A 57,402-nucleotide genomic window follows, 5' to 3' on the forward strand; every position below is an offset into this window, starting at 1 on the left:
GATCCATCACACTTTGTGATAGATCTAGTTAACGATTTGATTTCGGATTTAGCGCATCCTTTAAACCTTCACCTATAAAATTAATAGATAAAATGGTCAATGTGATTGCTAAAGCCGGTGGAATCCAAATCCATGTTTTATTTTGTAAAACGTCAGGCTGGTTTGCTACTGATAGCATATTTCCCCAACTTGGAACATCTTGTGGTATTCCGAAACCTAAGAAACTTAGTCCTGTTTCCGCAACAATCATACCTGCAAATAATAACGTTGCTTGAACAATAATCGTTGAAAAAACATTCGGCAATAAATGTTTTACAATAATTTTTGCTGAAGAACAACCAATTGATTGTGCAGCTAAAATATATTCATTCTCTTTTTCTGCAAGAACCTTACTTCTAACAATACGCGCAACTCCGCCCCAACTTAGTAGACTAATTACGCCAATCAGAATCCAAACACCTGAAACTTTCCCAATTAAGATTGTATTAATAACAATAACAAATACCAAGAATGGAAAGTTCAAAACAAAATCTGTAAAACGCATTAACATATTATCGATTTTCCCGCCAAAATAACCTGCCACTGATCCGATAAATGTACCAAATGCTACAATCAAAGCGGTACAGGCAATTCCGACAGTTAAAGAAATTCGACCACCATATAGGAGCCGTGTAAATACATCACGTCCAGCATTATCTGTACCTAGCCAGTGTTCACCTGATGGCGCTAAGTTCATACTTCCAATATCAACCTTCGTTACATCCGCCGTTGTAATGTATGGCGCTAAGAACGAGATGATTGCTACGAAGATTAAAAAGAATAAACTTACCATTGCAAGCTTATTTTTTACAAACTTTTTCCGAGCAATGGCCCATGGAGATAGACTTTTACGAGGCTTTATGTTGGCTTGTAAGCTAGTATTTGTTGCTGTTTCCATAAAACCATTCCTCCTAATCTAAACGAATTCGTGGATCAACGATACCATATAAGATATCAGCAATTAAGTTTCCAATAAGTGTTAAGCTTGATAAAAGCATTGTTAAAGACATTAAAACTGTATAATCGCGTTGACTTACAGAGTTTAAGAATAAACTTCCTATACCAGGATAGGTAAAAATCGTTTCTGTAATAATCGCTCCGCCAATTAACGCTGCTAAATCAAAGCCAAAGAATGTAACAAGTGGAATGATTGAGTTACGTAGAATATGTTTGTTATAAATAGTGGATTCCTTTGTACCTTTTGCACGAGCCGTTCTTACGAAATCTTTTCGGCTGTTCTCAATAACATCATTTCGCAAAAACTGTGTGTAAGATGCTGTACTAAACGCACCAAGGACAAGGGCCGGTAACAGAACATGATGTAAACGACTCATCCAATATTCAAATGTTCCTTCCATCAGTCCTACCTCAGAAGAGCCACCTGATGGAAACCACCCTAATTGGAATGAGAAAAAGTAAATGGCTACAATTGCAGCAACAAATGAAGGAATGGCTAGTGCGAAATAGTTCCCGCCACTAATCAGATTGTCACCTACTGTATATGGTTTTCTTCCGGAATACATTCCCATAATGAAGGCTAAAATATACGTAATGATTAATGCAGACACACCTAAAAGAATGGTATTAGGCAGACGTTCTGCAATTACATCACTAACTGGCATTTTATAGCGTGAGGATGTACCAAAATCTCCTTGAACGAAATCTGATATCCAACGAAAATACTGAATATGAATTGGGTCATTATAGCCTAGCTTCCCCCTCATTTCCTCGATATATTGAGGGTCAGTGTTTGTTGGGTCAATTTCTCCGCTTAGTGAATCCCCCGGCATTAACTTTGCCAAAGCAAACACAACGATGGAGATAAGGAGCAAAACTGGAATCATACCTAGTATTCTTCGAAGAGCAAATTTTAACATGGTCGATTCTCCTTATCTTTAATACTTAAATGAATAGTTATCAGTGGGCATTTCGCCCACTGATAAACCTATCTTTCTTTATTTTGCGTCAGTCACATACCACTTATGGAAATCACTTAATCCTTCTGCAGAAACGTGAACACCTTCAACACGTTTGTTCATGCCCCATAGGTCATAATATTCTACGATTGGAATAATAGGTAATTGCTCATTCCATAATTGTTGCCACTCAACATAAAGCTCTTTACGTTTTTCTTTGTCGTTCCCAACGATAGATACATCAAGTGCATCCTCTAGCAATTGGTCGTTCTTTTCGTTTGTCCAACGCGTGAAGTTCCAAACTGCGTCTCTTGCCCATAATCCAGATGGATCTGGGTCAGTACCAGTTCCCCAAGTACCAAAGTGAACTTCCATATCTTTATCGTCTTTCTCTAACATATCGTAATAAAGAGTTCCGTCGATTAAAGCACCTTTAGCAAATTCTGTTTTAATACCAACATCATTCCAAGCTTGTACAATATACTTTGCACGTGGTTCAAATGTTGGGTTACTTCCTGCATAGTGAGCAAATTGAACAGAGAATTGCTTTCCATTTGGATCTTCTCTGAAGCCGTCGCCATCAACATCCTTGTAGCCTGCTTCATCTAATAATGATTCTGCTTTTTTAGGGTCATACTCATAGTGTGTTAAATCTTCTTTGTCAGCTGCAATCCAGTGTGCACTTGGTACTGGAGTATCAACTACTTCACCTAGACCATTGAAGAATCCTTTAATCCACTCTTCACGGTTAATCGCATGTACTAAGGCTTGACGTAATTTTAGATTTTGGAACTTTTCATTATCCATTACGTTTTCTTCTTTTTCTGCATCCCAGTGACCGAATTTAAATCCGATATAAGAGTAAGAAAGACCTAAAACTTTTTCTAAATTAACATTGTCAAGTGCTGCTACTTGTTCGTAGTTTGATGGGTGAACAGACATTACATCTACTTCACCAGATTGAAGTACACCTGAAGTTAATGCTGCATCAATCACTTTCACAACTACAGTATCTAGATTTGGCTTACCTTGGTAATAATCATCAAAGCGTTCCATTTCTACTGATTCACCTTGAACAATTTTCTTCACTTTGAAAGGTCCAAGTCCTACTGGATTTTGACGAACTTGTGGTGAAGACGCCATATCTTTAACTGCTACACCTTCAAAATGTTTTTTAGGCATTGGATATGTCCAAAGATTTTCTAGGTTATTAACACGCGCTTTGTCAAACGTAATTTCGATTGTATAGTCATCGATTACTTTAAGACCAGAAATGCTGTCTGCTTTTCCATCATGGAATTCAGGAGCACCAACAATGTCCTTTACGTTCACGTAACGTGGGCCAGTATAATCAGGGTGCGCAATAGTTTCTAATGCAAATACCCAGTCATTAACAGTAAGTTCTTCACCGTTATGCCATTTTACACCTTTTTGGAATGTGAATGTGTAATGTTGGTTATCTTCTGTTTCCCAGCTAGCAATTCCTGGGATGTAGTTTAAATTGTCATCAGTTTTAATTAGAGATTCATTAAAGAACTGAATAATTTCAGCATCTGAAGCTTCTTCATAGAATGCCCACTCTAATAAACCTTGGAATTCTCCACCTAATGCATAGGTTACTTTACCACCTTGTTGTGGTTCACTCGTCTTTTCTGCAGATTCTTTTCCTTCTCCGGATTTCGAATCATTTCCTCCACATGCTGCTAAAAACAACGACATTACTAGCAACAGGGAAATCACAGACAATAATGATTTTTTCATTTTGGTTCCCCCCGTTTTATTTTTCATGTAAGTATGAACACAATTCATTAATTTATCACCCAACTAATTGTATAGGTGACATGCTACTCTATGTCCTGGTTTCACCTCCTTTAAAGCTGGTTTTACTGCCCGACATTCATCCGTTGCAAACGCACAACGCGGATGGAATGGACAACCAGTTGGAGGATTTGCTGGACTTGGTACATCACCTTCTAAAATGATGCGCTCTTTCTTTCTTCTTGGATCCGGATGTGGTATCGCTGAAATGAGAGCTTTTGTATATGGGTGCAATGGTTCTGCATATAATCCGTTTTTATCAGAAATCTCTACAATTCCACCCAAGTACATAACTCCAATTCGATCACTCATATGTTTTACTACACTTAAGTCGTGAGCAATAAATAAGAAAGTTAAATCAAATTCATCTTGAAGTTCTTTTAACAAGTTAAGAACTTGTGATTGAACTGAAACATCTAGAGCAGAAACTGGTTCATCTGCAATGATTAATTTTGGTCGTAGCGCAAGGGCACGCGCAATCCCGATACGTTGTCTTTGTCCACCTGAAAATTCATGTGGATATTTATAGTAAGCATCCTCTGGAAGTCCAACCTTTTTTAATAGTTCGATAATTTCTGGTTTTAATTCCTTAGAAGATTTCTTGTAATAGTTTTTAATTGGTTCAGCTACCACATCTCCAACCATTTGTTTAGGATTTAATGAAGCATATGGATCCTGGAACACCATTTGAAAGTCTTGACGAATTTTTCGTAACGTGGTTCCAGATAGAGTCGTAATATCCTTACCGTCAAAAATGATTTTTCCATTAGTTGGTTTGATTAATCGTAAAATGGTCCTGCCTGTAGTTGATTTCCCACAACCTGATTCTCCAACAAGGCCTAATGTTTCACCTTTTAAAATTTCAAATGAAACATCATCAACCGCTTTCACATTCCCTACTGTTCTCTTAAAAAATCCACCTTTGATAGGATAATAAGTTTTAAGATTTTGAACCTCAAGTAAGACATCTTCTTTTCGATCTTTGGTTGCTTGACTCATTTGTTATTTCACCTCTTCCAATGGATAGCTTGTCTTATATAGAAGACAGGATACCTCATGGCCGTTCTCTACTTCTGCCAATTCTGGTGTAATTCGTCTACAATCATCTGTTGCCATTGGGCATCGATCAGCAAATCGACAACCAACCTTTGGCATGTTTTTCAAAGAAGGGACAATCCCATCAATGGAACCTAATGCTTCTTCCTCTACATCTAATTTTGGAATAGAGTCCAACAGCATTTTTGTATATGGATGTTTTGGATTATAAAAAAGTGAATCAACATCCGTGCGCTCCACGATTTTTCCTGCGTACATTACGATTACTTCATCGCACATTTCAGCTACAACACCTAAATCATGCGTAATCAAAATAACTGACATATCATTTTTCTCTTGGATTTCTTTTAATAAGTCTAAAATTTGTGCTTGGACCGTAACATCCAGTGCTGTTGTCGGCTCGTCAGCAATCAGCAATTTTGGTTGACATGCAATCGCCATGGCAATCATAACCCTTTGACGCATTCCACCCGATAATTGGTGAGGATATTCATCCACTATTTTCTCTGGTCTCGAAATCCCAACACTTTTTAATAGAGTGATACATCTTTCACGTGCATCCTGCTTAGAAATATCAAAATGATTAAACAAAACTTCTGATAATTGAAAACCAATTGTAAATACAGGGTTTAACGCTGTCATTGGTTCTTGGAAAATCATCGAAATATCTTTTCCACGTATTTTGTTCATTTGAGCTTCTGATAAATTTTCGATATTACTCCCTTGGAAAACAACTTCTCCGTCGGTAATTTCGCCGATCCCTACTGGTAATAGTTTCATAACAGACATTGACATAACACTTTTTCCACAGCCGGATTCTCCAACAATTCCGACAATTTGGCGTGGATTTACTTTAAAAGAAACACCATCCACTGCATGATAGATTTCTCCATCTATGTTAAATCCCGTTTTTAATCCCTTTACTTCTAGCAAAGGTGCTTCATTATTTGGTTGTTGCATAAAAACACCCCAAATCTTCTAGATTAGTCACAATTATTATGTAAATAGAATTTTATTACTATAATGTTATAATTGCAAGACAATTTTTTAAACTTACTGTATAAACATTCAAAAATCTTTTAAAATAAGGGGTTACAGTAAATTATCAGTTAAGTAAAACTATTTCAATATATTATAAAAGTATACTTTATTTGAATTTTCTAATAACATGTATATACAACTTTTTTTAAGAAACATAGATTGAAAACATAGAAAGTAAGAATTAAAATAAACTCGAATCTTAGAAAAAGGAAGTGTTGCTTTTGATTATTAAAAAACGGACTGATCCTCCTGAATTGCTGCTCTTAAGGTCTATCCGATCACGAATGAATGTTTCCGAAAAAATCGAAAATCAAATCTTTTCGCTAGAAAAAGGTTTATTGGAGAAAAAATGTTTGACCAAAGATTGGAAAAACTCTCCTTAGATTACCTCATCCTCAATGACTTACTTCTTGAAACCTCCAATACCCATTACCAAATTGATTCACTTCTTATTTCTCATTACAAAAACTAAAACAACAAATAACCACAGGGCTTCCTTCATTCCTGTGGTCGAAGATATTTCTTAACAAACTCCATCGAATCCACTCCCAGGATTGATTTCGTTTTTAGTTTGTTAGATTCCAAATATTGCTTTACTAGATAATAACCTGCACAGTAACCTGCCATCTTTGGGACAAACCGATTTCCGTATAATATATCTCTATGTTTTCGTTCATTTCTTTTTAGGTTTTGATTCGGGATGATTAATTGTGTAACTATTTTCTGCAATTGTTCATCAGAATAATAGTTCGTCCAGCCCGCTAAACTCGAACTTCCACAATGTTCTCGAACGGCATTTTCCGCAATCCCTTCTAATATAACCGTATCCAAAAGGGTAAACTCGGATTCATTCTTTTTATATTTTTTCAATCGACAAACATGATTGTATTCATGTGTGAGAACTGCTTTGATTTCCCCTCTTGTGTTATGTCGTGAGAAAAAGAGAAACAATTTGTCACTAAAGGCAAGGCCTGATTTTCCATTAAATTCTCTTTTGATTCTTGAATTTGTTCCATCAGCTGGGAAAATAAAAATAGGAACCTGTGGCCCTCCCCATCGTTTTTGTAGTGCACTATACTCTTCTTCAACTGTTTCCCATACATTAATCGGGAGCATTTCAAGTACGTTTTCTGAAGCCGATTTGTACATTCCATGCATTTTTAAATATTGATATATATCTTGAGCGTCAACTCCCTTTGGAAAAAAGGTTGTTAGTTTTTTACAAAGTCCAACTGGATTTGCATATGAAGCCTTTAGCCATTGGTCCGTACGTTCTACCCCATCTCATCACTTCCTTTCGAAAACAGCCAATATATCTTATTCAAGAATCATGAAAAAAGAGCCAGACCATTTGGCCTGACTCTTATCTTAGTATTATTGATATTTTTTAAATAGAATTGTGGCATTGTGTCCACCAAATCCAAGAGAGTTGCTTAATGCAACATTTACTTCCTGCTCTCTTGCTTTATTAGGGACATAGTCTAAGTCACATTCTGGATCTGGAGTTTCATAGTTAATTGTTGGTGGGATAATTCCTTCTTTAATGGCAAGTACTGAGAAGATTGCTTCCACACCACCAGCAGCCCCAAGTAAGTGACCTGTCATTGATTTTGTTGAACTGATTGCTACTTTATATGCATAGTCACCAAAAACTTCTTTGATTGCTGCCGTTTCAAATTTGTCGTTGTAATCTGTGCTTGTTCCATGTGCATTTATATAATCAACATCACTTGGATTTAAGCCAGCATCTGCAATGGCTTGACGCATTGCGCGTGCTCCCCCTTCACCACCAGGTGCTGGGGCTGTAATATGGTGAGCATCTCCAGTTGATCCGTAGCCAATGATTTCCGCATAAATTTTTGCGCCACGAGCTAGAGCGTGTTCTAGTTCTTCAAGGACAAGAATTCCTGCGCCTTCACCCATTACAAAACCATCACGGTTTTTATCAAATGGACGGCTAGCTGTTTTTGGATCTGGATTTAACGATAATGCTCTTGCTGAAACGAAACCAGCAAATGACATATTCGTTAATGGTGCTTCCGTTCCACCTGTAATCATGACATCTGCGTCTCCACGCTGGATTACCTTAAATGCATCACCGATTGAGTTAGTTCCTGTTGCACATGCTGTTACCGTACAAGTGTTGATGCCTTTTGCTCCAATAGCGATAGATACTTGACCAGCTGCCATATCTGGAATCATCATAGGTACATAAAATGGACTTACACGGCGATAGCCTTTTTCTAAGAAAATTTTATGCTGTTCCTCATGTGTTTCCATTCCACCAATACCAGAGCCAATCCATACTCCAACGCGAGGAGCAATTTCATCCGTGATTGTTAGATTTGCATCTTTAACCGCCATGAAGGAAGCTGCTAATGCATATTGTGTAAAGCGGTCCATACGACGTGCTTCTTTTTTATCCATATAATTTTCCGGATTAAAATCCTTTAATTCTGCTGCTACCTTTGCAGGTAAGCCTTCAATTGAAACTCTAGTTAATGGACCAATCCCAGACTCACCGTTTTTCGCTTTTTCCCATGTTGTTTTCGTATCGTTGCCTAGCGGTGATACCGTGCCTAATCCAGTAACTACTACACGTTTCTTTTCCATAAATCTCTACTCCTTCCAATCTATTTCTATCCTTTGTTGCGATAATTGTTGTTTTTCAGGATGAAAAATAGTCCTTAACGGCCCCATTTTATACAGATGGCCCCCCAAGTTAATCCTCCACCAAATCCTACCATAACTATTACGTCATCATCCTTAATTTTTCCTGCTTCTATATCTTCAACTATTGAGATTGGGATAGAAGCTGCAGATGTATTTCCGTATTTATTGACTGTTTTAGACATTTTTTCGACTGGAAGTTCTAGTCTTTCTCTTGAAGCTTCCATAATGCGAATGTTTGCTTGGTGTGGAATTAAATAGTCTACATCGTCACGATTTAACCCTGCTTTTTCAATCACATTCACACTGGACTCGCCCATCTGTCTTACAGCAAATTTGAAGACTTCACGCCCATTCATAATGATGTGTTCATCTTGATAGAGATGTTTAGCACCAGTACCATCTGCTCCTAATTCAAATGAAAGGATACCCCTTCCTTCTGACACTTCACCAAGTACAGCTGCACCAGCTCCGTCTCCGAACAATACTGCTGTATTTCGATCGCTCCAGTCTACAATTTTCGATAGTTTTTCAACACCTACTACTAATACATGCTTATAGGTACCCGTTTCGATAAATTGTTTCCCTGTAATGATTCCGTACATAAACCCTGCACATGCTGCACCAATATCCATAGCCGCTGCATTTTTTGCTTCCAGTCGTTCTTGAATCATACATGCAACTGACGGAAATGGATGGTCAGGCGTAACAGTAGCAACAATAATCAAGTCGAGTTGCTCAGGCGTGATTCCTGCATCTTGAATTGCTTTACGTGCTGCCTCATACGCCATGTCAGATGTATTTGTATCATCATCTGCAATTCTACGTTCTTCTATTCCTGTTCTTGTTCGAATCCATTCATCTGATGTGTCAAGAATTTTTTCAAGGTCTTGGTTTGTTACAACTTTTTCCGGTGTGAACCGATTGATTCCAATTATACCTACACCCATACAAACATCTCCCTTTTTAATACAATAACCTAATTTTATAGAAAAAGCTTTTAGTACTCTCCGCTTTTCTTATTATCAATTCTTATGACTTGGTACTAATTTTAATTCATTTTTTCATTGTAATCAACTCTTATGATTTATTTTTTGTAAGATTCCACGTTTGCCTAGGGTTATGCATGTTACAGGCCTATCTCTTTTTAAACAGTTCTACATATAAATATAGTAACAATAATTAGTTCAAATCTTATTATGTAAGTTGGTGATAAAAAATGAATAATGAGCATGAGGATTTGGATGTGAAGCATGAGGAATTCGAGGTGAAGCAAGAAAGCGACCGTGAGGCTTCCGAGATAAATCGGTTTGATCGTCTAATGTTTGGTACTCGTGCAAGGAGAGATGAAAATAAACCACCAGTAAAAAACATGATAGAAAACAAAACGGATGAAGTTGATTTTAATCAGCTAATGGGCCAACTAGATGATATCATGACCTCTATCGAAAAAATCAAGCCTGCGATAAAAGAACTTTCCCCAATCTTTAATTTTTTCCGAAAAAAATAAGAAGCTACACATAATGTCTTGGCGTTCAGTTTTGAGGGGTTTTTCTAAAAATAAGTGCTGAAATGACAGTTGTTTTGCCATCATAATTGTCCATTAAATCTGTCTAGAGCTATTGGTGTGTTGTCTTGCAACTAATGAAGAACTGCTGAAAATAAACAAGCGGAGGTTTTTCGTTTAAATTCCGAATGGAGTTCGTTTAAAATCTAAACAAGGGGAGGATTTCCTGTTATCCAGAGCAAAAACCCTTCTTTTGCATGTTTTTAGAATCAATAAGCGGAATCTCTCCGTCTATTTAGGCCATTTTTAATGATTTTACTGAATAAGCGTAATTTTTCTGTCTACTCAACGGCCTGGATGCTTAGACTGTTCCCACAACTGATATGGTAGGTGCTCGAAACGCCATTGTTATTGATGAACTTTTTACTCACTTTTTTCATAATTCAGCCCTTTTTGACTGTCAATCTAATAGTGTCAAAAACAAAGAAACAGTTTAAATAACATTAGCAAATAAAGAAAACGACGTGTGACAATTCACACGTCATTTATTAATAAAGCACCTGTAATCGGAACCCTTTAACATAATGTGATAGCTTCTTCTATTTTGAAGGAAGGTCCCCTGTTTTTTTATATTCCTTAATATAACCTTTTAGTTCCTCTACAAATTTTTTATCTACTTTAGGGCTAAAGGTTCCCATTGAAATGACATCATCTTGGAAGTCAAAATAGAGGTTTCCGGACTCCAGGTTACCTTCAATAAATTGATTGGCTACTAATAAATAGAGTTGATCTACTTGCTGTATTGTACTCGTGTAGACGGTTTCCTTCCCTAAGTCAGATTGATCTGAAACATAGCCAATTGCATATAATCCATCCTCTTTAAGTCTTTCAATTACAGGAACATTATAACCATCCCCAGCTGGGTAGATGATGTCTACTCCCTCAGCTATCATCTTATTTGCAATTTCAATAGCTTTTTCATCGTCATCCCAATTTTGCACATACCCAATATCAACATCAACTTCATCATTTTGAAATAGCACACCTTCGTAAAATCCATTGATTTCCGGCTGCCACTCAAAAGCGGCAATTATGCCAACCTTGTTCGATTCCGTCATTTTTCCAGCAACCATGCCACCAAAGAACCCCATGGCATGACCTTCAAAGTTTAGGCTAGTAACATTTTCTTTTCTGGTATTCCCATTAAAAAAAATGAAATGAACATCGGGATAATCATCAGCTATATCATTAAAAAAGTCTGCATATTCACTTCCATGACCAAATATTAAATTGACACCTTTATCAACAAATTCGTCCACTGCTAATCTAGTTGCAGCTTCTGAAGTGATACCTTCCTTATAATAGGCATCAATCTGCAGTTGGGATTTTATCTGCAATAACCCTTTATAACCCTTTGTTCCCCATACTTGGTCATCAATCGTATCAGGTACTAGTAAGCCAACTTTTATCTCCCGATTCTCATCATCTGATTGTGCACAGGATACAAGAATGGATATTAACAATAAAAATGGTACCCACCTAAACAGTTTATGCATTACTACAACTCCTTCAAAAGCAAAAAACAAAATCGTCCAATTAATGTATATCTTTATTTTATTGTACTTTTACTTAATTGGAAAGCAAAAGAAGTCCTAGGTGGATATGTTTTGAAGGATCCATTCTTTATGATCATTCTTTATTTGGATACCTTCCTCCAATTCTTTATTTGAAAAGTCGATAAAAGTGAACAGAAACTCAACATTCTTCGTTAATACTTTCCGATGTTCAGAGAGACTATTTTCAATATTAATTTTTGCATACCACTTCTCATCCAGTTCATATTCCATTTCGTTTTTTGGATCATTGTTTGTCATATGTACCGAGACAAGAACAAGTTTCGTTTTGGTATCAATGCAATAATCGATAACCGATTGAAGTAGGTTCTCTTTTTCTTCATTTCGATTTAGAAGAGGTGAACTCAACCAAGGATAAATCACAGCATCTGATTGTTTAAGTATATTCGGATTCAATATTCCATTATGAAATTCGATAAAATGAAAGAATGCATTTCTTCCGATTCTAAGTAATTTATCTTCTTCAGTACTATCTTCATTAGGCTGGGGGGCTACTCCAGTTACATGAATTTCTTCGTCTAGCATCCTGCAACAGAGTTCATATCCTACAAACGAGAAAGCATCAAATACTATGACCTTCTTCACTTGTAACATCTCCTATATGTTTTTTGTTACAGTATCGTATGCAAGAAATCAAACAAAAAGTCCCTTTTCTTTTGCAAAAGGGACCTTTTTACAATTCTCTTTCATTTTCTTTAAAAAAGCTTCCTATCGAGCGACTGAATGCGTACGAATTTTCGCTAATATGGTAGCTCAATTTGACCATATCATTACCGACCTGATATTTCTTACTATGAATCTCAGGAGTGTATGTCTTCTCATTTGTACTATGCCAAATTTTGATTGGTATTCCAGAAAAGTCCAGAATGTCCCTTGGTGCTACTTTTTCAATTTGTGTTTCAACTTCTCGTTCATCAAGATGATAAGCATATGCAATTTCTTTTAACAACTTTTTATAAAAAAACTTATGTTTTTTTCATTTTCAATGTGTGCAACTAAATCAATGCAAGGATTTAAGAAAGCCATAGAGCGTATTGCTCCCTCTAACTTTTCATTTAGCTGCATTGCGGTTAATGCTCCCATTCCCTCAGCAAGAACGTGAATGCGTCTGTTAAGGATTTCACGTTTCATAATGATGTGATAGAGCTGTGCTGCTAATTTGACGGAAGCAGGGTTTCCCCAGTTTGCACCATATAAGTTTGAATAAAATACAGTATATCCTTGATCCTTCAGATATTCGAGAATTTGGGATCTTGCGTAGTTTTGGATCCAGTAACTTGTGTCTTTTTCTACAAAATTTGTTTTATCTCCGATAATTAATACAGCAAAGCCATTTGGACGTTTTGGCAAATGAAGAGCAGACCACTCCGTATCGAGCTTAAAAAATATTCTATTTTGTACCATTTTCTCTTCTCCTACTCCTGATTTTCGTCCTTCGTTATTAGTGTATGTTAGATAAATTAGTTTGAAAGGGGGAAACGCCTACAAAAACCGTTTCTTAAAGATAACAATTGTGGTAAACTATTTACAGATTTCATTTAATGAGGTGAAGACATTGCGTTATTTTTGGACACTTTTTTGGACATTTCTTTTAATCCAAATGGCTTCATATGTTATTGGATCAATGCAGGCAGCTACATATTCATTTAAAACAGCTTCAATCGTAGCTGTTATTGTTACAGCCCTAATTATTATTTTGGGTTCTGTTATTCCAAATGAGCCTGTAGAGGAACCTAATCACTAAGATGCAAAAAAAAGACCCGATTGGGTCTTTTTTTGTTGTCACGGTTTTCTTTTATATGACCATTTACGGTTGTGGTTAGAGTTTTCTGGAAATGGGTCGCCCGCGCTTAATTTAACGCTTTTTGGGTTTTTAACCATATCTCCTTGTTCGCCGATTTCTACATAAACCCCATTATTTGGCGCTTTTTGCCCTGCACGAAATTCATGACTTTGCCCCATCATAATCCTCCTTTTGAATAGTATTACAGGTTTACTATTCCCACTCACCCTTAAAATCATGAAAAAAAGCCTCAGCACCTTTGAGGCTGAGACTTCCAAACATTTTCTATTCTAAGATTGCCTTTAAGACAGCTTTTTGAACGTGGAGACGATTTCCCGCTTGTTCAAATACAACTGAATGTGGTCCATCAATGATTTCAGCTGTTACTTCTTCACCACGGTGTGCTGGTAAACAATGCAAGAATGTATAATCTTCATTCGCTACACTCACAAGCTTGGCATTGACCTGATAAGGCATGAATGCTTGCAGCCTTGCTTGTTGTTCCTGTTCTTGCCCCATGCTTGCCCAAACATCTGTGTAAATATAATCTGCTCCTTTTAGGCCATTAACTGGATCATTGGTAACCTCAATCACCGCATTTGTTTCTTTTGCAATTTCTATTGCTTTCTCGACAATAAATGTCTTTGGAGCATATTGAGAAGGACAAACCACCGTACAATCTAATCCAACCTTTGCTGAGGCAATCATTAGTGAATGTGCTACATTATTACCGTCCCCAACATACACAAGTTTGCTTCCTTTAAAAGTTTTCTTTTGTTCATAAATTGTAAGAAGATCAGCTAATGCTTGGCAAGGGTGAAAATCTTCAGTAAGACCATTGATAACCGGTATGCTTGCAAATTTCGCAAGCTCCTCAATTTTTTCATGTTCAAAAGTACGAATCATAATTGCATCAACATACTCCGATAACACCATTGCTGTATCTGCGATTGTTTCCCCCCTACCTAACTGCATCTCATTGCTATTAAGGTAAATTGCATTTCCACCTAACTGAAGCATACCTGCTTCAAATGAGACTCTTGTACGGGTAGAGTTCTTCTCAAAGATCATGGCTAAGGTTTTTCCTTTTAAAAAAGGTGTGTCCTCTCCATTTTTATGTTTTTTCTTTATCTCTATGGCAGAGTCCAATAAATCGATAATTTCTTCGCCTGTTACATCTATTAGAGTTAGTAAATCCTTTCCCTTTAAGGCATTTTGTTTTAAAGCAGTTGTCATCTACTAATCACTTCTTTCTCTTTATTGAATAAACTTCTTCTCTCTTGAATTGACATAACCGAAAAGTGCGAATCACGAAATGCTTTTAAAAACGCGTGTAATGTCTCAAGTTCCGTAAATACGTGGATTCGCTTTTGACTTACTTCGATTTTATTCTTTTTCGAATTTTTATCGTTCGTTAGACTTACAAATGCCAAAGCACCATCACTCTTGCACCACTCTAAAACATCATCGGCTACAAATAGTTTCAGCCCTACTTCCTCTGCCAAATGCTTCACATCTTCTGGAATCATTTCCGTATCGAAAACAATTTCGTCTGCACCTTTTTTCGAAAGAATGTAACTGTGAAAAACTTTGGTTAATGCTTCATCTATGGTTTCGGCAATGCTAATCCCTTCACCAGTGGATTTCATTTCTGGTCCAACAGTAGGATCGCCGAGTAATTTATATGTTGAGAAGACTGGGTATTTCACTGTATAGTACGGTAAGTCAGGTAATAAGCCTTTTTGGGTTGTTACTTCTTGAAGTTTCTTTCCTAAAACAAGTTTCGAAGCTAGTTGCGCCATTGGAATCCCTGTGATTTTACTAATAACAGGTACAGTACGGCTAGCACGTGGGTTCACTTCAAGCACATAAATGTGATTGTCACTAACGACAAATTGAATATTCATGATTCCTTTAAATTGTAGTTCACGGACAATTTTAGCCGCATAGGATGTTACTGTTTGCTTATTTTCCTCAGTTAATGAAACAGCTGGCATAATCGCGTGACTATCACCTGAGTGAACACCTGCTTTTTCAATATGTTCAACAATGGTTGGAATTAAAATCTCTTCCCCATCACAAAGTAAGTCAATTTCAATTTCTAACCCAGGTACATATGCATCAATTAGAAGTGGATACGTATCTTCTGGTATATCTTTTATAAACGATACTAGCTCATCCTCATCATTTATTACAATCATTCCTTTTCCACCTATTACATAGGAAGGACGGATTAACACTGGATAACCAATTTCTTTTGCTTTTTCCACTAATTCTTTCGCTTTATCTGCAATCTCCCCCGGAATATGAGGTATATTCGCCTTTTCTAAAAGCTTATAAAAACGATCACGGTCTTCTAGTTGGTCAATTATATCGTGAGTAATTCCAACAATGGAAACACCAGCGGACTCAAGTCCTTGTGCAAGATTAATTGCGGTTTGACCCCCAAATTGAACGATGACCTGCTCGACTTTTTCAGCTTCAATTACATTTAATACATGTTCAAGTGTTAAAGGTTCAAAAAATAATTTATCAGCCGTTTCATAATCGGTACTTACTGTTTCAGGATTGTTATTCATCAAAATCGTTTCATAACCTTCTTCTTGTAATGCCAAAATTCCATGAACCGAACTATAGTCAAATTCAATTCCTTGACCAATCCGAATCGGTCCAGAACCAAGAATTAATACCTTTTTATTGTCGGAAACATCTAACTCATTTTCTCCAAAATAACTAGAGTAGTAATAAGCGGTTTGTGCAGCAAATTCTCCTGCACAAGTGTCAACACATTTGTAACTAGGGATAATTCCAAGTTCTTTTCGTTTTGCACGGACAGATGCTTCTTCCTCTTGGCAGAGGAATGCAATATACTGATCTGAGTATCCCTTTTCCTTCAATGATTGCATATATTCTTCTGTAAATTCACTTAGAATTTTTTTTCGAATTTCGCCTTCGTTATCAATCAATGTTTTAAAGATTTCTAGGAAAAATAGGTCTATTCTTGATATCGAATGAAGTTCACTAACAGATGTTCCTCTTCTTAATAACTCAAGAACAGCAAAGAACCGATTGTCGCTTCCTTTTTCAACAAAATGAAGAAGTTCTTCACTCGATTTATTCTCAATTGTTGGTAAACGTAGGCTTTTATTTTCTCCTTCTAATGAATGAACAGCCTTTTGAATAGCACTTTCTAGATTACGGTCAATTGCCATAACCTCGCCTGTTGCTTTCATTTGAGTTCCAAGTGTAGTTGGAACATCTGTAAACTTATCAAAAGGAAAACGTGGAAATTTCACAACAACATAATCTAAAGCTGGTTCAAAGCTGGCAAAGGTTTTCCCAGTAACTGGATTTACTAACTCATCTAATGTATATCCTACTGCGAGCTTTGCTGCCATTTTGGCAATTGGATAGCCTGTTGCCTTTGAGGCAAGTGCTGAAGAACGACTAACCCTTGGGTTCACTTCAATTAGATAATACTGCTTACTATAAGGATCTAAGGCAAATTGAATATTACATCCACCGATAATTCCTAATGCAGAAATAATCTTAATTGATGCAGATCGAAGCATTTGATATTCTTCATCAGTTAATGTTTGGGATGGAGCTACAACGATTGAATCACCTGTGTGGACCCCAACAGGATCGATATTTTCCATATTACATATGGTAATACATGTTCCTTTGCTGTCTCTCATTACCTCGTATTCAATTTCTTTAAAACCAGCAATACTTTTTTCAATCAAACATTGAGTAATTGGGCTTTCGGATAAGCCATTCTTCGTTAGTTCTACTAATTGCTGCATTTCATGAGCAATGCCTCCTCCTGTTCCCCCCAATGTGTATGCTGGACGAATAATCACAGGAAATCCAACACTTTCAACAAATGTAAGTGCTTCTTCTACTGTTGTTACAATTTCACTGTCTGGGACCGGCTCGTTTAGTTCATTCATTAAACTACGAAAAGCTTCACGGTCCTCTCCTTTTTTGATTGATTCTATATGAGTACCAAGAACCTTCACATTATATTTATCTAAAATTCCTTTTTCGCTTAGGCTAAAAGCAAGGTTCAAACCTGTTTGGCCACCAAGTGTTGCAAGTAAACCGTCAGGACGTTCTTTTTCAATGATTTTTTCAAGAGTTTCAACAGTTAATGGTTCGAAATATACAATATCTGCATTGACTTCATCCGTCATAATGGTCGCTGGATTATTATTTACTAATATGACTTTATAGCCTTCTTCACGCAGTGCTCTACAGCCCTGTGTACCAGAATAATCAAATTCTGCTGCCTGCCCGATTACGATGGGACCCGAGCCAATTACTAAGATTGATTGTATTGAATGATCTTTAGGCATATATCTTTTCTCTCCTAACAGTACAGTTGTTTGCTATAAATTCATCAAATACCCAACTGCTTTCAGACGGTCCAGGGTGTGCTTCCGGATGAAATTGAACCGTTAAAATAGGAAGCGTTGTATGTGATAACCCTTCAATTGAGTTGTCATTGCAATTTTTAAAGCGTGCTTGTAATCCAGTTTCCTTTAAGCTATCTTCATCAACTACATAACTATGGTTTTGAGATGTAATATAAACTTTATTCGTAAATAAATCTGCCACCGGTTGATTTGCACCTCTATGTCCAAATTTCAGTTTTTTTGTATCCCCACCTAGACTTAGGGCAACAAGTTGATGACCTAAACAAATAGCTAGTGTCGGATAATATTCAATCAACTGTTTAATATTCGGAAGATGATCATTTAATTCCTTTGGGTCTCCAGGGCCATTTGATAAGACAATGCCATTTGGAAGAATCTCTTTGATTTTTTCAAAGGATGTTGTATAGGGAACAACTGTTACTTTACAGCCATTTGCCAAAAGCGATTGTAAAATTGACTTTTTATATCCAAAGTCAACCAATACGATATGAGTATCTCCTGTTCCAAAGGTTTGCCATTCTTTACTTGTTACTTCTCCAACAGGATTAGTAGATTCAGATAGTGAGGGGACCTCAACAAAAGAGGAGTCACTTATTACAGCCTGCATGGTTCCTTCTGTCCTAATTCTTTTTACGACTGCACGAGTATCTACATGAGTCAGCAAAGGAATATTCCATTTTTCAAGATACTGTTTTAAAGAAAACTTTGCATTGTAGTGAGAGTAAGCATCCTTTGTTTCATATATAATTACACCGGCCACGTGTGGTTCCTTGCTTTCAAAGTCAAATTCGTTAATTCCGTAATTTCCGATTAATGGATACGTGAAAACAATGATTTGGTTTTTATAGGAAGGATCCGTTAAAACCTCTTGATACCCAGTCATTCCGGTATAAAATACGATTTCTCCATTCGTAACAGCCTTTGCACCATGTGGGGAAAACGTTCCTTCGAAGCTTTCACCATTCTCTAAGTGTAAATATCCCTTCATGATATCACCTCGTATTTTTATTTAACCAATCGTATTTTTATACAATTATATTCAAAAAAAATTCGTTTTTATGTCTGGTAGTTAGAAATAATTCTAACTACCAGGCAAAATCAGCGAATAAACTCTGCAACAAGTGTCTCTTTTATCAATTTAACAGCTTCATCAATTTGTTCGTATGTAACTGTTAATGGTGGTAAAAGTCGAATCACATTTGGTCCAGCAGGAAGAGTTAGTAAACCATTTTCTCGAAGTGCAGTAATGGGAGCGGCTACTTCTTCCTTACATGCGATTCCTAGAAGTAATCCACTTCCTCGAACTCCTTCTATCAAATCATGATTTGCTAGTGCATTCGAAAGCTCAGCTTTTAAATAAGCTCCTTTTTCCTCAACCTCCGCTAAAAACTCTTCCTGAAAAATGATAGCCAGTGTAGCTTTAGCAGCAGCTAATGAAATTGGGTTCCCACCGAATGTAGAACCATGTGAACCAGGTCCAAACGCTTCCTTCAGCTTTTCCTTACCAAGCATTGCACCAACTGGAAGTCCGTTTCCCAACCCTTTTGCTAACGTAATTATATCTGGTGAGAGATTGAAATGTTGGTGAGCAAATGCCTTTCCAGTGCGACCAATTCCTGTTTGTACTTCATCAATGATGAAAAGTGAACCATGTAGTGAACAAAGTTCTTCAATCTTTTTAAGAAACTCTTCAGTTCCAGGAATTACTCCACCTTCTCCTTGAACAACTTCAACCATAACCGCTGCAACTGAATCATCCATTGCTTGCTCCAATGCTTCACAATCATTGTACGGAAGATATACAAACTCTTGTAAAAGAGGACCAAATCCAGAATGAATCTTTTCTTGTCCAGTAGCAGCCATCGTTCCTAACGTTCTACCATGGAAGGATTGTTTAAATGTAATGATTTTTGACTTTTGTGTATATTTTCGAGCAAGCTTTAATGCTGCTTCATTTGCCTCAGCACCGCTATTACAGAAGAAAACTGCATCAAGGTCTGAATTTGTGACCAGCTTTTCGGCAACTTCTTGTTGAATATCAGATTTAAATAAATTCGACACATGCCAATATTTTTTCAGCTGTTCCTCTACTGCACGGACTACATCTGGATGGCGATGTCCAAGATTACAAACTGCAATTCCGGAAACAAAATCTAAATATTTTTTTCCTGTATTATCAACAATGATTGCACCTTCTGCAGATTCTACAGTCAAATCCCATCTCGCATAGGTTGGAAATAGTGCATCCATTATACCACCTCTAGTTCTTTTAAATATATGTGTTCAAAAGTCGACGAATCAGAAGCAAGAAGGTCAAGGAACTCTGCTTGAGGACCTGAGCGTATGCGTTTAATACGTGAGGACCAGAAAGGCTGAGTGACGCAGAAATTCGCTACTTATCATTTGGTGACTTTTTGAACTTCCTTTACGATTTTGGTTCCTTTTAAAGATCCATCTACGGATAGCAATGATCCTTTTCCATTGATAATAGTAATTTCGCCTAGTCCCCCATCATTTAGTGCGGAAAGGGCTGCTTTTACCTTTGGAATCATTCCACCGTAAATTGTTCCATCTTCAATAAGAGTTAATACTGAATCAGTAGATAAAGAAGGCAATACTTCACCATCTTTTTTAATCCCATCTACATCTGTAACAAATAATAAATGCTGTGCCTTAAGCGCAATTGCAACACTCGCGGCTGCAGTATCAGCATTGATATTATACTTTAAAAAATCCTCATCAATTCCGATTGGTGAAATGACTGGAACATAATCCTGTGATAACAGATACTCTAGAAACGTACCATTGACTTGTTCAATCTCACCAACATACCCTAATTGTTCAAGGTCTACAGGCTTAGCTATTAGTAGCTTTGCATCACACCCTGATAACCCAATTGAAGGGATACCCGCTTTCTCGAGCTCTACAACAACTTTTTTATTTACCGTTCCTGACAATACCATTTCAACAACGTCAAGTACTTCCTTTGTTGTCTTTCGTAACCCATTTACAAATTCACTTTCAATATTTAAAGAAGAGAGTGTCTGACCAATCTCGGGTCCTCCGCCATGGACAACAACTACTTTATATCCGCTCTCTTTTAATTCTTTTATACTCTTAAAAAATGATTCAGACAGCTGAGAAAGAATGCTACCCCCACATTTGATAACAATTGTCTTCATTTCAAGTCTCCTCACGTACGGTAGCTTGCATTGATTTTGACATAATCATATGTTAAATCACAGCCCCAAGCAGTTCCAGCACCATTTCCTAAATGGAGGTCAACATGGATGACAATGTCAGTTCCTTCTAGATACTCTTTTGCAAGCTCTTCTGAGAAAGCCACAGGTTGGCTTCCTTTTAACATTTGGATTGATCCGATTGAGATATCTACATTATCAGGATTCACCGTTGCTGTACTATGACCAATCGCCCCAATAATTCTACCCCAGTTCGCATCTGCCCCATAAATTGCTGTTTTTACAAGATTCGAACCGACAATCTTTTTGGCGATGATTCGTGCCTCTACATCTGATACCGCACCTGTTACATTCACTTCCACAAGCTTAGTAGCCCCTTCTCCGTCTTTTGCAATTTGCTTTGCTAAATCTTCAAAAGTTGATTGAAGTACTGAAACAAAAGACTCCCATTCAGGATGCCCTGGTGTAAGTGTATCATTTTCCGCTAAGCCACTTGCCATTACCAAAACCATATCATTTGTTGAAGTTTCACCATCAACTGTAATTTGGTTGAACGTAACGTCGGTTACAGCTTTCATAGCTACTTGGAGGTGTTCTGATTCAATATTTGCATCTGTTGTAACAAAACCTAACATCGTTGCCATGTTTGGATGAATCATCCCTGAACCTTTAGCCGCTCCACCTATTGTAATCTTCTTTCCATCAATAGTCGTTTGATAACATGCTTTTTTCATGACTAAATCAGTCGTTAAAATGGCTGTTTGGAAAGCGTCCGCAGCTTCTGGTGTATTAGATGGATCAAGTTGTTTAATACCCGCTTTAATCTTATCCATTTGGAGAAGCTCACCAATTACACCTGTTGAGGCAACCGCTACTAAATGGTCTTCAATCCCAAAATGAGCTGCTGACTCAGCCCTCATTTCGTATGCGTCTAACAGCCCTTGTTCACCTGTACAAGCATTTGCACATGCACTGTTTATGACAATCGCTTGTAACTTATTCTCCACTGCAATACTTTCTTTTGTTACCTTTAGAGGAGGAGCTTGAAAATGACTTTGCGTATAAACGGCTGCACAATTAGCCGGAACATCACAAACAATCGCACCGAGATCTTTCTTTGAATAACGTAATCCGGCATGAACTCCCGCTGATTTAAAACCTTTCGGGGTTACCACAGATCCCTCTTCCAATTTCGAAACTTGTATTTCCTTCATATCTATCATGCAAAGTCACTCCTTTTCTATATACGCATCATGGGAATAATGGGACGTAGTTTAATCCCGTATTTTCTTCTAAACCACATAAAATATTTGCATTTTGAATTGCCTGTCCTGCGGCTCCCTTTACTAAGTTGTCGATTACTGAAACAACGGTAATCCGATTTGTTCTCTCATCAAAAGCAAGCCCAATATCACAATAATTCGTTCCATATACCTCTTTTGTGGACGGGAAAGTACCTTTTTCTCTGATTCTCACAAATGGAGCATTTTGATACCTTTCCTTATATATCTCATAAAGTTGGTCTAACGAAAGTGAATCTACTGCACTATTAATATACATCGTTGACATGATACCCCTTGTCATTGGTACTAAATGTGTACTAAATGTAACATATGGAATTGAATCATCCCAACCTTTAAGCAGTTGTTCAATTTCCGGAATATGTTGATGTTGATTCACCTTATAAATTGAAAAGTTATCATTGCTTTCTGCAAAATGGGCCGTCCTTGATGGGCTTTTTCCAGCTCCAGAAATACCAGATTTTGCATCTATTACAATTGATTTCTCGTCAATTAATTTATGTTTCACTATCGGTGCTAAACCAAGTAAAGTTGCAGTTGGATAGCAACCTGGATTCGAAATAAAACTACTACTCTTAATTTCTTCCTTATTCCATTCTGGTAAACCATATGTTGCTTTGTACAAGTCTTCTTGTAAAGCAGCTGGCTTTTTATACCACTGTTCATATTCACTAGGGTTTTTTAAACGATAATCCCCAGATAAATCAATTATCTTCACATTTTCTTTCAATAATTCAGGAACAATTGTTGTAGAAACTCCAGATGGAGTCGAAAGAAATACAATGTCCACTTCATTTGCAATCTTTGTAATATTAATATCTTCTAAAGAAAGATTTACCAGTTTAGTAACATGGGGGTAGACCTCTGAAAGCCTCATCCCTGTCTGTGATGAAGTATGAATGGAATGCACGTCTATGACTGGGTGGTTTGCTAATAACCTCAATAATTCAATTCCGCCATAGCCAGTTACCCCGATAATTGCCGCTTTCAATTTATCCACCTCGTTGTTTTAATAAATGTTGAAATATGTACCATTATAAGTCCGTATAAAAATAAAATCAATTGTATTTTTATAAATATTTCCGTTTTTTTATGCAAAAAAACCACCAGAGGTGGTTTTGTAGAAATTCAACCCCCACTTACTGGTGGAATTAAAGCAACTATATCTCCTGCTTTTACAACGTCTTCATCTACTGCATATTCTTCATTTATAGCAAACATAATTTGATCAAGGTTCCTTATACCATTATCGTTTGCAAGCCGTTTTTTAAGGTTGAAACGGTTATCTCATCTGTATGGAGAGTGATTTTGTCTGTTCCCGCCATTTCCTGTAGATGGGCAAAAAATAAAATCGTAATCATTTCAAATCCTCCTCTTCAGGTCGACCGGTTGGATATTGTTTTGTTTCCAATTGATCCCCTATCCACATTTCTCCGTCTTCCCAATGTTCTTTTTTCCAAATGGGTACAATTTGTTTTATCCGTTCGATTGCATACTCATTTGCTGCATAGGAATCCTTACGATGGGGTGTGGAAACGGCGATAACAACTGCCGCTTCTGAAATATCTAACCGACCAATTCGGTGGGTAATCGCTGTTATTGCTTCAGGCCATTTTTCAGATATTTCCACACCAATTTGAGCAAGCTTTTTTTCTGCCATTGGAATATATGCATCATACTCTAAATAAAGCGTTCGCTTGCCCCTTGTAAATTCGCGCACTGTTCCGATAAAGGTTGTAACGGCACCTGCCTCACGTCTGATAACCTTATTCGTAACCTCTTCAACATTGATAGGTTCATTTGTAATTTCAAATAAAGATTCTTTATTCATTGATTTACCTCACTAAAAATCCAACGTAAATAACTTTCTTCATCTTTTATATGGAAAAGAGGAAATTTACATTGAATCGGGATCCAGGATATAACTGCAACAATATTTGTTAATGAAGTAAGCAGCTCAATATCCTCGTCCTTCCTTATTAAAATAATTTTTGGATAATCTTCTTTTTTAAATCCTTCAATTAAAATCATATCATTTTCAAAAAAAGCGTAAAGCTGTATTAGCTTTTCGAGAGTCCATCCAGAAGTCTTGGCTTCCAGTTGAAGACTCCCGCCACCTTCAACTATCGTGGCAGAGGCACCAGCTTTAAAATGACGGGAAGAATCCTTTTCTAGTTGGAGACTTTCTAAGCTACTTTGATGTCCATGGTGTTTAATAGTAGCAATTTTCACACCTTGCTCTGTACCTCTTTTTACAATTTTTTCAACCAGGGTTGTTTTCCCACAATTTTGATACCCGACAACTTGTAAAAGTGGAAACCTTATGTCCACGGCCATAAACTTCCTTCCTGGTCTTCAAGGTACAACACATCAACCACATCGCCAGTTCCAAATCCACGTGTTCCACCTGGTAAAACCATAAGCGCATTTGCTCCTGCAAGCGAGGATACAACATTTGATTTATCCAGACCACTTGGTTTCACAACTATTTTTCCATCGAAAAAACTAATTTTACTTCGTACAAACCTTGTAAATGGATTTGGTTTTGGAAAGTCTGCTTTCAGTTCTGCTTTCATTTTTAATAGATGTGGATATTTTGAGAATAATCTTGACCGCACCACTGGTCGAACTAATAATTCAAACCCAACATAACAAGCTGAAGGATTACCTGATAATCCAAATAATAGCTTGCCATTGAGCTGAGCAACTGTTGTAACACTTCCAGGTCTCATCGCAATTTTATTAAACAATACTTCTGCTCCTAATTTTTCATAAATCGCAGGGAGGTAATCATAATCGCCAACGGACACCCCACCAGTTGTAATTAACATATCAACTTCATTTATTGCATTTTTAATTGCCTCATAGCAAAGTTCAAAGTCGTCTGAGAGTTTACCAAAATACTTTGGCTCTGCTCCAGCCCTTTCAATTTGTGCACTTACCATATAGGCATTGCTGTTTCGAATTTTTCCTGGAACAAGTTCTTCATTGACATCAAGCAATTCAGTTCCTGTTGCATAAATGCCGATGACGGGCTTTTTCGCAACCTTAACTTGATGATAGCCAAAGGTTGCTAATAATGCTTTTACACCTGGGTTAATGAATATTCCTTTTTCTACTAAAACGGTGTCTTTTTTAGTGTCCTCTCCTTGGAATGATACATTATCCCCAGATTTAAAAGATCGTTTTATTGACATGAATTTCTTACCATCACGTTCATACTCATTCGTTAACTCTAACATTACAACCGCGTCACATTCGAGTGGCATTTGTGCGCCAGTCATGATTCGAATAGCTTGAAAAGCTTCTACCTTTTTCGTCGCAACAGATCCTGCTCCAATTTCTTCTATTACTTCAAATTCAACTGGATGGTCCTGTCCTGCCTTTCTGGTATCCACAGCCCTCACTGCAAAACCATCATATGGAGACCGGTCAAAATGAGGAACATCATGGTCAGCCATTAAATCTTCTGCTAAAAAGCGTCCATAACTAGCTTCAATCGGCACAGGTTCTTTCGTACCTGAACCTGCAAATTCCATCACACGTGATACCGCTTCCGGAACGGGTATCGGGGTTCGTCTTTCAACCATTTTTTTCATCTCACTTTAATCTGCTTTTTTTCTTATTGTAGTATATTTAAGCAAAAACCACTACTTTCTTGCTGTGATTTCATTAAGCTGAATCATTCCTTCTTCTAGTTTGTCATCAACAACTTTGGCGTCAGTAATATGCTGGGTTATTAAATGGTTCGCATTTTCAAACAACTCTTTTGTATTGGAGATTTCGTTCATTACATCCTGCGAATACACCTTTTGCTCCTGGATAGTATTTAGAACAAAATGAACTTCTTTTTGAACAGACTTAATAACAGACATAATATAGTTAAATTTTTCAGTTGTATTTGTACTCGCTTCAACCCCAGAATGAACTAGATTTGTACTTATTGTTGTAGAGTGTAAGGATTCATCAATTTCTTTTTGAATTGCCTTTGTAAGGGAACTAATATGCTCTGTGCTAGAAGCCGTACTTTCTGCAAGCTTCCTAACTTCCGCTGCAACGACTGAAAATCCTTTTCCTTGCTCACCTGCTCTTGCAGCTTCAATGGATGCATTTAATGCTAATAAATTTGTTTGTTCTGCAATCTCCTTGATGACTTGTACAATATTTTCAATTTCCTTAGAACGGTTATTTAGATGATTCATTTTTTCAGAGGTATCATTTAATTGGATCCCTAGTTCTTTCATGATGGATTCAACTTCTAATACCTGATTCTTGCCTTCAGTTGACTTTGCAACCATATCTTCGGCCGCCGAAAGCAGGGTTTGGCCATTTTCGTATAATTTCGTAGAGTTGTTAAAGGACAATAGACTAAGTTCTTCAACACGGTCGAATTTAGATTTTATTTTAGCGACCAAATCACCAAGAACATGATGCTGACCATTCACATGTTCGTGCTGTTCGATTGTAGCTACAAGTTCCTCGTAAAAATTTTTGAAAAATACGGATGTGCTTACCTCCTGTTGCTCCCTTTCCACTTTTAAATCTTCCAATTCCTTTTTAAGTTGTTCATTTTCTTGTTCAAGCTCGTCTATATATTGTTTACGAATAAACATCGGTATGACATCTCCCTGTAGCAATCTTTATTTGGCTTTATCGTACCAAACATGTCCTATTTAGACCTGTGATATAAATCACTTTGACCCTTATTTTCGGCAATTTTCATTATATGTGTGATACGAATCACCTCATTCTTCTTTTTAAGAAGATATGCTATAAGTAGTAAACGATATTGGAGGTAGAATCATGGAGCAAACTTTTACCGAGCAACACATCATTGGAGAAATTGTAACAGAGTTTCCTAAGGCTGGAGATCTTTTCAAAAAACTTCGAATTGATTTTTGCTGTGGCGGAAACCGGCCACTTATAGATGCAATTGAGGAAAGAAATCTTTCGAAAGAGGAAGTATTAACAAAATTAAATTCTCTTTATCAAGATATGAAGGAATTAAATGAAAAAACAGTGGATTGGAAGGCTGCAAGTTATTCTGAATTAATTGACCATATCGTTAATAAACATCATCGTTATTTAAATGAAGAGCTTCCACAACTTAGTCCATATGTAACAAAGGTACTGCGAGTACATGGAGGAAATCATCCACATCTTGCAAGAGTGCATTCACTTTTTAATCAATTGAAGGTTGAGTTAGAACAACATACAATCAAAGAAGAGTCAGAGTCATTTCCTCTCATCGTAAAATTTGAAAATGAACCAACATCTGAAAATCATGAATTAGTCAAAAAACATGTGGCGGAATTAGAAGGTGATCACGATGAAGCCGGAATTATTATAAAAGAAATCCGAGACATTACAAATGACTTCCAACCGCCAATCGGTGCATGTGGAACATATCGTCTGGTCTACCAACGATTAGAAGCATTGGAAGCAGACCTTTTTCAACATATTCATTTAGAAAATAACATTCTATTCCCTCGTGCAGCAACTGGAAACTAAATAGAAAAAATGAGCCGATACCAAGTCGGCTCATTTTTTATGTCAACTTTTTAATCAAAGTTTTTGGAGTTATATTGATTTTTAAATATTGATGTTTTTTATTTTTCTTCTTGCTTAATTCTGGCCTCCCTATAAAAACTCTCCCGATAAATAAAAGACAAATGACCACACCTAGTAAAAACATTGCTTTTCCTAGCTGTTGCTGGGCTGTAACTAAGTAGTTATTGCAAAGTCGCGAGGGAGATACTGTATAAAGCCAGCTCATCACAAAGATCATCGAAATAAGATTCGCCCATATAAACGCTTTACTTATTGGACCAAGCAGTTGCCAGCTATAAAATAAGAATACCCCAGCAAGAAATGGTAGACTCAAATATTTGGCAATCTCCATTCCTGGTTCATTCAGCGCTGCATCAATCGATCTTGGTAAAATCCAAAAACCTACTACACTTATAGTCATTATTATTCCTGCAATTCCATTTTCATTAAAATAGTGACAGGGGGTTTGCAATTTTTTTGGTAACCCTTTTGCTAGGAAATAACCACTACCAACAAGTAACGGGTATTGAACAAGCATGGTACCTACCATACTTGCCTCTAACATTGATCTTACATACGGGACTGAAACGAATAGAAGTAAAAGTAGCCCTATAAATATATTTCGATAACGGTACACTTATTTCACCTCTAAAAAAGAAAAGTATCTAAATATTCCACAACAGTGTGCGGTGTTTGGTAATCGAAGACATTCGTTAGTTGTCCCTCTGGATTAATCACATAAAATGCAGAATTGTGCTCATATCCACCATATTCATTAGGTATTACCACAACTTCTAGCGCGTCTAACACGTCTTGTAATTCCTTTTCGTCTTGAATGGTAGCCATTTTCCACCGTTCCCCGTCCGCTCCAAAGTGGTCTGAATATGCATGTAAGACAGACGGAGAATCGTACTCTGGATCAAAGCTAATACTTACAAGTACTACTTTTTTTCCGAGAACATCCTTAGGGATATTTTCATAAATTTCAGCAAAGTTCCTTTCCAATACCGGACATACATCCCCACAGGATGTATACATGAAGGTCATAAGTGTGTATTTTCCCTCTAATTCTTGTAAGTGAAAGGCTTTCGAATTTGAGTCAATTAATGTAGCGGAAGGGAGCCTTGGCTGCTCCCTTTCTAATTCAATAATTCTAGCTTTCTCTGCTGTAAAAGCCTGTAATCCATCTGTACCAACCCATAACAAAGTGAGTCCCGCTATAAGTGCAAATAGAATTCCAACACTTTTACGCAACATGGCGATCTGGTCCTATTTTTTCTTGAAACTTATAATCAATTGATCTTGAAAACTTCCAAAAACGAATGACAAAAGTCAAGACAGCAAGGACAATAAAAATACCAAAGATTACTCCCATTCGGTCATAAGGAATCCATTCAGGGAAGTGTTCCGCCCATCTTCTTGGCGCTCCAACCTTTCCAGAGAAAAGGAACGACCCACATAATCCAATAAAGAACATCGTGTAAACCCAGAAACTAATCGTATCAAGCGAAGTTTCTTTCTCCCTTCCATTCACCTTTGCTAAGAAATACATAAATCCAAATAGCATAGCTGTTGCACCTAAGCCCATATACATATGAAAATGCCCTGGTACCCATTTTGTATTATGCATGACATGGTTTACCACTATCGTTGCATCGACAATAGCCGGTACGACACCGATTACCCAACCAAACATAGATAGAAACATAAAAGATGAGGCAATATCCCACTTAATACCTGAACGATATACAATCATAAGTGCACCATAAGCTGTTACAACTAATACTGGTAATCCGTTTGCATATGAAAGCACTTGCCCTAAAATGATCATCCATTTTGGTAATGCAAAGTCCATCAACAAATGGTGAGTATAGATTGTAATCGTAAATAATGTTGAGCAATTCCATGCAATTAGGAACGGGCGATTTGCTTTCCATGGGCGATTAGTATAGGCTGCTAGTATCTCATAAACTGCAATAACACCCATATAAATAATTGAGTTTGCAAAGATGTGACCAAACGCATATGTTAGATTTTTTGAAAGCATAGGATCAATTGCGATGGTCGGAATAAATAAATTAATAAGGTTCATTATTAGTGCAGTTGCTCCAGCAATTAATGCAGTGGTGTTAACAATAGCAACCATTGTACTAGCCACGACAGCTGCTGGAGGACCATAGCCCTTTTCCCTTCCAAATACAATTGACCAGCCTAATCCTCCACCTAAGCTTCCATATTGTTTAATAATTGCTCTAGCAACATCTAAATTTAGTAATAAAAATCCTACACCGAGTATAAGCATACCACCTAAATAAAGCGCTGCTCCTGATACTGCCCATCCACCAGCGGAGATAGCAGGTAACGGATATAAGAATGTCCAAGCTCCAGCAAAGTCAAACACAAAAATACCTACTAACACCATGACAACTCCAATGATGAAGGTGATGAAATTGGTAATAAAAATCGTTTTACTTAATTGAACATACTTACTAAGAAAGTACCACATGACCGCAGCTGCAGCTAATGCAGCTGCTCCAATCATGCCTGTTCCATGGACAGTCATGATTTCATAAAAAAATCCAGGGTCTACATCAATCATTTTCCCTTGTGCAAGAAGCATCAAGACACCAAATACCATCATTGATAAAATAATTAGACTACCTGTAAGTAGATACAATGCGATTGATTTGTTCCGGGAGTTATTTGTCCCTCCCATTAAAATATTAGTAGACATTGTTATCCCCCCTTAATTTGTTACAACAATTTCACCAATCATGAGATGGTGACCAAGTCCACAGTATTCCATACATAAAATTTGATACGTACCAGGCTCAGAGAATGTGTAGTAAACAGTGTTCGTATAATCAGGCATTGCCTGGGTTTGTGCTAATAAGTTCATGTCTTTGTCATAGATACCAAAGCCATGGTTAACATCTGAGCTTGTGATATCGAATTCGATTGGTTCCCCCACCTTGAATTCAGTTTGGCTCATATTCCAGCCGAATTGAACAGCTTTCACATCAACAATTACTGGATTTTCTTCTTGTCCATAAACTGGTCTTTCAAATGGAAGATCTTGAAGTGTAAAATACGTTGCAGTTCCAAATACAACAAGTAAAGCAATGAAATAAATTGTTCTAAAACGGTACCATTTTTTCTGGATTGAATCATATTCTCTTCTTTTATTTGTTTTTAAGACAACTGTAATAAAAATAACTGTAATTAAGGTCATTAAAATAATGGAAAGATACCAAGCGGCTGTTTGGTACAAAAGGACCCCCTCCTAAATTCTCTTTTCAGGATGATTCTCACATATTGTTCAACCATAAATCTGTTAAGTTTGTCACAAAATGGGTCAAAAACAAAAAAAGACACATTCTTGTCAAGAATGCATCTTTTCTAGTTTTTTATTTAATTAAATAGGTTGACGCAAGCATTAGGAACGAAATGAAAATGGTTATTAGAACCCATAGCCAAGCAAGTCCCATGTTCCCACTGTCAATTGCAACATAGATGGCTGTAGGTAGTGTCTGCGTTTTCCCTGGAATATTTCCAGCAAACATTAGGGTTGCACCAAATTCTCCTAGCGCACGAGTAAAACTTAGGATAAAGCCCGTAACAATTGCCTTTATCGACAAAGGAATAGAAATAAATAAAAAGATGTTAAACTCACTTGCGCCATCCGTTCTTGCCGCATCCTCAATCTCCGGATTCACAGATTGAAAACCTGTTTTTACCGACTGATACATAAGGGGAAAAGCCACAACGGTTGAGGCTATTACAGCCGCCCACCAAGTGAACATGATTGGTTGTCCTGTTAATTTTTCAAAAAACGCTCCGACAAAACTGTTTCTCCCAAATAGAACAATCAATAAAAAACCTACTACTGATGGGGGGAGTACAAGTGGCAGCATTAATAAAGTTTCGAGAAAAAGTTTCCCTCTAAAATGCCTATTCGACATCCATTTACCTGTGATCAAACCAAACAATAAAACAATACAACCTGCAGTGATTGCAATGGTTACTGATAGTTTAATAGGTGACCAAAAAGTGTAATCCATATCTTGACCTCAATTGTTAAAAATTGTTCATAATATACAAAATCCCTATTTTTCAAGCAATTATGCAGTTATTACTAAGTAAGTGTGATTTATTATACACCTACTATTTGGCTAACATTATATTATTTCTTTAGAAACTAGTATAGCATTCCTGCTTAGGAAGGTGGTACCAATGAATCAAGTGACAATCCAAGAGGCATCAATTTCAAACGAGTTATCGGAACTTTTAAAATCAGCTAATCACACCATTCACATGGAAAAAGGAACCTATTTATTTCGGGAAGGAATGGAGGCATCTGAGCTATACCTAATTCTTTCAGGCCGTGTAAGAGTAAGTAAAGGAACGTCTGATGGCAGTGAATTATCACTTCGAATCTGTAGTCAAAATGAAATAGTTGGGGAATTGACTTTATTTACCGTTCAGCCCAAGTATTTATTTGATTGCAGGATTTTAGAAAATAGTGAAATTGCCGTTATTCAAAAGGATGAGTTGGAACGAAAGCTCTTTGAAAACACAAGTCTTGCATTTGAATTTATGAAATGGATGAGTGACCATTTTCGAAAGACACAAACAAAATTTAGAGATTTAGTTTTATTAGGTAAAAAAGGTGCTTTGTATTCTACATTAGTTCGAATGACAAATAGTTTTGGTGTACAAAAAAACAATGGTATCTTAATAGACTTACATTTAACAAATCAAGAACTTGCTAATTTTTGTGCTACTACAAGGGAAAGTGTTAACCGGATGTTACATGAGTTACGTGTCAAAGGGATAATATCAGTTCACAAGGGCTATATCACGATTCATGATTTGCGATATATAAAAAATGAAATACAATGTGAGGATTGTCCGGCTAAATATTGTAGTATTGAATAGTCTTTTATAACCAACCAAAGACCCATGGCTTCCATGGGTCTTTTCATTGTTATAAGCAAGTAATCAACGGCGAATGAAGAGTAAATCACTTTTGAAGACAAAATGCGCCTTCATTTTGCGCTTTTCCTCTTACTTCAATGTTTTTTCCTTTTTACGGAGTACTTCAGGGATATATACACAGAATGGCTCGCTCTCCATGTAATCTCCTGTCATGGCATATGCACGAGAACGAGATCCACCACATACATTCCTAAATTCACAAACTCCACATTTCCCTTTATATTTGTCTGGATTACGTAAATCTTTAAATATTGGTGATTCACGATAGATTTCTGCTAGTGGAGTCTCACGAACATTTCCAGCTTTTACAGGTAATAAACCGCTTGGATACACATCACCAATATGAGAAATGAAGACAAATCCGTTTCCATCGTTTACTCCTTGCGGGGCTCTTCCAAGGCCATCGATTTGTCCTGTTTTTCCCTTCATAAGTGCATCTTCATAGCGAATTTGTTTTTCTGCGTCCGTTGTTTCACGCATTTTTGATTGGATAACAACACGTCGATAGTGCTGTGCAGCCGTTGTTTTAATATCGAATTTCACACGATTGCTTAAGTCATACAACCAACGGAATACTTTTTCATGTTCAACAGGCGAAATCATATCGGTTTCCTTGCCACGACCAGTAGGTACAAGGAAAAAGACACTCCATAATACACAATTAAGTTCCTCGACTAATTTTGCCATTTCATCTAATTCATGAACATTATATCTAGAGATAACGGTATTAATCTGAACTGGAATTTCAAGTTCATGTAAATACTTAATAGCTCTCATAGTTAAATCGAACGAACCTTTTGTGCCACGGAAGTGGTCATGAATTTCAGCATTCGGACCATCTAAGCTAAATGCCCAACGCGCTAAACCTACTTCCTTTGCCTTTTGAATGGCCTCTTTTGTGACATTTGGTGTAGCACTTGGTGTCATTGAAACACGCACACCCTTTTTAATGGCATATTCAGCGATATCATACACATCTGGACGCATTAATGGGTCCCCGCCTGTAAACACGAGCATTGGGTTGTTCATCTCATATATTTGATCAATTAGCTTTTTTCCCTCTTCAAAGGATAGTTCTCGAGGGTCTCTTGTATACTGTGCTTCCGCCCGGCAATGTAAACATTTTAATTGGCAAGCCCTCGTTAGCTCCCAAATCACAATAAATGGATCTTCCTTATAGTCTCTATCAAACATGAGGCTAACCTCCTTTGTTAATGTCCACATTTTAACACTATAAAATAGTGAATAATGTGAGGCACATCACAGATATGGAGGTGTTTAAAAATGTTCACAAATAAGGAAAAGCGTAAGCACCCTAATCAGCCCCGACAAGCATTAGAAAAGACGGCGAGTAGGATGCCTTTTATCCTTCTTGACTGATTGGCTTATGACCTCGAGGGGCTAGGTTGCTTGCGCTAGACATCAAAATTATGTGAAAAGTGAATTGAAGAAATATTCATTGAAGAAATTCAAATGTAATTGAGGGTCAACACTACAGCCACAAGTAGGTTTGGAGCCCCCAAGAGGAAAAATAAATTGGAATATCGCATTCTTTTTTTCGGTCTGACTTATTTTCTGTGAAGTAATTTGCTCTTGAGTGATTCCCACTTATAAAGGAATCTGAAACGATTCCTGCTAGTAAAAAGCAAATAATTCCAAGTGTCCCAGAAATAACAGAATATGTTTCAAATTGGCGAGTAGACAAACCTATTATTAATAACAGTCCAGAGGTTATTATCCCTAAAATCAAGCCTACTCTCAAGAACTTCACTCCTTCCCTCCTCAAATGTATCTGGTATTACTATTTTATCTTACTTTTCAGAAAATTATGAGTGCAACAGCTTGTATTTTAAAAAAGCCAATCGATTGTTTTAAGGAACAAAGACTAAGAACGCCACAATCTATGGGAACGTCTTTGTGACCCACAACGTGTGGGCCTCAAATTGGTTTTTGTGATATTTTTTCGTATTCTGTTTGGTTATTGATATTCTCAAACTCCATGCCTTGAAGTTGTAAATCATGATTTGTTATGAATTTTACATTACACGTATCTAATAAGTGACTCATCTTTAATTTTTTCTTTTTAAGTAACTGCTCAATTCGATTGGCAATTCGATAATGGTAAGCAGCAATTAATGGCTGCTGTCTGTCATTGATGATGGGAACAACTGCATCAATGCTTTGATCATTCGTATATGAAATAAGTTGTTTTACCAGCCCATCAGTCACAAAAGGTGTGTCACACGGTAAAACTATATACCAGTCTGAAGCTTTTTTTTCCATAACAGTAAATATACCAGCTAATGGTCCATTCCCTTGAATTTCAGCTAGGTCTTGGACAACAGGGACGGATGTTTGTTTTCGAAGTTGGGCTTCCAATGCCGGATGACTCACAATAAAAAGTTGGTCTACATTCTCTTTCAATGCATCGATTGCATATTCATAAAAGTATTTGTGATGAAGTTTGGCAAATGCTTTATGACTTCCAAATCTCCTCGATTCTCCACCAGCCAAAAGTATACCAATGATTTTTTGTTTATTCATTATGAAACATCCTTTTGCTTTTTCTCCATAGTAGCATGATTGTTACCTCCCTCCAACTGAATCTTTTTTATTAAAAAGTGTAGGCAAAGCCAATAAGACTTTGCCTACACTATGAGAGATAAAAGAATTTAGGATAGATATTATTTTTTACCGATTGCAACTCGCCATATTTCTGGACCTTGTTCAAGGTATTCCCAAGTGAATTCTTCACCGCGTTCCATCATGAATTGATATTGGAGTGGTCTTGGATCATGGTCATTTGTTAGCTCCATGATTTCACCTGGCTGTAAACTATCAAATGTTCTAAAAATTGTTGGGTGCTTATCCTTTGGTGCGTAATCTGGTGCATTTACTTTCGCTGTAAATACCATTTAAAATTCCTCCTTTTGTTTTATGGGTCCATTGTATCGAGTCTTTTCAGATAATGTAGTGAAACTTATCACGATGTACGTATGTTTTTTATCATATGCCTAAAGAATTATGCGATAATAGGGTACAAGAAGTAATCCCACTTAAACATCTTGTCAAACTTCATGATTGTGGAGTCTAAAAGAAATATCGGGGTGAAAAGATGAAAGAACTTGTGGGCACATGTAAGGAATGTGAGAAAGAAATTTATTGTTTAGATGGATTTATTAATGGCGTTGTGTTAGATGATAAAAAAGGAATACTCTGCTTTGATTGTGCTGAAGAACAGAAAGAAGGCTAGGAGAAAATCTCCTAGCTTTCTTTGTGTCTATTTTTTGAACTTTAATGGTTGGAACTAGCCACCTATGATATAAATCACAGTTTTAAAAAGTAAGATTGCTACACTTATGGTAGCTGCCAAAAGTTACTATGAACAAGGAGTGAGATAGATGGGATTACCATCCATTCGTGAACAATTAAAAGGAGTTCCTTTGTTTCGAGAAACAACACCGGAAGAACTTGATCCAATTGTTGAAATTTCGCAATCACGTTTATATAAGCAAAAAATGTTTATTTTTATGCAAGATGATCCACTTGATCGTGTTTTTTTCATTCAATCCGGAAAAGTAAAAATCTATAAGTCTGATATGCATGGGAAAGAACAGATTGTTTCTGTACTCGAAGCAGGGGAAATGTTTCCACATGCCGGATTTTTTCGAAAAGGGGGATATCCAGCCCATGCTGAAGTAATTGAGGATTCGAATATTATTTTCACCCCTATTGATCGATTTGAAGAAATTCTAATAAAAAATCCTGAGCTTTGCATCAAAATTTTTAAAGTGCTAGGCGAAAAAATTATCGATCTACAAAAGCGATTGGAGGAACAAATCCTACTAAATACTCAAGAACAAATCATTATGCTCTTGCTTCGTCTATGTAGAAGCAATGGCGAAAAAATAGGGAGTCGCTTTAAGCTTACAACTCAATTTACAAATCGCGAACTTGCCAACATGATAGGAACAACACGTGAATCTGTTAGTCGGACGATTTCAGTATTAAAAAAGAAGCAGATTGTAGACCTCACACCAGATGGGTATTATCTGTTAGATCACATGAAGCTGCATGATGAGATTTTTTAGGATTGCAGGAATTGACGTTCTTAGTCTTTGATTTCACTTAATTTTCTTGTGTTTGTGATTCAAGTCACATCATTTCTCAATGAAAATGATTATCATTAAATTAAAATCGTATATCAGGGGGATATCAAATATGAGTCAATTAGAATCAAAAGTTGTCGAGGTTGATGTAAGGGAAGACTTAAAGAATAAAATTGAGCCCTTTCAAAAAATTATGGAAGCAGTTAAACCTTTACAGGATGGAGATACCTTTATCTTACACGCACCTTTTAAGCCAACACCTTTATTTCCAATTTTGAAAGCAAAAGGCTTTTCAAACGAAGTAGAACAAATTGATAATAGGCATTGGAAGGTTACTTTTACCAAAAGAGGTGTCAAATAATGCAATTAGATAATCGAGGTCTTGAGCCTCCTACACCGATGATGAGGACATTAAAAGCTCTCGAAAAATTATCAAAAGGTGAAACTTTGACCATTATAAATGATCGACGACCAATGTTTTTATATGAACAGCTTGATGAACTTGGTTACAAACATATAACAGCACCACATCCTGATGGCGGCTTTCAAATTGAGATTACGAAGTAAGGAGCTGCTTGAAAATGTTGCCTCAATTATCAAGTGAAACAAATATCAGACTACCGCTCTCATTTATTATCTTTAGTGTTGTTGCCGTAATAATATCTCAAGTTATCCTGCTGTTCAATGGACATATGGTGATTAATGGAATTTTTCGGACCTCTCCTCTTTTATCGTCTGCCCACTTCTTAATCCTTGGTTGGGCATTAATGGTTGCGATGGGGGCAATGTACCAGCTTGTGCCAGTTGCCTTTTTAACCCCTATTTGGAGTGAAAAGTTTGGTTTTGTTCAATTTTGGATAACAGCTATTGGTATTGGAGGATTTGGAATCACCCTTTCCTTCTCTCCCACCATTTCAATTTTTACGGGTTCACTTGCTGTTGTTGGCATACTGCTGTTTCTTGTACAAATGGTAATGACGATGAGAAAGCAGGCAAAGAAAAATATTTTAACCGTACTCGTTGGCAGTGCGCTCATTTGCATGTTACTCACAATAACATTAGGAATTTTATTGATAGTCAATCTTGGAGTTGGTGTAGCAAATTTAAATCATCTTGCCATATTAAAAAGCCATATTTTACTTGGTTTGGCTGGATGGTTTACATTTTTAATTTTTGGCTTTTCCTATAAAATGGTCCCTATGTTTTCTTTAGCACACGGCTTTTCGATGAAGCTGGCAAGATGGGTCTATATTGTATATGGAATTGGTCTACTTGTTACAATTTATAGTTTTATTGTCGAGAATAACATATTTTTACTAGCAGGTATGAGCTTGCTGTTTGCAGGCTTCGCCCTATTTTCTTACCATATTTTTACTATCATTAAGGTAAGATTAAAGAAAAAGCTTGATAAGCCCTTTATTTTTTCATTAATCGCGATTGCTTTTGGCTTAGTGATTCACTTTCTCGGAATGGTTGTAGCATTTTTTCCAGCGTACTACGGAATTTATGGGATCCTCATTTATCTTTATATCTTTTTGTGGATTGTAAGCAGCATTCTAGGCTATTTATATAAAATTATCCCTTTTCTTTGGTGGACACACAAGTATAGTAAGCTGATTGGTAAAAGTGATGTACCAACATTAAAACAAATGATTGATGAAAAAATAGCAATTCCTATTTTTTCAGGTTTTACAATTGGATGTCTTATTATTGTCTTAGCCATCGCTACTAGCCAATTGCTACTCTTTACTATAGGTCAAAGCTTTGTTGTTGCTTCAACTTTATTTTTCAGCTATGGCATTTTAAAGGTACTTTTTAAATAAAGGGGAGAAAATTGATGGACTTAAAAGAGAAAATTCTTGATCAGTTAAAACAAGTGATTGATCCTGAATTAAATATAAATGTTGTCGATTTAGGACTTATCTATGAAATCGATATTAAAGAAAATAATAATGTGTATATCGAAATGACGCTAACAACACCTGGTTGCCCACTCCATGATAGTATTTCAAGTGGCGTAAAACATTCAGTCGCTTATCTTGAGGAGGTTAATGATGTCGAGGTCCTAATGGTGTGGCATCCTGCCTGGTCTCCAGAGCGCATGTCTGAAGCCGCACTGAAGCAACTGAGAGGTTAGATTTCACATTCTTGGGAAGTTTCGTTATACTTTATATAAGTTAAGTTTTTCTCGAAAGGAGAGTTATTAAATGGATGAAGCTTTGAAGGAAAATATGATGGGTGCACTTGAACAGGTAGTTGACCCTGAGATAGGAATTGATATAGTTAACCTTGGCCTTGTTTATGATGTTGATATGAATGATGCAGGTGTTGCTCAAATTACGATGACATTAACATCAATGGGCTGCCCCCTCGCTGGCACTATAGCAATGGATGTAAAACGCGTACTAACTGAATTACCTGAAGTAAAAGATGTGGATGTAAATATCGTTTGGAATCCACCTTGGAATAAAGATATGATGAGCCGTTACGCAAAAATTGCATTAGGAATTAGATAAAAGAAGAACGTGTCGATAGTGACACGTTCTTTTTTTTATAGATGTTTTTTAAACCAATCGACAGATGCAAGGAGACCCTCTCTAGTTACTTTATGATCCGCACGTGTATCTGCAAGGAAAGATAGATTCTTCTCGTTGCCTTTATAAAGAGGTTTAATTTCTTGGAAAAATTCATACGTGTAGTTGAAAGGTACCATTTTGTCTTTTTCACCGTGCCAGAAAAACACTGGTCTTCCATTTAACTTTTCTGGTTGTAGACTTAAATCATATGTCCGTAATTCTGCATATTTTTCTTCTAATTCGCCTTCTGTGAAAGGAAGTTCGATATCATGTCGCTTTAGTTCCTCAATTTGCCCACGACAGAATTCTTCATAGTATGGGCTTCCCATTAAACTGACAGCTGTCTTAATCCAAGGATATTGGGTTAGTGCACCAAGTGTAACGATTCCTCCCATTGAAGTTCCTGCCACACCGATTCTAGTCTCATCAATCTGCCCCTGTTTGTTCAGCTCGTCCTTTATGATTTGAAGTTCTTTGATTTCATTGACAACAATGTCCCAGAACATAAAATCCACTTCTAGTTCTTCAAGACCTTTATCTCTTTCACCATGATAGTCTGCTTCAGGTAATACAACGCGAAATCCTTCTTCTGCATAAAGATATGCATAGTGTAAGTTATGTTCTTTTGCACTACCAAACCCATGAATAAAAAAGATAACTGGTAATGCTTCATCCTTTATTTGATTTTGTACAATATGTAATGCTGGGATTTGGGCATATTTCGTTTTTTCAACAATAACCATCTTTGTATGTGCTCCTTTTTTGATAACTTTGACCATCCTAGTTTATCACTAATTACCAGTTTATCTAAAAAGTTTAGCTTTTCAATTGACGATTTTTTTAATATCTGTTTTAGTTAAAGGAAGAGATAATTGGTACGTAAGGAGATTGTTATGACTAAACAACACTTAATTGCACTTGACCTAGACGGTACTTTACTAAAAGATGATAAAACTATTTCAAAAAAACAAAAGACACATTAGAAGAAGCAAAAAAGGCTGGTCATATAGTGATGATTGCGACTGGAAGACCATTCCGTTCTAGCTCAATGTACTATCAAGAACTTGGTCTTACAACGCCGATTGTAAACTTTAATGGAGCTTTTGTACATCACCCACTCGATCAAGATTGGGGCGTTTATCATGATACACTTGATTTAAAAACAGTGAAAGAAATCGTTGAAGTTGCGGATGGATTTCGTGTAAAAAATATTTTAGCGGAAGTAATTGATGATGTGTATTTTCATTATCACGATGAATCAATGTTAGATATATTTGGTATGGGGAAACCGAATATTGAAACGGGAGATTTACGAAAAATTTTAAAACGCGATCCAACATCTTTGTTGATTCATCCTGACGAAGTGATTGCAGATGAAATCCGAAAATACCTTTCAGAAATGCATGCGGAAGTGGTGGATCACCGCAAATGGGCAGCGCCTTGGCATGTGATTGAAATTGTAAAATCAGGATTAAATAAAGCCGTTGGGATTCAAAAAGTTGCGAACTATTATCGAATTCCTAAAGACAGAATTATTGCCTTCGGTGATGAAGACAATGATTTGGAGATGATTGAATTTGCAGGGCATGGGATTGCAATGGGCAATGGGATTGATGATCTGAAAAATATTGCAAATCATGTAACACTAACGAATGAAGAAGATGGAATTGCCCTTTATTTAGAGGAAGTTCTAAAATTAGATAGGTAGGAACCGGTTTGGAGAAAACCGGTTCTTTTTTTTTCAGAAATAATTACCTGATATATCCCACATCGAAACTTCAAACAATATTACTGGCGCAACTAAATAGCGCTTCTTTTAAAGCTGTTAAAGGGGGAATTTACGGATGGGTAGTAATAAATCAAAACGATTTGTTCATCAAGGTGCAGATGCTGTTCAACAACATGCTCAGCGCTTTCCTTACCGTTCAACTCTAGCTGAAGCAGAAGCAAAGAAAAATGCGAATGTCGAAAATTCATCACTTGGAGGAATATAAGATGGGAAACCGTTTATTCCAGAAGGCTCGTGAGACTGTCGAAGTTGCTAAATTAGCAAGTACGGGTCAAAGTGATTCATCCTTACAGGATGCCATTTTGGTTGCTAAAAATGCTCTTTCTTCTGCGTATGCTAACTCTACAACAGCCGAAAAAGATCAACTCCGCGAATTACAAAATGAATTAGACCAACTCCAATAAGCTTTGTCTAATTCAAAAAAATGGGGTCAGACATTACGTCTGACCCTTCCCCATTATAGAAATCTTTATTGAAATTGCTGAAGTTTAGCGTAATAAAGGTTTGTGATAGAGCCGTCCTTAGCACTTCTTTCATATAAGTGAAGAATTAATGCTCCGTTTGTTGGAATTTTATCTTTTGGAATTGTGATGTTAATTTCAAATGGAGCCCATGCTGGTGCACCCTCTGATGCCATTTGAACAGTTTCAGGAATTACATAGTCATGCCCGTCTTCCACTGCATAAAAGAAGGTTGCTTCAAAGACTCGGACTTCCCCAGTTACTTTATATTCTCCATTTTCACCAAGTACTTGGACATTTCGGAATGCCGTATTTCCTTCAGGGATTGAAAAACTTTCTTCGACCTGCAATGCATTGTTTTCAATCTGTTGTCCATTTACTTCAGAAGCAGTTAGAAATACAATTGCTTTATATTCTCCTGCAGCAAGCCTGGATCCGTCATTTGATGTATACTCCCACGGTTCTTCCCACACTTTTTCTTCACCTGGTTTTAGTTCTATTTCCTCAATCGATTGAATAAACATTTTATCGATAGAATAGCGGTATACTTCCTTTCCATTTGCATCTGTCACAACAATTTCATACTTTTGACCTGATGGAATGGTCACTTTTACAGTATCTTCACTTGTGTTTTTTAGTGAAATGGTAAAGATTGCTTCGTTTTCCCCTGTTTTTATTGACAGATTTGTTTGAAGTTTTTCTACCACGTTTTCATCACCTCCAGGTTCTTCAATGTTTTGTTCTGGTGGTGTTTCTGTTTCTACTTTTTCACCACCCCCCGAATTAACCGGAAGAGCCTCTTCAGTTGTAGTTCCACATCCTGACATGATAAATAAACTCATTACAAATACTAAGACTACTAGAAGTAATTTTCTCATGATTGTCACCCCTTTACTCTATTTGTCGAAGTCTCCTATTAAAAAGTTACTACTCCTTACGAAATAATCCATAAACACCGATTGTTTGTACAATATTCGTAAATGCTTGAGGATCGACATCCTTAATAATCCGCTCTAAATCATACAATTCATAACGTGTTAAAACAATCATCAGCATGTCCTTTGTGTCGCTTGAAAATGCTCCTTTTGCTGGTATCATTGTAATTCCTCTTACCAACTTTGAGTGGATTGCTTTTTTCAATTCGTCTGCTCTCTTCGTTACAATCATCGCAGTTACTTTTACATGACTTGTATGAACCATATCAATCACTTTCGTCAAAACATATAAAGCAACAAGTGTATATAAGGCTTTTTCCCAGCCAAATAGGAACCCTGCTGTAAGGATAATAAGTCCGTTTAATGTAAAAATATAGGTCCCGATAGGTTTATCTTTTGATCTTGATAAAACAAGCGCTATGATGTCTAGTCCTCCTGTTGAGGCTCCCCATTTTAAAGTAAGTCCAATACCAATTGCTTGAATCACAGCCCCAAATACTGCATTCAGTAAAATATCATCGGAAATATGCTCAAGAGGAATAATTGATAAGAATAAGCTTGTAAGAGTGACAGAGATAAAACTATAAAGTGTAAATGACTTTCCTACCTTTTTCCATCCTAAAATTGCAACAGGTATGTTCAATAGCAATAAAATAACACCTGTTGATACATGTAGTGGCGTGTAATCACCCAGGATTCTAAACAATAGCTGTGACACCCCAGTAAAACCTGAAGAATAAACATCTGCTGGAATGAGAAAAAGATTTAAAGCAGCCGCATTTAACAATGCCCCAAACATCACAATTATGATTTTTTTTACTTCCTTATTTACCATTAAATAATCCTCCTGAAACGCATTCTATTAATCCCATAACAAATTAGTTGTCATACAAAATTTTCCCACACTTGTTGTAATTTTATCCAATACTCGCTACACTTACGTTAGGCATGTTTGTTTCCAAACTTGATTATAAAAAAAGAAGGTGAGCCTTTTGACCGTTAGAATTCTTACTGATAGCGGTAGTGACCTACCACTTCAATTTTTTGAAGAAAATAATGTAACTTTATTCTCCTTAGGAGTTCATCTAGATGGGCAAGATTATGAAGATATAGCAACAATTGAGCCTGTGAAAGTATTTGAAACAATGCGAAATGGGAGTGCTCCAAAAACTTCTCAAGTTCCTCCCCACCGTTTTAAGGAGGTTTTTACTGAAATTGCAAAAGAAAAGGAATCTGCAGTATACATTGCCTTTTCATCTCAATTATCAGGAACCTATCAAACCGCAGTGATGATGAGCGAAGAGGTGAAAGAAGAATATCCTGAACTCGATTTAACAATCATTGACACAAAATGCGCTTCACTTGGCCAAGGCCTTGTCGTAAAAGCAGCTGCAGAGCTTGCTGCCAAAGGAGCTTCAAAGGATGAAGTTGTAACTCTTGCGACATTTTACAGTTCTCATATGGAACATCTATTTACAGTGGATGATCTTGAATATTTGGCACGCGGGGGAAGAATTAGTAAAGCATCTGCATTTGTAGGAGGCCTTTTAAACATCAAGCCATTATTAAATGTTGAAGATGGAAAGCTAGTACCTCTCGAAAAAATTCGTGGGAAAAAGAAAGTGTATAAACGCATTATTGAGCTTATGGAAGAGCGTGGCAAGGACTTATCTAACCAAACAATCGGTATTAGCCACGGTGCTGTGGAAGATGAAGTACTTCAATTACAAAAATTGTTTGAAGAAAAATTTGGATGCAAATCGTTTTATACGAATGTAATTGGTGCTGCGATTGGTTCACATGCAGGACCAGGAACGATTGCCATTTTCTTTCTAAATGAAATGCCTAACAGCTAATCTTACATAGTTTGAAAAACGACTGGATATCCTAATTTTGAATGGATTGAAGGGAGTGTTTATGAATGCCAAAAACAAGTGATAATGATAAAAAAGCTCAAGACAATAATGCTTTACGTCACGAAAAAAATATGATGAGAGAAAAAAATCGTCAGGCTGGAAAACATCAATATTCAAAGAAAACAGACCATCTATAAGAAAAGCGCCTGAATCATTAAATCAAACGCATCGGTTTTTACAACCGATGCGTTTTTTTACTACTCTTTTTTAAAATAAGTCCAGCCATCTTCTTGGTATACTTTTCCTTCTTTCATCAACTTACCAAGTCCTCGTTTAAAGGCAGCTTTACTCATATCAAATCTTGCTGAAATATCATCAGGAGAGCTTTTGTCCCAAAATGGCATTGCTCCACCCCGACTTTCCATATACAGATAAATTTTATCAGCATCTTCTCCCATCGTTTCGTGGCTTCTGCCTAACAAGGATACATTAACCGATCCATCTTCCTTCACGTCAATTATTCGACCTTGTACCCTTTCTCCAACTCTTGGTTCCCTTGTTCTTTGACTTTCGTGAATAAAGCCGAGTAGACCTTCTTCTGAAATCATAAAAGAACCAACCATTAATAATCGATATACGGTTCCTGTGATATTTTTATTAAAATCTTTTCGTGTTGCTGGCTTTGAAATTGAACGAATAACATCTTCGGTGGCTAACTTTCCAAAGAGTCTCCCGTTTTTGTCTAATCTAAGAGTGACATACAGTTTATCCCCTGGTTCTGGCCAAAGATCCCAAACTTCATGTAAGTCATCCTTGGAAACAAGTATATCTTTGCTGATACCAATATCAACAAAAGCTCCTAGTTCATGTTTGATTTCAACTACAGTTGCCCAATCATAGGAACCGATTTGAATGGTCGGTATCTTCATGGAAGCAGCAAGTCTACCTTGATGATCTTGAAAAAGAAAAACGGTTACGTCTCCATCAGGGTCGAACTCGTCTATTATTTCATTTGAATGGAGTAAAACATCTTCTTCACCGTTTGTTAAAAAGTAGCCAAAAGGTGCATCTCTATCTACACGTAAAGTAACAACCGTTCCTGGTTCTAATGCATTCATTTATTAAAGCCCTCTTTCATAAGTACTTAGCTGGAATTGCTATATCATTACATAGTATAGACGTTTAGGACCATCATTTACTAGTATAGTTTTGGAAAAAGTTGTCCAAATTGCTAATATTGACTATAATCGAGGCAAATATACTTTTTTTGGAGGTTGGCAATGGCAAAGGATAGTTCATTCGATATTGTATCAAAGGTGGATTTGCCTGAAGTTACAAACGCAATTAGCATTGCAAAAAAAGAGATTCAAAACCGTTATGATTTCAAGGGTAGCAAAAGTGATGTCACACTTGATAAGGAAGAACTTGTCTTAATTTCCGACGATGAGTATAAGCTTGATCAATTGAAGGATGTTCTGATTAGCAAAATGATAAAGCGTGGAGTCGCAACCCGAAATATTGACTACGGTAAAATTGAAAAGGCATCTGGCGGAACTGTTCGTCAACGTGCAAAACTGATTCAAGGCATTGACAAAGAAAATGCAAAAAAAATTAATACGATTATTAAAAACAGCGGACTTAAAGTAAAGAGTCAGATTCAGGATGATCAAATTCGCGTTACGGCTAAAAGCAGAGATGATTTGCAATCAATTATCAATGCAATTCGAGGTGCTGATTTACCGATTGATGTACAATTTATTAATTACCGTTAAAAATGAAGAGTTGAAATGCCTTGCTCAGTCCCGACAAGCTAATGGTCTGGCAAAAAACTGCTATTTGACTTTTCTTGCCCAGTTTATTAAACCTCAAGGAGCTAGGTACTACAGCTAGGGAAAAGAATGCAGCGGAACAAAGAACCCGCTGCATTTTTCTATTCATAAATATAGCGTAACACTTCTAACGCTTGATCAACTGTTTCAACTGTTACATTCGCTTTATTGGATAATTCTTTTAAAGGATGAATCAATGAGGTTGGTCTTACAATAATTGTCGGCTTATTCATTGTAATCGCTGCACTTGCATCCATTGCCGTATTCCATTGTTTGTATTTTTCACCGAATAAAGCGATGACTACATCAGACTTTTGCATTAATACTTGTGTTCTGAAGTTATTGATGTCTGATGCTGCGTCATCCTTATACAGGTTTCCAGGTTGTTCTCCTAAGATTTGCTCGCCAATATTATCAGACTTATCATGGTTTGTTTGTGGACCCACAAAGGTTAAAGGAAGATTTTTCGATTTTGCTTTTTCCTTAATTTCCTCCCGCCAATTGTCATGAATTTGCCCTGCTAAATAAACCGTCAACTCCATGTTTTTCCCTCCTAATTTCTTTTCTATTATCGTAACATATTCATGCAGCTATTTTACAAATTTATACATAATGATTTCATCTTCATAATGTGTTTCACCGAACTTAACAAATCTAACCTTTCTACCTTCCTCTTTGAAACCAAACTTTTTGTATAAGTGGAGTGCCCTTTCATTATGAGAGAATACTTCAAGACATACTTTTTCAAGTCCTGGCTCTTTTTGTGCCCAATCCATCAAATATTTCATTAGGTTACTACCAATTCCCTGATTACAGTAAGCTTTTTGAATACTTATCCCAAAATAACCTAAATGAGCGAGTCGCTTCCTTTTCGACGTTTGAAAATTTAAATTACCGACAATTTTACCATCGGTTTCCGCTACTATAATTAGATTCCCAGGCTTTGCATGTTCCTCTATCCATTTTTCTTCTTCCTCAGCAGTGGTGGTAAACTCCTCTGGTGTAGTAAGCATGTAGGTTGACTCGGTAAGAACGACTCTGGTGTGTTCGATTAACTGTTTAGCATCTTTTTTGTAGCAGGTCTTATTTTTATTTTCATAGGAACCTCCATCTAAAATCAATAATAATAACTATTTCTTTAAAAGCTGACGAATTCCTTTTTAATAGCTGCAGCCTTGGCGCAAGACCTTCGAGTATCCTATAAACGTGTCAATGGATCATAGAGAATTCTTGTATATGGTAGGACTTATTGAAAAACATGGAAATAAACATATCATAAATAACATTTTTCCAAGGGTATTGGGTGAATATGGAAAAAGTCACTTTTCACGCTCAGACTTTTGGATGATTATGGAAATACCCACGTCATAAAATCCTTTTATTCCAATGCTTTTGGATAATTATAGAAATACCAACATCATATACACTTTTTATACCAAGGCATCTGGATGACTATGGTAATACCAACATCATAAACACCTTATATACCAAGAATTCTGGATGAATATGGAAATGCACTTATCATCCGCATCATTCATTAAAAACCTACTAAAACAAAAGAAGACCTCCCTTACTAGGGAAAGTCTCCTCACATAAACTCAGTAATATCCAAAAACTTGTAATACTATCACGCCAACTATTGATACAATGCTTCCGCTGAATAACACTATAAGAAATATTTTGAATCTCCTCGTATCTATCCAAACAACCAATCCAACCAGAATCGTAAACACCAATCAAAAAAGAATGATGCGTACGGGTTCGTCGGGGTTATCCAATCATTTACATTCAGGAAGTCCATTTACCTAACTCCTTTTATCTATGATTGTATAGCCGGAGTACTTAAGAATATTGTTAGTCCGCCCACAATTGCTAACACCACCCCAACTGGGCTATACGACGATAAATATATGCCTAATGGAAATACTAGTGCGCCAAGAACAAATAATACCTTCGCGATTTTCACAATTTCACTCCTTTTAACTCAATACGGATTCCTTTACTCTGTCAACTATCCAACGATTTCGAATCCTTTTCCCCCAGCCTTCTTCATTTTCTTTTAACGTTTGGACTCTCCAATACATCGGCGGATGAAGCATGAACTGAAATTCAATAAACCTCCATAGTAGTGAATCCCGCTCAATCGACGACTTAGTTTTCTCATCCTTGTCTTTAAGAACTGTACTATATGAAAGTGATTTATTTATCGCTTCATCCTGTTTCTCTGATAAAGCTATTAAACTATTTGACATTTGTTTACTTCCGCCACCAAGAAGGGATGCACCGAGATGATCAGCACGAACCTCCATCCATTGTGAACAAAAAGACTGAAAAACAGAATAGAAAATCGTTAAGAAAAATACTAATAAAAAGATTGATATCTTGTGCTCCTCTATATTTGTTATATTTTTTTGAAGCAATATAACAATTACAATCAAAATCAAAAGGTAGCCTAATCTACAAAGTTGGCCCCACAGCACATCACGCTTTTTCACATGGATTGCCTCATGAGCAAGGATACCTTCAATCGCCTCAGTCGGTAACTTTAAAGTAGCGCTTGTTAAGGTTACCATTGACTTACCGATATTCAAACCTGTTGCTAGACCGTTGTATTCGGAACTATCCGTCTCATATACACGAATATTTGGTGCACCAGCTCTCTCAAAAATCCGTTGAGAAATTTGAATTAATTGCGGATTTTTCGTTTCTTTTGCATCCATCGCTACTTTTAAAACTCTATCAGATATATAAAGATTGAAACCCCAGTATGCTAATGCTACGGTTACCATAATCCAAGGCTGTACTTTAAAGTAGTATAGGAGTAGGAGTAGACCTGTGTAGGCAGAAACACCTTTTACCGTTGACGCGAAATAGAGCTTTCCAATTAAACGCTTTATATTTTTTCGATGCCAAACCGGTAAAACCTGCTGTAGTTCCATCTCTTTTGCTTCAACCTTCATCAATTCCTCAAATACTTTTTTCCATTTTTCTGGTTTGTGAATTGTTAGATAAACCGTCTCGCCAGGTACAGATAGCATTAGTACCTTTTGAAAGCTTGTTGTAAAATCTGCATTTGATGAAAACATGGTTAATAGTGGGTGGAGTTTTAATAGGTCTACATTTGTTTCAAGTTTCACTTCCTCCAAATCTTCAATTGGAAGTTTCCGAGACTCAAAGTATGATGTGAGATAAATCTGTTTTTCTTCGTTGTCATAAAATACTGCTACTGTTATAAAAGTACCGATTCGCTTTATTACTTCTGTAAATGTACTAATAAAACCAAGGACAACAATATATTTTAAAGGGCTATACTCCGGGCCAAAAATATAAAATAGGATTGCACCAATCACAACAAATCCAGTTATCAACAAGTCTGATGCAATCCGTTTCAAATCACGTTCTAAAGAGACTTTTTCTACTTTTACTTTGCGTAATTCTTTTTCAATTTCAATTCGTTTTTCGTTACCGGTAGTTAAAGAGATTGCAAGGAAATATCCACTTGAGATAAACGCAATATAGATAAAACCATCCATAAATGGAAGTTGATAAAACACAAATCCTATTGCTAGTAAGGCGAGAATGATTTCAATTGTAGTTCCCACTTTTTTATTTATCTTTTCCACTACTGATCCTATTAATTGGATTCCAGCACCTAGTAAAATATACAACAGGATTTCATACCAATTTGGTAGCAAAGTTTCCACCTACATTTCATTATTCAGTTTCATATTCTCCGTCATTTTGAGCACCGCTTCTAATTGAAGATCTGGGTTCTGAATAAGGATAGTATAACGTAGACCATTTTCATCCCAACTTAAAGCGTTGATGAAATCATCATATTCTGCATTTTGACCACGAACTTGCCATTCTCCAGGTTTAATTTCCGTTCCTGCTTCTTCGGGAGTTGGAAAGGTTGAAACTAATACTGAAGGGATTCCCTCGTTAAAATAATAAACAGTGATCTCTGGACGATTGACTATTCCTTGAAGATTTACTATTTCAACATTTTCGACCTCCATGTCTTCTCCTGAGAAAACAAGGAATGGTTGTTCTAATGCCGCTTGCGCATCTTCAAGTGACCCAAAGGAAGGCTCAAGATTTGATTCAATTGGGGTAATCGTCACATTTTCAGGTATATCTAATGTGAAGGTATCCTCCTTAAAGTCAGGTGAAAAATCGAGTACCTTGTATTCAAATTCAGATTTTATTTCTTCAACAACCGAAACAGATTTCACTACAAACCATGTTTTTTGATCAATCCAAAGTTCAACTTCCCCAAATAAATTAGAATCTGTATTTGGTGTTGCCTTTATATGATAAACATTTAAATCCAAAATTTTTTCTTCACCAACTATTTTATATTCATGAGTTTTTTTAATAGCTTCTAGCATCGTCATGAGTTGTTCTTTAGGTGAGGCTTCTAGTAACGGGTTATCCTCTTCTGTTATATCGATACTAAAAGCTGTTTCACTCCCTGTTTCATAGGAAATAACTTGGTTTCCGTCGTTTAACACATATGCTTCAAGATCATTTGTATCACCTGTTGTAATGATTTTCCGTTTACCGTCTTCTGCAGCATACTCTTTAAAACTAGCATTTTCAGTGACCTCTCCATCTGTCGTAAGTTTTATGACACCCTCTCCATAATAAGAAAGCTTACTTTCCTTTGCCGATAAGACTTTTGTGACAATTCCTTCAGATGACACAGCCATATCCCCCTTACAGGCCGATAACAGGCCAGTTAATAAAATAGCACTTAGTACGACTAGTTTTTTTCTCAAGTTATTTCCTTCCTTCCTCAATCCAGCAAGCAAGTAATGTTCCTTCTTTCTTCGCTGACCAGATTCCAATTTTTCCATTTTGTTGTTCCATTAACATTTTTGAAATACTTAGTCCAAGCCCAGAACTTCCCCCATTATTTCTAGCACCTTCTGCCTGATAAAATGGTTGAAAGACTCTGTTTATATGTTCTTTTGGGATTCCTTTTCCCTCGTTTTGAATCAAGATAACTGTACCGTTCTTTCTCCAAACCTCAATGTCATTATAAAATTCTTTAAATACCCATTCTGGTAATTTGGTGTCACTTGAAATGGCAGCAAGCCAAATCCGATTCCCTTTTTCCGTATGTCGAATCGCATTACCCATTATGTTATCTACGACCCTAACCATTTGCTTCGGATCCAGCTTATAAGACTTTTCTACAAATTGTGTAACCAGTAGTGAGATCCCTCGTCGATTACACGGTTCGTCATATCCAGATAATAGCATGTCAAAATACTCTTCCCCATCAACCTCAACAAGCTCAGCTTGTTGTTTAGAGGATTGTAACGCGGTATACATGGTCAAGTCATCAAGCATTCGTTTCATATATTCGAGCTTCTCAAATAAAATCTCTTTATATTCTTTCCTTTCATGTTCGGAAAGTGTTATATCATTTTGTAATGCCTCAGTATAGGCACGAATAACCGTTAATGGTGTTTTTAAATCATGTGATAATGATGCTACAATAAATTCTTTTTCCTTTTGTTGAACAGCTAGAGCCTCTTGCGTTTGATCAATCTGTGCTTTCATTTTCCAAAAATGTTTTATTAAATCCCCTATTTCATCATTTGATTCCCGTGTCTGATTAGATAGTTTCTCTCCATTTGCAAAAGCTGTCATTTGTGCCTGCAAATAGCTTAAAGGTCGATTCAATTTTCGGTTTAATAGTATCACTACAATGATATAGAGTAAGATAATAAAAATACTGAAGAATACTCCTAAAAGCATGTAGCGATTCGTTACCCCTTCAATCCAAGCCTCCCTCGCAATCGAAATTTCAAAAATTCCAATGACATCACCATTAGCAACGACTGGCTTTTTTAAAGTAAAGGTACGAGAATTCTTTTGAAGATCATTTAGATTTCTATATACTTGTTCAATATTTATCGTTGAAAACCCATATGAACCTAGACTAGGCAAACTAGAATATACAACAACACCATCTGATCGATATAATGTTATTTTGATAGATTCGTTAGTCAGAGCTTGAACTGTCTCAAACTGTTCTTTTGGTTGAAGTTCATATAATTTAGGATCTAAAAGCTGTGACTCAATCTCTTCCATCTTATTAGTCATCTCAACGTATTCAACAAATGCTTGCTTTTCATCTAGATTACTTAAACTGACATATAAGATGTAAAGCGCCACAACTGGAAGTAGCATCACGATAAAGAAACTGACCAACAGCCATTGTTTAATTTTCATACGCTTTGCTCTCCTATAAAACGATAACCGACACCCCACACTGTTTGGATATACTTTGCGGAGCGTGTTGCGTCCCCTAATTTTGTACGCAAGCTTTTAATATGAACAGTGACTGTATTATTTCCATCGACATCTTCCTGCTGCCAAATATGCTCGTAGATTTCTGTCTTCGAAAAGGTTTGTAATGGATTTTTTGCTAACAAGAACAGTAATTCTCTTTCTTTGGAACTCATTTGGATAATATCCCCATCTAAATATACAAGGTCATTCGTGAAATCGATTGTCAGTCCTTTCATATAATGGATGCGATTGTCATTGGCTATTTTATTGTTATATCTTCTATACCGTCTTAAATGGGAGCTAATTCTAGCACTTAATTCCTCAAGACTAAATGGCTTCGTAACATAATCATCTGCGCCAAGATTTAAGCCTTTTATTTTGCTTTCTTCCTCATTTCGTGCACTTAAAATGAGAAGTGGAATTTCACTTTCCAATCGAATGGTTTTACATAATGTATACCCGTCCATTTCAGGAAGCATTAAATCAATTAAGACAAGGTCATATTGAACCTCCTTAAAATCCTCCCACCCTTCTTTTCCTGTAGATGCCCATGTCACGGTATAGCCTTCTTTCCGTAAATGGTCACAAACAATACGGGCAATTTCTTTATCATCTTCAACAAGTAAAATATTTTCAGGTTTTTCCATGGATAACCCCTCTTTCAATCTATTTTCATTATAAAGGATGTTCTGGAAGGCTATTTAATTTTTTATTTTTACTTAATAATTGGACCGAATGTATATTCAAGACACATTTATTAAAAAGTAAGTAACGTACATTTACAACATAAAAAGAGGTGTTTAGTTTGTCTAATAATCAAGAAAAACAAGTCTTACCCCCGCAACATCAAAATCACCAGCCTGGAACAGAAACTGAAATGGTACCAAAACCAGTCTCGGAAGATCATTCCTATCAAGGCAGCAATAAACTTAATAATAAAGTTGCCATCATTACTGGTGGTGATAGTGGAATTGGTAAAGCAGTTGCGATTCATTTTGCGAAAGAAGGCGCAAATGTTGTCATCGTTTATTTAGAAGAGCATGAAGATGCGAAGGAAACAAAGCGTCAAATTGAAGAAGAAGGACAGAAATGTTTGCTTTTATCCGGTGATATCGGAAAAGAAGAGTTTTGCGAAGAGATTATAAAGAAAACAATTGATACATTTGGACAGCTAGATATTTTAGTCAATAATGCAGCTGAACAACATCCACAAAAGAGCATTGCCAATATTTCATCTGAACAGCTAGAAAAAACATTCCGAACCAATATTTTTTCTTATTTTTATTTAACAAAAGCTGCTCTTCCCCACTTAAAACAGGGTAGTTCGATTATTAATACAGCTTCAGTAACCGCATATAAGGGCAATGAGCAGCTGATTGATTATTCAGCAACAAAAGGGGCCGTTGTTTCATTTACACGCTCACTCTCCATGCAATTAATTGGAAAAGGAATTCGGGTAAATGGAGTGGCACCTGGCCCGATTTGGACACCACTTATTCCATCCACTTTCCCAAGTGATCAAGTTGCGAAATTTGGCTCGACAACGCCAATGAAGCGACCAGGACAACCTGAGGAGGTAGCACCAAGTTACATTTTTTTAGCAAGTGATGACGCTTCCTATATGTCAGGACAAATACTTCACGTGAACGGTGGAGAAATCGTTAATGGGTAAAAGAAAGCATCATCCCTCACCGGATGATGCTTGTTTCTATTTTGGTTTGGCATTCCCATGTCGTCTTTTATTTAAATAAATGAAGCCAATCATTAACACTGGTACGATAAATACAGCAACGAATAGTGTATAGTAATTTTCGTAGTGTCCCGAACGAGAAATACTTCTGAGATATCACGATTCACCACAACATGAAATTCATCCTCTGTAGGTCGAATGAGATCTTCAGTTATCAGTCCAGTTAACTCCTTACCTTCCCCAACCTGATCAGTCGTTAAGGTAAAACTTTGTGTTTTCGTCGTATTATTAATTGCAACAAATGCCGTTTGCCCTTCATACTCTCTTTTAAAAACAAGCAAACCTGCTTCATTTTTCACCAATTCAATTGTACCTTTTGTTAATGCAGGTACACCTGCACGTACCTTTGAAAGTAAAGTAATATATTCAACTAACTCTTGGTCGGTACGAAAATCCATCAACCCAAGATTGTCTGGTGGCTCGCTACCATTTAACGCAATTTCCGTACCATAGAAAACCATTGGAATTCCAGGTGTTGTATACAAGTACGTTAATGCAGATTTAATTCGTGGAGCCGGATGCTCGTTTGCTTCAGTAGCAAAATAAGTAAATCGAACTGTATTCGTGTTATCAATGAATTTGATTAAAGAATTTGGATTTTTAAAAGCTTGATCCTGCTTCCAGACCTGTTCCACATCATTAAAATCTTGGTCTGGCACACTAAAACTTGTGATACCTTCATATGGCAAAGTATTAAGAATGGAATCAAGACCAGCTGTTTCAAGATCTTGTAAATGGCTCTTACTTGAAGATTCTCCAATTAGGATAAAGTCTTCTTTTTCCGCTTTAAGAGCAGTAGATAGTGAAGTGATAAATTGCGGTGAAACCCCATCAACAAGATTTATTTTATATCCATCTATATTGGTCTCTTGAACCCACCATCTTGCAGCACCTACTATTTCATCATCTAAAGAACCGGCATTTGATTCAATGCCAAGATCAAGAATAATCTTCATTTCTCTTTCATGGGCTTCGGTTACCAATGTTTGTAAATCTTCAGATGTACCAAAATGCTTATTGATTTCACGTCTGTCTTTTACCATATAAGGATAAAAGGTCGTCGAATTATTTTCAAAGACAGGTGATATTAAAATCGAAGTAAATCCCATATCCTTTAGGTAATCAAGCCTACTCGTAATCCCTTGGATGTCGCCTCCATGATAGGATGTTGGATTGGTACGGTCCACATCTAGATCATTTGTACTGTCTCCATTATTGAAACGATCTACCACGATGTAATAAATGCTTTCTTCCTCAATTGACATATTGGATGCTGCAAAAACAGGGGTGGCTACAAAAAGCAGTAATAAAATAAGTAAAGCTACTATGTATATCTTTTTCTTCATCATTTAACTCCCATCATCATTGTACTATCATAGATTAAAGTAACCTTTTCCCTTCTCAAAAGTCAAATATAACAAGCGTTTGTTCATATTTTGTACAAATTTATTAACCTTATATTTTAGTAAATAAACGAAACTTTTTCTAAAAAAATATATATTCTTTCTTTCCAGATTCTGTGGTAAACTAAAGGAGTTTTCATTCAGGATCCTAAAGGAGTTGACAGCTTGGATACTTCTATAAATACGAAAAAGTTAACATTGTTTGCTTTGACATGGCCCATTTTTATTGAATTATTACTACATATGTTGATGGGTAATGCCGATACACTTATGCTAAGTATGTATTCCGACAACTCGGTTGCAGCAGTCGGAGTTTCAAATCAAATCTTGTCATTAATTATTGTCATGTTTGGGTTTGTTGCAACTGGTACGTCTGTTTTAGTTGCTCAGCATTTTGGTGCTAATAATGAAAAAAGTGCAGCTGAGGTTGCAGTTGTATCCATCTTTGCTAACCTCGCGTTCAGTATTGTTTTGAGTCTAATCGTTTTTATCTTGAGCAAGAAGCTTTTATTATTAATGGATTTGCCTATTGAATTATTAGATGAAGCAGACAGCTATCTTCGAATTGTGGGTCTTTTTTCTTTCCTCCAGGCCCTTATTATGACTATTGGTGCTGTCATTCGAAGCTATGGATTTACTAGAGACACCATGTACGTAACAATTGGCATGAATATTTTGAACATCGTCGGGAATTACATTTTTATATTTGGCCCGTTTGGATTGCCAGTTCTCGGAGTCGAAGGGGTTGCGATTTCAACGTCTTTTAGTAGATTAATTGGGTTACTTGTTATTACCTATCTTCTTATAAAACGCGTAAATCATGGGCTTCCATTTAAAAAGATTTTCACTTTACCAAAAGAACATCTGCAAAATCTACTTAAAATTGGAATACCATCTGCTGGGGAACAGCTTTCCTATAACTCTTCCCAGATGATTATCACTTATTTTATTACGATTATGGGGACCCAAGCACTTACGACAAAGGTATATGCACAAAATTTAATGATGTTTATTTTTCTTTTTAGTATTGCAATAAGTCAAGGAACACAGATTTTAGTTGGACAAATGATTGGTGCCCGACAAATTAATGATGCATATCAAAGAGCATTAAAAAGTTTAAAGCTGGCAATCTTTATTTCTGCAGCAATGGCTGTTATTTTCTCATTCTTTAAAGAGCCACTTTTATCCATCTTTACAGATAATCATGACATTATTAAAACCGGTAGCGTCCTTATCCTTTTAACGATTATACTTGAACCAGGACGCGCCTTTAACCTTGTCCTTATTAACGCCTTAAGGGCGGCTGGTGATGTTAAATTACCGGTTTATATGGGGATTCTATCGATGTGGGGAATTTGTGTGCCAATAGCATACTTTTTGGGCATACACTTCGAACTAGGATTAGTCGGAGTCTGGATTTCCTTTATAGCGGATGA

The 57,402-nt window shown here is 36.7% G+C and carries 64 protein-coding genes and 2 pseudogenes (1 of these 66 running past the window's edge); 20 read left to right on the forward strand and 46 right to left on the reverse strand.

Features of this window, described 5'->3' with window-relative positions; all coding sequences use genetic code 11:
* Nucleotides 1-28 precede the first annotated feature (28 nt).
* The 5 genes from opp4C to BTHG_RS06505 form a co-directional block, all read right to left on the reverse strand.
* The gene (gene opp4C / locus BTHG_RS06485; RefSeq protein ID WP_010283371.1) at nucleotides 29-937 is read right to left on the reverse strand and encodes an oligopeptide ABC transporter permease; all 909 of its coding nucleotides are present in this window, start codon (nucleotides 935-937) and stop codon (nucleotides 29-31) included.
* 13 nt (nucleotides 938-950) lie between these two features.
* On the reverse strand, nucleotides 951-1,916 hold the full coding sequence (gene opp4B / locus BTHG_RS06490) for an oligopeptide ABC transporter permease (protein WP_010283372.1): 966 nt from the start codon (nucleotides 1,914-1,916) through the stop codon (nucleotides 951-953).
* 78 nt (nucleotides 1,917-1,994) lie between these two features.
* Nucleotides 1,995-3,716: an oligopeptide ABC transporter substrate-binding protein gene (gene opp4A / locus BTHG_RS06495; RefSeq protein ID WP_010283373.1), complete on the reverse strand. Its 1,722-nt coding sequence runs from the start codon at nucleotides 3,714-3,716 to the stop codon at nucleotides 1,995-1,997.
* Nucleotides 3,717-3,779: 63 nt separating this feature from the next.
* A complete protein-coding gene (locus BTHG_RS06500; protein ID WP_010283374.1) occupies nucleotides 3,780-4,772 on the reverse strand; it encodes an ABC transporter ATP-binding protein in 993 nt (330 codons plus the stop codon).
* 3 nt (nucleotides 4,773-4,775) lie between these two features.
* Nucleotides 4,776-5,789: an ABC transporter ATP-binding protein gene (locus BTHG_RS06505; protein WP_010283375.1), complete on the reverse strand. Its 1,014-nt coding sequence runs from the start codon at nucleotides 5,787-5,789 to the stop codon at nucleotides 4,776-4,778.
* A 418-nt stretch (nucleotides 5,790-6,207) separates the two neighbouring features.
* On the opposite strand from BTHG_RS06505, the gene BTHG_RS27895 reads away from it, so the two are divergent.
* Complete coding sequence (locus BTHG_RS27895) at nucleotides 6,208-6,342, forward strand: nuclease-related domain-containing protein (protein ID WP_408605273.1); 135 nt, start codon at nucleotides 6,208-6,210, stop codon at nucleotides 6,340-6,342.
* 26 nt (nucleotides 6,343-6,368) lie between these two features.
* On the opposite strand, the gene BTHG_RS24390 is transcribed toward BTHG_RS27895, so the two are convergent.
* From BTHG_RS24390 to BTHG_RS06525, 3 genes are all read right to left on the reverse strand, one after another.
* Nucleotides 6,369-7,019 (reverse strand): DUF2268 domain-containing protein, encoded by a 651-nt coding sequence (locus tag BTHG_RS24390; RefSeq protein WP_232284419.1) that lies wholly within the window; start codon nucleotides 7,017-7,019, stop codon nucleotides 6,369-6,371.
* Nucleotides 7,020-7,244: 225 nt separating this feature from the next.
* Nucleotides 7,245-8,483: a beta-ketoacyl-ACP synthase II gene (gene fabF / locus BTHG_RS06520; RefSeq protein ID WP_010283377.1), complete on the reverse strand. Its 1,239-nt coding sequence runs from the start codon at nucleotides 8,481-8,483 to the stop codon at nucleotides 7,245-7,247.
* 74 nt (nucleotides 8,484-8,557) lie between these two features.
* A complete protein-coding gene (locus BTHG_RS06525) occupies nucleotides 8,558-9,490 on the reverse strand; it encodes a beta-ketoacyl-ACP synthase III (protein ID WP_010283378.1) in 933 nt (310 codons plus the stop codon).
* A 269-nt stretch (nucleotides 9,491-9,759) separates the two neighbouring features.
* Here BTHG_RS06525 and BTHG_RS06530 point away from each other — a divergent pair, with 269 nt between their 5' ends.
* On the forward strand, nucleotides 9,760-10,050 hold the full coding sequence (locus tag BTHG_RS06530) for a hypothetical protein (protein WP_010283379.1): 291 nt from the start codon (nucleotides 9,760-9,762) through the stop codon (nucleotides 10,048-10,050).
* Between the two features lie 596 nt (nucleotides 10,051-10,646).
* On the opposite strand, the gene BTHG_RS06535 is transcribed toward BTHG_RS06530, so the two are convergent.
* From BTHG_RS06535 to BTHG_RS27310, 4 genes are all read right to left on the reverse strand, one after another.
* Nucleotides 10,647-11,603, reverse strand: a complete 957-nt coding sequence (locus BTHG_RS06535) for a BMP family ABC transporter substrate-binding protein (protein ID WP_010283380.1) — start codon at nucleotides 11,601-11,603, stop codon at nucleotides 10,647-10,649.
* A gap of 96 nt (nucleotides 11,604-11,699) precedes the next feature.
* Complete coding sequence (locus BTHG_RS06540) at nucleotides 11,700-12,266, reverse strand: hypothetical protein (RefSeq protein WP_010283381.1); 567 nt, start codon at nucleotides 12,264-12,266, stop codon at nucleotides 11,700-11,702.
* A gap of 88 nt (nucleotides 12,267-12,354) precedes the next feature.
* On the reverse strand, nucleotides 12,355-12,630 hold the full coding sequence (locus tag BTHG_RS27305; RefSeq protein ID WP_232284420.1) for a hypothetical protein: 276 nt from the start codon (nucleotides 12,628-12,630) through the stop codon (nucleotides 12,355-12,357).
* Nucleotides 12,624-13,085: a hypothetical protein gene (locus BTHG_RS27310; protein WP_232284421.1), complete on the reverse strand. Its 462-nt coding sequence runs from the start codon at nucleotides 13,083-13,085 to the stop codon at nucleotides 12,624-12,626. Before BTHG_RS27310 ends, BTHG_RS27305 begins: the two co-directional genes overlap by 7 nt.
* Nucleotides 13,086-13,236: 151 nt before the next feature.
* Here BTHG_RS27310 and BTHG_RS06550 point away from each other — a divergent pair, with 151 nt between their 5' ends.
* Nucleotides 13,237-13,425 (forward strand): YjzD family protein, encoded by a 189-nt coding sequence (locus BTHG_RS06550; protein ID WP_010283382.1) that lies wholly within the window; start codon nucleotides 13,237-13,239, stop codon nucleotides 13,423-13,425.
* Nucleotides 13,426-13,463: 38 nt separating this feature from the next.
* Here BTHG_RS06550 and BTHG_RS06555 read toward each other — a convergent pair whose 3' ends face one another.
* The 13 genes and pseudogenes from BTHG_RS06555 to BTHG_RS06615 form a co-directional block, all read right to left on the reverse strand.
* Nucleotides 13,464-13,643 (reverse strand): YjzC family protein, encoded by a 180-nt coding sequence (locus BTHG_RS06555; protein WP_010283383.1) that lies wholly within the window; start codon nucleotides 13,641-13,643, stop codon nucleotides 13,464-13,466.
* Nucleotides 13,644-13,749: 106 nt separating this feature from the next.
* On the reverse strand, nucleotides 13,750-14,700 hold the full coding sequence (argF, locus tag BTHG_RS06560) for an ornithine carbamoyltransferase (RefSeq protein WP_010283384.1): 951 nt from the start codon (nucleotides 14,698-14,700) through the stop codon (nucleotides 13,750-13,752).
* Nucleotides 14,697-17,822 (reverse strand): carbamoyl phosphate synthase large subunit, encoded by a 3,126-nt coding sequence (locus BTHG_RS06565; protein WP_010283385.1) that lies wholly within the window; start codon nucleotides 17,820-17,822, stop codon nucleotides 14,697-14,699. The genes argF and BTHG_RS06565 overlap by 4 nt, the downstream gene beginning before the upstream one ends.
* The gene (locus BTHG_RS06570) at nucleotides 17,815-18,891 is read right to left on the reverse strand and encodes a carbamoyl phosphate synthase small subunit (protein WP_010283386.1); all 1,077 of its coding nucleotides are present in this window, start codon (nucleotides 18,889-18,891) and stop codon (nucleotides 17,815-17,817) included. Before BTHG_RS06570 ends, BTHG_RS06565 begins: the two co-directional genes overlap by 8 nt.
* Before the next feature lie 110 nt (nucleotides 18,892-19,001).
* On the reverse strand, nucleotides 19,002-20,153 hold the full coding sequence (locus BTHG_RS06575; protein WP_010283387.1) for an acetylornithine transaminase: 1,152 nt from the start codon (nucleotides 20,151-20,153) through the stop codon (nucleotides 19,002-19,004).
* A gap of 149 nt (nucleotides 20,154-20,302) precedes the next feature.
* Nucleotides 20,303-21,085: an acetylglutamate kinase gene (gene argB, locus BTHG_RS06580; RefSeq protein ID WP_010283388.1), complete on the reverse strand. Its 783-nt coding sequence runs from the start codon at nucleotides 21,083-21,085 to the stop codon at nucleotides 20,303-20,305.
* A gap of 11 nt (nucleotides 21,086-21,096) precedes the next feature.
* Nucleotides 21,097-22,326: a bifunctional ornithine acetyltransferase/N-acetylglutamate synthase gene (gene argJ / locus BTHG_RS06585; protein ID WP_010283389.1), complete on the reverse strand. Its 1,230-nt coding sequence runs from the start codon at nucleotides 22,324-22,326 to the stop codon at nucleotides 21,097-21,099.
* A gap of 28 nt (nucleotides 22,327-22,354) precedes the next feature.
* Nucleotides 22,355-23,395, reverse strand: a complete 1,041-nt coding sequence (argC, locus tag BTHG_RS06590) for an N-acetyl-gamma-glutamyl-phosphate reductase (RefSeq protein ID WP_010283390.1) — start codon at nucleotides 23,393-23,395, stop codon at nucleotides 22,355-22,357.
* A 137-nt stretch (nucleotides 23,396-23,532) separates the two neighbouring features.
* A pseudogene (moaD, locus tag BTHG_RS26690) lies at nucleotides 23,533-23,765 on the reverse strand (molybdopterin converting factor subunit 1).
* Nucleotides 23,762-24,235 (reverse strand): molybdenum cofactor biosynthesis protein MoaE, encoded by a 474-nt coding sequence (locus BTHG_RS06600; protein WP_010283393.1) that lies wholly within the window; start codon nucleotides 24,233-24,235, stop codon nucleotides 23,762-23,764. Before BTHG_RS06600 ends, moaD begins: the two are co-directional and overlap by 4 nt.
* The gene (mobB, locus tag BTHG_RS06605; protein ID WP_010283394.1) at nucleotides 24,232-24,741 is read right to left on the reverse strand and encodes a molybdopterin-guanine dinucleotide biosynthesis protein B; all 510 of its coding nucleotides are present in this window, start codon (nucleotides 24,739-24,741) and stop codon (nucleotides 24,232-24,234) included. The genes BTHG_RS06600 and mobB overlap by 4 nt, the downstream gene beginning before the upstream one ends.
* Nucleotides 24,726-25,994, reverse strand: coding sequence for a molybdopterin molybdotransferase MoeA (locus tag BTHG_RS06610; RefSeq protein WP_026021718.1), 1,269 nt, complete (start codon nucleotides 25,992-25,994; stop codon nucleotides 24,726-24,728). Before BTHG_RS06610 ends, mobB begins: the two co-directional genes overlap by 16 nt.
* A gap of 60 nt (nucleotides 25,995-26,054) precedes the next feature.
* Complete coding sequence (locus BTHG_RS06615) at nucleotides 26,055-27,017, reverse strand: methyl-accepting chemotaxis protein (protein ID WP_010283396.1); 963 nt, start codon at nucleotides 27,015-27,017, stop codon at nucleotides 26,055-26,057.
* Between the two features lie 190 nt (nucleotides 27,018-27,207).
* Here BTHG_RS06615 and ric point away from each other — a divergent pair, with 190 nt between their 5' ends.
* Complete coding sequence (ric, locus tag BTHG_RS06620; RefSeq protein ID WP_010283397.1) at nucleotides 27,208-27,915, forward strand: iron-sulfur cluster repair di-iron protein; 708 nt, start codon at nucleotides 27,208-27,210, stop codon at nucleotides 27,913-27,915.
* A gap of 37 nt (nucleotides 27,916-27,952) precedes the next feature.
* Here ric and BTHG_RS24405 read toward each other — a convergent pair whose 3' ends face one another.
* From BTHG_RS24405 to modB, 5 genes are all read right to left on the reverse strand, one after another.
* Nucleotides 27,953-28,591, reverse strand: coding sequence for a hypothetical protein (locus BTHG_RS24405; RefSeq protein ID WP_010283398.1), 639 nt, complete (start codon nucleotides 28,589-28,591; stop codon nucleotides 27,953-27,955).
* An 11-nt stretch (nucleotides 28,592-28,602) separates the two neighbouring features.
* A complete protein-coding gene (locus BTHG_RS06630; protein WP_010283399.1) occupies nucleotides 28,603-29,211 on the reverse strand; it encodes an SCO family protein in 609 nt (202 codons plus the stop codon).
* The gene (locus tag BTHG_RS06635; RefSeq protein ID WP_010283400.1) at nucleotides 29,201-30,688 is read right to left on the reverse strand and encodes a cbb3-type cytochrome c oxidase subunit I; all 1,488 of its coding nucleotides are present in this window, start codon (nucleotides 30,686-30,688) and stop codon (nucleotides 29,201-29,203) included. The genes BTHG_RS06630 and BTHG_RS06635 overlap by 11 nt, the downstream gene beginning before the upstream one ends.
* A 12-nt stretch (nucleotides 30,689-30,700) precedes the next feature.
* Nucleotides 30,701-31,225: a cupredoxin domain-containing protein gene (locus tag BTHG_RS06640; protein ID WP_010283401.1), complete on the reverse strand. Its 525-nt coding sequence runs from the start codon at nucleotides 31,223-31,225 to the stop codon at nucleotides 30,701-30,703.
* Between the two features lie 136 nt (nucleotides 31,226-31,361).
* Nucleotides 31,362-32,015, reverse strand: a complete 654-nt coding sequence (modB, locus tag BTHG_RS06645) for a molybdate ABC transporter permease subunit (RefSeq protein WP_010283402.1) — start codon at nucleotides 32,013-32,015, stop codon at nucleotides 31,362-31,364.
* A gap of 172 nt (nucleotides 32,016-32,187) precedes the next feature.
* On the opposite strand from modB, the gene BTHG_RS06650 reads away from it, so the two are divergent.
* The gene (locus tag BTHG_RS06650) at nucleotides 32,188-32,892 is read left to right on the forward strand and encodes a Crp/Fnr family transcriptional regulator (protein ID WP_010283403.1); all 705 of its coding nucleotides are present in this window, start codon (nucleotides 32,188-32,190) and stop codon (nucleotides 32,890-32,892) included.
* Nucleotides 32,893-33,021: 129 nt separating this feature from the next.
* On the opposite strand, the gene BTHG_RS06655 is transcribed toward BTHG_RS06650, so the two are convergent.
* From BTHG_RS06655 to BTHG_RS06675, 4 genes are all read right to left on the reverse strand, one after another.
* A complete protein-coding gene (locus tag BTHG_RS06655) occupies nucleotides 33,022-34,146 on the reverse strand; it encodes a TIGR04053 family radical SAM/SPASM domain-containing protein (RefSeq protein ID WP_010283404.1) in 1,125 nt (374 codons plus the stop codon).
* A gap of 298 nt (nucleotides 34,147-34,444) precedes the next feature.
* On the reverse strand, nucleotides 34,445-34,723 hold the full coding sequence (locus tag BTHG_RS06665; protein WP_010283405.1) for a DUF5316 family protein: 279 nt from the start codon (nucleotides 34,721-34,723) through the stop codon (nucleotides 34,445-34,447).
* 167 nt (nucleotides 34,724-34,890) lie between these two features.
* Nucleotides 34,891-35,496 carry a molybdenum cofactor guanylyltransferase gene (locus BTHG_RS06670; protein WP_010283406.1) on the reverse strand — a complete coding sequence of 202 codons (606 nt, stop codon included), beginning with the start codon at nucleotides 35,494-35,496 and terminating at the stop codon, nucleotides 34,891-34,893.
* Between the two features lie 140 nt (nucleotides 35,497-35,636).
* On the reverse strand, nucleotides 35,637-35,867 hold the full coding sequence (locus tag BTHG_RS06675; protein WP_010283407.1) for a DUF2249 domain-containing protein: 231 nt from the start codon (nucleotides 35,865-35,867) through the stop codon (nucleotides 35,637-35,639).
* 200 nt (nucleotides 35,868-36,067) lie between these two features.
* On the opposite strand from BTHG_RS06675, the gene BTHG_RS27020 reads away from it, so the two are divergent.
* From BTHG_RS27020 to BTHG_RS06710, 7 genes are all read left to right on the forward strand, one after another.
* Nucleotides 36,068-36,205, forward strand: coding sequence for a hypothetical protein (locus BTHG_RS27020; RefSeq protein ID WP_010283408.1), 138 nt, complete (start codon nucleotides 36,068-36,070; stop codon nucleotides 36,203-36,205).
* Nucleotides 36,206-36,353: 148 nt separating this feature from the next.
* Nucleotides 36,354-37,043, forward strand: a complete 690-nt coding sequence (locus tag BTHG_RS06685; protein WP_010283409.1) for a Crp/Fnr family transcriptional regulator — start codon at nucleotides 36,354-36,356, stop codon at nucleotides 37,041-37,043.
* A 130-nt stretch (nucleotides 37,044-37,173) separates the two neighbouring features.
* Complete coding sequence (locus tag BTHG_RS06690; protein WP_010283410.1) at nucleotides 37,174-37,422, forward strand: DUF2249 domain-containing protein; 249 nt, start codon at nucleotides 37,174-37,176, stop codon at nucleotides 37,420-37,422.
* The gene (locus BTHG_RS06695) at nucleotides 37,422-37,628 is read left to right on the forward strand and encodes a DUF2249 domain-containing protein (protein WP_010283411.1); all 207 of its coding nucleotides are present in this window, start codon (nucleotides 37,422-37,424) and stop codon (nucleotides 37,626-37,628) included. The genes BTHG_RS06690 and BTHG_RS06695 overlap by 1 nt, the downstream gene beginning before the upstream one ends.
* 14 nt (nucleotides 37,629-37,642) lie before the next feature.
* Nucleotides 37,643-38,884: a hypothetical protein gene (locus BTHG_RS06700; RefSeq protein WP_010283412.1), complete on the forward strand. Its 1,242-nt coding sequence runs from the start codon at nucleotides 37,643-37,645 to the stop codon at nucleotides 38,882-38,884.
* 14 nt (nucleotides 38,885-38,898) lie between these two features.
* Nucleotides 38,899-39,198, forward strand: coding sequence for a metal-sulfur cluster assembly factor (locus BTHG_RS06705; protein WP_010283413.1), 300 nt, complete (start codon nucleotides 38,899-38,901; stop codon nucleotides 39,196-39,198).
* 70 nt (nucleotides 39,199-39,268) lie between these two features.
* Nucleotides 39,269-39,577, forward strand: a complete 309-nt coding sequence (locus tag BTHG_RS06710) for a metal-sulfur cluster assembly factor (protein WP_010283414.1) — start codon at nucleotides 39,269-39,271, stop codon at nucleotides 39,575-39,577.
* 35 nt (nucleotides 39,578-39,612) lie between these two features.
* Here the strand turns inward: BTHG_RS06710 and yjfP are convergent, their stop codons facing one another.
* The gene (yjfP, locus tag BTHG_RS06715) at nucleotides 39,613-40,380 is read right to left on the reverse strand and encodes an esterase (RefSeq protein ID WP_010283415.1); all 768 of its coding nucleotides are present in this window, start codon (nucleotides 40,378-40,380) and stop codon (nucleotides 39,613-39,615) included.
* 150 nt (nucleotides 40,381-40,530) lie between these two features.
* Between yjfP and BTHG_RS24410 the strand changes: the two are divergent.
* The 3 genes and pseudogenes from BTHG_RS24410 to BTHG_RS06730 all read left to right on the forward strand — a co-directional run bounded on the left by BTHG_RS24410 (nucleotide 40,531) and on the right by BTHG_RS06730 (nucleotide 41,830).
* Nucleotides 40,531-41,345 (forward strand): annotated as a pseudogene (locus BTHG_RS24410) (Cof-type HAD-IIB family hydrolase).
* 136 nt (nucleotides 41,346-41,481) lie between these two features.
* Nucleotides 41,482-41,631 (forward strand): hypothetical protein, encoded by a 150-nt coding sequence (locus BTHG_RS06725; protein ID WP_010283418.1) that lies wholly within the window; start codon nucleotides 41,482-41,484, stop codon nucleotides 41,629-41,631.
* Nucleotide 41,632: 1 nt separating this feature from the next.
* The gene (locus BTHG_RS06730) at nucleotides 41,633-41,830 is read left to right on the forward strand and encodes a DUF3813 domain-containing protein (protein ID WP_010283419.1); all 198 of its coding nucleotides are present in this window, start codon (nucleotides 41,633-41,635) and stop codon (nucleotides 41,828-41,830) included.
* A gap of 65 nt (nucleotides 41,831-41,895) precedes the next feature.
* Here BTHG_RS06730 and BTHG_RS24415 read toward each other — a convergent pair whose 3' ends face one another.
* Both BTHG_RS24415 and BTHG_RS06745 read right to left on the reverse strand, forming a co-directional pair.
* On the reverse strand, nucleotides 41,896-42,765 hold the full coding sequence (locus BTHG_RS24415) for a BsuPI-related putative proteinase inhibitor (RefSeq protein ID WP_010283420.1): 870 nt from the start codon (nucleotides 42,763-42,765) through the stop codon (nucleotides 41,896-41,898).
* Between the two features lie 49 nt (nucleotides 42,766-42,814).
* The gene (locus BTHG_RS06745) at nucleotides 42,815-43,657 is read right to left on the reverse strand and encodes a YitT family protein (RefSeq protein WP_010283421.1); all 843 of its coding nucleotides are present in this window, start codon (nucleotides 43,655-43,657) and stop codon (nucleotides 42,815-42,817) included.
* Nucleotides 43,658-43,814: 157 nt separating this feature from the next.
* Between BTHG_RS06745 and BTHG_RS06750 the strand changes: the two genes are divergently transcribed.
* Together BTHG_RS06750 and BTHG_RS26155 are read left to right on the forward strand one after the other, a co-directional pair.
* Complete coding sequence (locus tag BTHG_RS06750; protein ID WP_010283422.1) at nucleotides 43,815-44,678, forward strand: DegV family protein; 864 nt, start codon at nucleotides 43,815-43,817, stop codon at nucleotides 44,676-44,678.
* 65 nt (nucleotides 44,679-44,743) lie between these two features.
* Entirely contained in the window at nucleotides 44,744-44,875 is a 132-nt protein-coding gene (locus BTHG_RS26155) for a DUF3941 domain-containing protein (RefSeq protein ID WP_010283423.1), read from the forward strand.
* Between the two features lie 60 nt (nucleotides 44,876-44,935).
* Here BTHG_RS26155 and BTHG_RS06760 read toward each other — a convergent pair whose 3' ends face one another.
* Complete coding sequence (locus BTHG_RS06760) at nucleotides 44,936-45,796, reverse strand: CvfB family protein (protein ID WP_010283424.1); 861 nt, start codon at nucleotides 45,794-45,796, stop codon at nucleotides 44,936-44,938.
* A 162-nt stretch (nucleotides 45,797-45,958) separates the two neighbouring features.
* On the opposite strand from BTHG_RS06760, the gene BTHG_RS06765 reads away from it, so the two are divergent.
* A complete protein-coding gene (locus BTHG_RS06765) occupies nucleotides 45,959-46,450 on the forward strand; it encodes a YajQ family cyclic di-GMP-binding protein (protein WP_010283425.1) in 492 nt (163 codons plus the stop codon).
* A 158-nt stretch (nucleotides 46,451-46,608) separates the two neighbouring features.
* On the opposite strand, the gene BTHG_RS06770 is transcribed toward BTHG_RS06765, so the two are convergent.
* From BTHG_RS06770 to BTHG_RS06800, 7 genes are all read right to left on the reverse strand, one after another.
* A complete protein-coding gene (locus BTHG_RS06770; RefSeq protein ID WP_010283426.1) occupies nucleotides 46,609-47,049 on the reverse strand; it encodes a YtoQ family protein in 441 nt (146 codons plus the stop codon).
* 48 nt (nucleotides 47,050-47,097) lie between these two features.
* Nucleotides 47,098-47,628, reverse strand: a complete 531-nt coding sequence (locus BTHG_RS06775; RefSeq protein WP_010283427.1) for a GNAT family N-acetyltransferase — start codon at nucleotides 47,626-47,628, stop codon at nucleotides 47,098-47,100.
* Between the two features lie 698 nt (nucleotides 47,629-48,326).
* Nucleotides 48,327-48,473, reverse strand: a complete 147-nt coding sequence (locus tag BTHG_RS26695; protein WP_157256138.1) for a hypothetical protein — start codon at nucleotides 48,471-48,473, stop codon at nucleotides 48,327-48,329.
* A 13-nt stretch (nucleotides 48,474-48,486) separates the two neighbouring features.
* Entirely contained in the window at nucleotides 48,487-50,202 is a 1,716-nt protein-coding gene (locus tag BTHG_RS06785; protein ID WP_010283428.1) for a M56 family metallopeptidase, read from the reverse strand.
* Nucleotides 50,203-50,211: 9 nt separating this feature from the next.
* A complete protein-coding gene (locus BTHG_RS06790; RefSeq protein ID WP_148361149.1) occupies nucleotides 50,212-51,288 on the reverse strand; it encodes a LolA family protein in 1,077 nt (358 codons plus the stop codon).
* 1 nt (nucleotide 51,289) lies between these two features.
* Entirely contained in the window at nucleotides 51,290-52,753 is a 1,464-nt protein-coding gene (locus BTHG_RS06795) for a sensor histidine kinase (protein WP_010283430.1), read from the reverse strand.
* Entirely contained in the window at nucleotides 52,750-53,460 is a 711-nt protein-coding gene (locus BTHG_RS06800; protein WP_010283431.1) for a response regulator transcription factor, read from the reverse strand. The genes BTHG_RS06795 and BTHG_RS06800 overlap by 4 nt, the downstream gene beginning before the upstream one ends.
* A gap of 158 nt (nucleotides 53,461-53,618) precedes the next feature.
* Here BTHG_RS06800 and BTHG_RS06805 point away from each other — a divergent pair, with 158 nt between their 5' ends.
* The gene (locus tag BTHG_RS06805) at nucleotides 53,619-54,485 is read left to right on the forward strand and encodes an SDR family oxidoreductase (RefSeq protein WP_010283432.1); all 867 of its coding nucleotides are present in this window, start codon (nucleotides 53,619-53,621) and stop codon (nucleotides 54,483-54,485) included.
* Between the two features lie 92 nt (nucleotides 54,486-54,577).
* Here the strand turns inward: BTHG_RS06805 and BTHG_RS06810 are convergent, their stop codons facing one another.
* Nucleotides 54,578-55,909, reverse strand: coding sequence for an alpha-amylase family glycosyl hydrolase (locus BTHG_RS06810; protein WP_010283433.1), 1,332 nt, complete (start codon nucleotides 55,907-55,909; stop codon nucleotides 54,578-54,580).
* 222 nt (nucleotides 55,910-56,131) lie between these two features.
* Between BTHG_RS06810 and BTHG_RS06815 the strand changes: the two genes are divergently transcribed.
* Nucleotides 56,132-57,402 carry the 5' portion of an MATE family efflux transporter gene (locus BTHG_RS06815; RefSeq protein WP_010283434.1) on the forward strand. The gene runs 100 nt beyond the window's last position, so only the first 1,271 of its 1,371 coding nucleotides appear in the window; it begins with the start codon at nucleotides 56,132-56,134; its stop codon lies beyond the right edge, outside the window.

This window comes from Bacillus timonensis (assembly GCF_000285535.1).
In the GTDB taxonomy this organism is placed as follows: domain Bacteria; phylum Bacillota; class Bacilli; order Bacillales; family Bacillaceae_L; genus Ferdinandcohnia; species Ferdinandcohnia timonensis.

Coding starts and splice junctions, on each gene's coding strand:
- BTHG_RS06675 (WP_010283407.1), bottom strand. CDS start 35,867: ATGGTATTTACAGCGAAAGTAAATGCACCAGATTACGCACCAAAGGAT.
- BTHG_RS06505 (WP_010283375.1), bottom strand. CDS start 5,789: ATGCAACAACCAAATAATGAAGCACCTTTGCTAGAAGTAAAGGGATTA.
- argJ (WP_010283389.1), bottom strand. CDS start 22,326: ATGATAGATATGAAGGAAATACAAGTTTCGAAATTGGAAGAGGGATCT.
- modB (WP_010283402.1), bottom strand. CDS start 32,015: ATGGATTACACTTTTTGGTCACCTATTAAACTATCAGTAACCATTGCA.
- BTHG_RS06635 (WP_010283400.1), bottom strand. CDS start 30,688: ATGTCTACTAATATTTTAATGGGAGGGACAAATAACTCCCGGAACAAA.
- BTHG_RS06745 (WP_010283421.1), bottom strand. CDS start 43,657: ATGGTAAATAAGGAAGTAAAAAAAATCATAATTGTGATGTTTGGGGCA.
- BTHG_RS24390 (WP_232284419.1), bottom strand. CDS start 7,019: ATGTACAAATCGGCTTCAGAAAACGTACTTGAAATGCTCCCGATTAAT.
- BTHG_RS24415 (WP_010283420.1), bottom strand. CDS start 42,765: ATGAGAAAATTACTTCTAGTAGTCTTAGTATTTGTAATGAGTTTATTT.
- BTHG_RS06690 (WP_010283410.1), top strand. CDS start 37,174: ATGAGTCAATTAGAATCAAAAGTTGTCGAGGTTGATGTAAGGGAAGAC.
- BTHG_RS06500 (WP_010283374.1), bottom strand. CDS start 4,772: ATGAGTCAAGCAACCAAAGATCGAAAAGAAGATGTCTTACTTGAGGTT.
- BTHG_RS06530 (WP_010283379.1), top strand. CDS start 9,760: ATGAATAATGAGCATGAGGATTTGGATGTGAAGCATGAGGAATTCGAG.
- mobB (WP_010283394.1), bottom strand. CDS start 24,741: ATGGCCGTGGACATAAGGTTTCCACTTTTACAAGTTGTCGGGTATCAA.
- BTHG_RS06705 (WP_010283413.1), top strand. CDS start 38,899: ATGGACTTAAAAGAGAAAATTCTTGATCAGTTAAAACAAGTGATTGAT.
- opp4C (WP_010283371.1), bottom strand. CDS start 937: ATGGAAACAGCAACAAATACTAGCTTACAAGCCAACATAAAGCCTCGT.
- BTHG_RS06725 (WP_010283418.1), top strand. CDS start 41,482: ATGGGTAGTAATAAATCAAAACGATTTGTTCATCAAGGTGCAGATGCT.
- BTHG_RS06760 (WP_010283424.1), bottom strand. CDS start 45,796: ATGAATGCATTAGAACCAGGAACGGTTGTTACTTTACGTGTAGATAGA.
- BTHG_RS06570 (WP_010283386.1), bottom strand. CDS start 18,891: ATGAAGGGATATTTACACTTAGAGAATGGTGAAAGCTTCGAAGGAACG.
- BTHG_RS26155 (WP_010283423.1), top strand. CDS start 44,744: ATGCCAAAAACAAGTGATAATGATAAAAAAGCTCAAGACAATAATGCT.
- BTHG_RS06765 (WP_010283425.1), top strand. CDS start 45,959: ATGGCAAAGGATAGTTCATTCGATATTGTATCAAAGGTGGATTTGCCT.
- BTHG_RS06770 (WP_010283426.1), bottom strand. CDS start 47,049: ATGGAGTTGACGGTTTATTTAGCAGGGCAAATTCATGACAATTGGCGG.
- BTHG_RS06650 (WP_010283403.1), top strand. CDS start 32,188: ATGAATCAAGTGACAATCCAAGAGGCATCAATTTCAAACGAGTTATCG.
- BTHG_RS06615 (WP_010283396.1), bottom strand. CDS start 27,017: ATGTTTATTCGTAAACAATATATAGACGAGCTTGAACAAGAAAATGAA.
- BTHG_RS06810 (WP_010283433.1), bottom strand. CDS start 55,909: ATGAAGAAAAAGATATACATAGTAGCTTTACTTATTTTATTACTGCTT.
- BTHG_RS27310 (WP_232284421.1), bottom strand. CDS start 13,085: ATGGTACAAAATAGAATATTTTTTAAGCTCGATACGGAGTGGTCTGCT.
- BTHG_RS06535 (WP_010283380.1), bottom strand. CDS start 11,603: ATGCATAAACTGTTTAGGTGGGTACCATTTTTATTGTTAATATCCATT.
- BTHG_RS06610 (WP_026021718.1), bottom strand. CDS start 25,994: ATGGTTGAAAGACGAACCCCGATACCCGTTCCGGAAGCGGTATCACGT.
- BTHG_RS06730 (WP_010283419.1), top strand. CDS start 41,633: ATGGGAAACCGTTTATTCCAGAAGGCTCGTGAGACTGTCGAAGTTGCT.
- BTHG_RS06695 (WP_010283411.1), top strand. CDS start 37,422: ATGCAATTAGATAATCGAGGTCTTGAGCCTCCTACACCGATGATGAGG.
- opp4B (WP_010283372.1), bottom strand. CDS start 1,916: ATGTTAAAATTTGCTCTTCGAAGAATACTAGGTATGATTCCAGTTTTG.
- BTHG_RS06600 (WP_010283393.1), bottom strand. CDS start 24,235: ATGAATAAAGAATCTTTATTTGAAATTACAAATGAACCTATCAATGTT.
- opp4A (WP_010283373.1), bottom strand. CDS start 3,716: ATGAAAAAATCATTATTGTCTGTGATTTCCCTGTTGCTAGTAATGTCG.
- BTHG_RS06795 (WP_010283430.1), bottom strand. CDS start 52,753: ATGAAAATTAAACAATGGCTGTTGGTCAGTTTCTTTATCGTGATGCTA.
- BTHG_RS06630 (WP_010283399.1), bottom strand. CDS start 29,211: ATGTTGCGTAAAAGTGTTGGAATTCTATTTGCACTTATAGCGGGACTC.
- BTHG_RS06800 (WP_010283431.1), bottom strand. CDS start 53,460: ATGGAAAAACCTGAAAATATTTTACTTGTTGAAGATGATAAAGAAATT.
- argF (WP_010283384.1), bottom strand. CDS start 14,700: ATGACAACTGCTTTAAAACAAAATGCCTTAAAGGGAAAGGATTTACTA.
- argB (WP_010283388.1), bottom strand. CDS start 21,085: ATGAAGACAATTGTTATCAAATGTGGGGGTAGCATTCTTTCTCAGCTG.
- BTHG_RS06685 (WP_010283409.1), top strand. CDS start 36,354: ATGGGATTACCATCCATTCGTGAACAATTAAAAGGAGTTCCTTTGTTT.
- BTHG_RS06575 (WP_010283387.1), bottom strand. CDS start 20,153: ATGGATGCACTATTTCCAACCTATGCGAGATGGGATTTGACTGTAGAA.
- BTHG_RS06565 (WP_010283385.1), bottom strand. CDS start 17,822: ATGCCTAAAGATCATTCAATACAATCAATCTTAGTAATTGGCTCGGGT.
- BTHG_RS06655 (WP_010283404.1), bottom strand. CDS start 34,146: ATGTTTGATAGAGACTATAAGGAAGATCCATTTATTGTGATTTGGGAG.
- fabF (WP_010283377.1), bottom strand. CDS start 8,483: ATGGAAAAGAAACGTGTAGTAGTTACTGGATTAGGCACGGTATCACCG.
- BTHG_RS06700 (WP_010283412.1), top strand. CDS start 37,643: ATGTTGCCTCAATTATCAAGTGAAACAAATATCAGACTACCGCTCTCA.
- BTHG_RS06525 (WP_010283378.1), bottom strand. CDS start 9,490: ATGGGTGTAGGTATAATTGGAATCAATCGGTTCACACCGGAAAAAGTT.
- BTHG_RS06555 (WP_010283383.1), bottom strand. CDS start 13,643: ATGGGGCAAAGTCATGAATTTCGTGCAGGGCAAAAAGCGCCAAATAAT.
- BTHG_RS06670 (WP_010283406.1), bottom strand. CDS start 35,496: ATGAATAAACAAAAAATCATTGGTATACTTTTGGCTGGTGGAGAATCG.
- BTHG_RS27020 (WP_010283408.1), top strand. CDS start 36,068: ATGAAAGAACTTGTGGGCACATGTAAGGAATGTGAGAAAGAAATTTAT.
- BTHG_RS06710 (WP_010283414.1), top strand. CDS start 39,269: ATGGATGAAGCTTTGAAGGAAAATATGATGGGTGCACTTGAACAGGTA.
- yjfP (WP_010283415.1), bottom strand. CDS start 40,380: ATGGTTATTGTTGAAAAAACGAAATATGCCCAAATCCCAGCATTACAT.
- ric (WP_010283397.1), top strand. CDS start 27,208: ATGGAGCAAACTTTTACCGAGCAACACATCATTGGAGAAATTGTAACA.